This is a genomic window from Sphaerisporangium sp. NPDC049457, assembly GCF_055586705.1.
In genome coordinates this window covers 170,352-226,844 of sequence record NZ_JBVJHR010000010.1, presented here as the reverse complement: position 1 = coordinate 226,844, position 56,493 = coordinate 170,352, and the positions used below count along the sequence as shown (strand labels likewise).

Genomic DNA, 56,493 nt, shown 5'->3' with positions numbered 1-56,493 from the left:
CCTTGGCGCCTCGCCGCACCGCCGTGCCGTACCCCGCCACGCCCGTGACCTGCGTCAATGCCCTCGGGCGATCCACTGTTGAAGATCGGGCGCTTCGGCCCCGATGCTCGTGGAATCTCCGTGCCCGGTGTGCACCACCGTCTCGGGCGGCAGCACCAGCAACCGGTCGCGGATGCTGCCGATGATCGTGTCGAACGACGAGTACGAACGCCCGGTCGCCCCCGGCCCGCCGGAGAACAGGGTGTCCCCGGTGAACACCGCGCCCAGTTCGGGCGCGTACAGGCACACCGCGCCCGGGGCGTGGCCGGGAGTGTGCAGCACGTGCAGCGCGGCCCCCGCCACCTCGATGACGTCGCCGTCCTTGAGCGGCCGGTACTCGCGCTCGGTGCCGTAGACCATCTCCCACAGGACGGCGTCCGCCGGATGCAGCAGGATCGGCGCGCCGGTCGCGTCGGCCAGCGCCCCGGCCGCGTTGATGTGGTCGTTGTGCGCGTGGGTGCAGACGATGGCCTTCAGCAGCCGGTCGCCGACCGCCTGCCGGATGGCCTCGGCGTCGTGCGCGGCGTCGATCACGACGACCTCGTGGTCGTCGCCGACCAGCCACACGTTGTTGTCGACGTCCCAGCTGCCGCCGTCCAGCGTGAACTTCCCCGAAGTGACGATCTTGCCGATGGTCATCGCGAACCCTCCCCTCGTGTCGCGGCCCGCCGCGCGAGGCAGCGCGCCGGGGTCACAGGACCACGACCGAGCGGAGCACCTCGCCGCGGTGCATCTTGGCGAAGGCGTCCTCGACCTGGTCCAGTTCGATCGTCTCGGACACGAAGCCGTCGAGGTTCAGCCGCCCCTGCAGATAGAGGTCGATCAGCATGGGGAAGTCGCGGCTCGGCAGGCAGTCGCCGTACCAGGAGGACTTCAGCGAGCCGCCCCGGCCGAAGACGTCCAGCAGCGGCAGCTCCAGCATCATGTCGGGCGTCGGCACGCCGACCAGCACGACGGTGCCCGCCAGGTCGCGGGCGTAGAAGGCCTGCTTGTAGGTCTCGGGACGGCCGACGGCCTCGATCACCACGTCGGCCCCGTGCCCGCCGGTCAGCTCGCGGATCGCCTCGACGGCGTCGGTGGTCGAGGAGTTGACCACGTGCGTCGCGCCGAACTGGCCGGCCAGGTCGAGCTTGCGGTCGTCCACGTCCACCGCGATGATCCTCGCCGCGCCCGCGAGCGACGACCCGAGGATGGCCGCGTTGCCCACGCCGCCGCAGCCGATGACGGCCACCGAGTCGCCGCGCGAGACGCCGCCGGTGTTGATCGCCGCGCCCAGGCCGGCCATCACCCCGCAGCCGAGCAGACCGGCCACCGCGGGACGGGCGTCGGGGTCGACCTTCGTGCACTGCCCGGCCGCGACCAGCGTCTTGGCGGCGAACGCCCCGATGCCGAGGGCCGGGGTGAGCGGCGTGCCGTCGGCGAGGGTCATCTTCTGGGCGGCGTTGTGGGTGGCGAAGCAGTACCACGGACGGCCCCGCAGGCAGGCGCGGCAGTTGCCGCAGACGGCCCGCCAGTTGAGGATCACGTAGTCGCCGGGGACGACGCTCGTCACGCCGGGGCCGACGGCCTCCACCACACCGGCGGCCTCGTGACCGAGCAGGAAGGGGAAGTCGTCGTTGATGCCGCCCTCGCGGTAGTGCAGGTCGGTGTGGCACACTCCGCACGCCTGCACGTTGACGACCGCCTCGCCCGGCCCGGGGTCGGGGACGATGACCGTCCGCAGCGTCACTGCCTCGCCCTTGCCACCGGCGATCACGCCCTGGACTTCGTACGGCATGGTGCGTCTCTCCCTCTATCGGCCTGCACAACGTATATCGGCCCTCATCGGCGTTGACAACGTTGACGTCCCGCCCGGTTCAGGACCGGCGCAGCACGTAAGGCTGGATCATGCCGAGGCCGCGGGCGGGCCTGCGCCGGATGCGCTGGACCAGCAGGCCGGGGGCGCCCTCGACGCCCTCGGCGAGGCCCGGGTCCACCAGGACGGTGCAGGGCCGGGCGATGGCGGTGAGCCGCGCCGCGAGGTTCACCGTGGTGCCGAACACGTCGCCCATGGCCGGCAGGACGGGCCCGTACGTCAGCCCGACGCGCACCTCCCTGCCGTCCTCGCGGAGCACGTCCACCAGGTCGAGGGCGATGCGCGCCGCCGTCTCGGCCGTGGGGGCGGTGAACAGCACCTCGTCCCCGAGGGTCTTGACCAGCCGGGCGCCGTGCCCGGCGACCACGTCGGAGGTCCTGGCCTCGAAGTTCTCCACCAGCTCGGCCAGCCCCTGCTCGTCCAGTTCGCGCGACACCTGGGTGAACGACACCAGGTCGGCGAACCCGACGGCGAGGCTGGGCCGGCCCGGCGCGCTCTCGGCGTTGACGTCTGCCATCGCCAGCAGGCGGGTTCCCGCGGCGGCGAGCTGCGCGCGCCACACGTGCACCAGCAGGCGCTCGAAGTCGGGCAGCAGCCGCCGCGTCACCTCGACCGCGCCCGCCAGCTCCTCGTCCCCGGGCGGCTCCGCCGGGTCGAGCATCGCGCCGATCATGATCTCGGACTGCCACTGCGCGAGCCTGGCCGTGGTCTGCCCCAGCGCGCGGGCCATCCGCACGACGGTCTCCTCGCCGATCATCTCGCCGCCGAGCATGCCGGACACGCGGCGCAGCGCCTCCACGTCGGCGTCGGTGAAGGCCACGACGTCGTCGGCGGGGGTGGCGAAGCCGAGCGCCCGCCAGATGCGCTGGGCCAGCTCGGGCGGGACACCGGCCAGGCTCGCCACCTCGTCACGGGTATGGCGAGGCGTCGAGCCCACGAACAGCCGCTCGATCTCTTCCGCCGTGGGACGGCGCACGGTGTCGGTCTCACGCACCTTCAGGAGGTTACGCCACCTTCTGGGCATGTCTCACCGGCCGTCGATGTCCCCGTCGGCGGCGTCCTCCACCAGCCGGAACAGCTCCGACCGGACCGACTGGATCTTGGGAATGTCCCTGAGGTTGATCTCGCCCTTGTCCGAGGCCGACTCCACCACGAGCGTCCCGCAGCCGAGCATCCGCTCGACGAAGCTCTGGTCGGAGCTCACGCTGTTGACCTTGGCCAGCGGGATGTCGTCGTCGGACTTGCTCAGGATGCCGGTGCTGATGTTGAACCGGTGCGTGGTGAGCGTGTACGACGTCGTCTTCCACCGCAGGTACGGGATGAACGACCACAGCGTGAGCGCGACCACCGAGACGACGGCCACCGCGATCCACGCGTAGCCCGCGTACTCGTAGTCGGTGGGAATGAGCAGGAACGCCGCGCTGGAGGCGGCGACGACGAACAGAAGCGCGATGAACGGCAGCACCAGGCGCTTCCAGTGCGGGTGGAAGGAGTGGACGACCCGCTCCCCCGTCGTCAGATGATGTTCAGGGAGACCCATGGGGCAAATCGTGGCACGCCGACCGGCCCCACGTCTGTAAACGACGCGGTACGGCGCGGTCGGCGCGGCGAACCGCAACCACCAGGCGGCGCGGCGAACCGCGGTCCACCGGTCGGCACGGCGGACCTCAGCCCACCGGTCGGCGCGGCGAGCCGCGGACCGCGGGCGGGCTCAGCCCTTGGCGGCGCGCACGTGGACCACGTCGCCCACGCTGAGGGAGTGGTCGGCGCCGTCCGCGCGCACGATCAGGTGGCCCGAGGCGTCCACGCCCGTGGCGGTCCCCTCCAGCACGCGCTCGCCGGGCAGGTCCACCCGGACCTCCTTGCCCACGGTCGCGCTCGCCGCGAGGTACGCGGCGCGCAGCCCGCTGGCGTCGGCGTCGCCGCCGGCCGCCACCCAGTCGCGGTAGTGCGTCTCGACCTCCCGCAGCACGGCCCTGATCAGCGGATCACGGTCGGCGCACTCGGCGTCCTCCATGACCAGCGAGGTGGCGGTCGCCACGGGCAGTTCCTCGGGCCGCAGCGAGACGTTGAGGCCCATGCCGACGATGACGGCGTCCCCCACCCGCTCGGCCAGGATGCCCGCGAGCTTGCGCTCGCCGATGAGCAGGTCGTTCGGCCACTTCAGCCGGACGTCCACCTCGGCGAGACGGCGCACGGCCGAGGCGGCGGCCAGCGCCACCAGCAGCGTCACCCAGCCCTGCCTGGCCGGCGGGACGGCGGGCCGCAGCAGCATCGAGAAGGTCAGCCCGGAACGAGCCGGGGCCGTCCACACCCGGCCGAGCCGGCCCCGGCCGGCGTCCTGGAACTCGGCGATCAGCACGGCGCCCTCGCGCGCGCCGTCGCGCGCGTCCCGCGCCAGGTCGGCGTTCGTGGAGCCGGTGGCGTCGACGACGGCGAGCCGCGACCACAGGCTCCCCGGACGGACGACCGCCCTGGTCAGCGCCGCCTCGGACAGAGGCGGCCGTTCGAGATCTGTGTACGGCGAATCGGGCACCCCTCCATCTTCCTCCCTCCCGCCGCCGCACGTCCCACCGCCCGCGGGACTACGGCCCCGCGACGGGGTACGCCCTCATCACCGGGGCGCGCCGATCGGCCCCGGCCGCGCCTGCGAGGGCCGCTGGTTCGTCAGATCCGGGGGAAAAGGCGATGCTATGGAATAAGCCGCGCGAACGGCCGGCGGCAAGCACGAGAAACGGGTGAACGTCCGGTGAGCAAGCGTCTGGACCCTCGTAACTGGGCGAGCTGGAAGCCTTTCGGCCTCGGCGAGCGCAAGCCCAACAACTATCTGGAGCTGTGGAAGGCGTTCCGGTCGGTGAAGGGCAACCGGCGCTACGCCTGGCGCATCCTCACCCAGGGCACCTGCGACGGCTGTGCCCTGGGCACCCGCGGCATGCGCGACTGGACCATGGACGAGATCCACCTGTGCAACATCCGGCTGCGCCTGCTCAAGCTGAACACCATGCCGCCGCTGGACCCCGCGCGGCTCACCGACGTCTCGGGGCTCGCCGGGATGCGCAGCGCCGAGCTGCGCGACCTCGGCCGGCTGCCCTACCCGATGCTGCGCCGCGGCGGAGAGCCCGGCTTCACCCGCGTGAGCTGGGACGAGGCGCTCGACCTTGCCGCCTCCCACCTGCACGCCGGGTCGCGGCTCGGCGCCTACCTCACCAGCCGGGGCGTGCCGAACGAGAACTACTTCGCCGCGCAGAAGGCCGTGCGGGCGCTCGGCACCAACTCCATCGACAACGCCGCGCGCATCTGCCACTCGCCCTCGACGGTGGCGCTGAAGCAGAGCATCGGGGCGGCGGCCACCACCTGCTCCTACACCGACTGGATCGGCTCGGACCTCATCGTCTTCATCGGGTCGAACCCCTCCAACAACCAGCCGGTCGCCATGAAGTACCTGTACCACGCCAAGAAGGCCGGCACCCGCGTCGCGATGGTCAACTCCTACCGCGAGCCCGGCATGCAGAACTACTGGGTGCCCTCCAACGCCGAGTCCGCGCTGTTCGGCACGAAGATCACCGACTACTTCTTCGGGGTGAACGTCGGCGGCGACATCGGGTTCCTCAACGGCGTGCTCAAGCACCTCGTCGAGAACGACTGGCTGGACAAGGCGTTCATCGACGCGCACACCGCCGGTTTCGAGGAGGCCCGGCGGTCGGTGGCCGCCCAGTCATGGGAGTCGCTGGAGGCGCTCAGCGGCGCGACGCGGGAGCAGATGTACGAGCTGGCCAAGCTGCTCGGCGAGGCGAAGTCGGCGGTGCTGGTGTGGTCGATGGGCATCACCCAGCACACCTACGGGGAGGACAACGTCCGCTCCATCGTCAACCTCGCCCTGGCCAGGGGGTTCGTCGGGCGCGACAACTGCGGTCTGATGCCGATCCGCGGGCACAGCGGCGTCCAGGGCGGCGCCGAGATGGGCGCCTACGCCACCGGGCTGCCCGGCGGCCTGCCGGTCACCCCCGAGAATGCCGCCAGGTTCACCGAGCGGTGGGGCTTCGAGGTGCCGACGGCGCCGGGGCTCACCGCCACCGACATGATCGACGCGGCGCACGCCGGCGAGCTGGACGTCCTGATCTCCTCCGGCGGCAACTTCCTTGAAGTGCTGCCCGACCCGGGGTACTGCCGCGAGGCGCTCGCCCGCCTGCCGCTGCGGGTGCACATCGACATCGTGCTGTCCAGCCAGATGCTCGTCGAGGCGCAGGGCGACGTGTTGCTGCTGCCGGCGCAGACGCGGTACGAGATGGCCGGCGGGGTGACCGAGACCTCCACCGAGCGCCGCGTCATCTTCTCCCCCGAGGTCGAAGGACCCCGCGTCGGCGAGGCCTGGCCCGAGTGGAAGATCTTCACCGAGCTCGCGGCCCGCGCGCGGCCCGAGCTGGCGGACAGCGTCCGCTATCCGGGCGGCACGCCGCAGATCCGCCGGGAGATCGAGGACGCCGTGCCGTTCTACGCCGGCATCGCCGCGCTGGCGAACTTCGGGGACAACGTGCAGTACGGCGGGCGGCACCTATGCCCCGGCGGCCGGTTCCCCACCGCCGACGGCCTCGGGCGCTTCTCGCCCGTCGCGCTGCCCGAGCTGGAGCGCCCCGACGGCTCGTTCATGGTGGCCACGCGGCGCGGCAAGCAGTTCAACAGCATGGTCCACGAGCGCCGCGACGGCTTCAACGGCGCCACCCGCGAGGCCGTGCTGATCAGCCCGTACGACGCCGACCGGCTCGGCCTGCCCGACGGCGCCGAGGTCGAGCTGCTCGGCGCCGCCGGACGGTTCACCGGCCGGGTGCTGCGCGCGCCGCTGACCCCGGGCAACCTGCAGATCCACTGGCCGGAGGGCAACGTCCTGCTGGACGTCTCGCGCCGCTCCCCCGATGCCCGCATTCCCGACTACAACGCCGTCGTCACCCTGCGGAAGACCACCTCATGACCACCGGCGAACTGCCGCAGGGACGGCTGACCGACACCGTCGGGCGCGTGCGCCCCGGGCCCACGAGCAGGGTGCGGGTGCGCGAGGTGTCCGGCGCGGCCGTACGCGACCGGCGCGACGACCTGGCGACCGAGGAGCCGCTGGAGATCCGCGTCGCCGCGGGCGGCGACACCCGGACTCTGGCGATCACCATGCGCACGCCCGGCGCGGACTTCGAGCTGGCGGCCGGCTTCCTGTCGGGCGAGGGCATCGCGGGGCCGGACGACATCGCCTCGATCGCCTACTGCACCGACGAGGACCTGCCGCCGGAGGCCAGGTACAACACCGTCACCGTGCACCTGCGCGGCCAGGGGCTGCCCGAGCTGCCCACGATGCACCGGCATTTCATGACATCAAGCGCCTGCGGCGTCTGCGGCACCTCCAGCCTCGACGCCCTCCACGCCCGCCACGCCGCCCTGCCCAACGCCGACAAAGCCGGCCCCGGCACCCTGCGCGGGCCGGCGCTGCCGCCGGTCCCCGCCGAAGTCCTCTACGGGCTGCCCGAGCGGCTGCGCCAGGCCCAGGGGATCTTCGGCAAGACCGGCGGCCTGCACGCGGCCGGCCTGTTCACGGCCGACGGGTCGCTGCTCGCCGTGCGCGAGGACGTCGGCCGGCACAACGCCGTGGACAAGCTCGTCGGCTGGGCGCTGCTGTCCGGGCGCCTGCCCCTCTCGGCGAACCTCCTACTGGTCAGCGGCCGGACCAGCTACGAGATCATGCAGAAGGCCCTGGCCGCGGGCATTTCCATGGTCTGCGGCGTCTCAGCGCCCTCCTCCCTGGCCGTCGACCTGGCCAGAGACTTCGGCATGACCCTCGTCGGCTTCCTCCGCGGCGAACGCTTCAACATCTACTCCACCCCCGCCCGCGTGACCATCGACCTCATGTGACGCCCATTCGGCTCCTCACCACCGCCATGGCCGACAGAGGAGCGACACTTACAGTGAAAGAGTTTTTACGTTCAGCGCATGATCGCATTGCAGCGAAGCTACGTTTGCCATAGGGAGTTGCGTACACTGACATCATTACTCCCCGCCGTCCTCCGGGACTGGCGGGGCTTTTTATGGAGACAACGTGATCGAGCGCGTCGCCGTCTTCTTTGACTATCAGGCGGACAACGGTGTAGCACTGCAGGACACGGCGAGCTACATTGGTGACATGAAGACCATCACGCAGCGGGAGTTCCGCAACAACTCCGCAGCCGTCATGGATGCCGTGGAGGCGGGCGAGACCTACCACATCACTCGCAATGGCGTGGAGGTCGCCGAGCTGCGCCCCGTGGCACGCAGAAGGCGCCTGACCGCCGAAGAACTGGTCGCCCGCCATCGCCGGCTGCCGCACGTGGATCACGGACGCATGCGCCGGGAAGCCGACGAGTTCTTCGGCACGGAAGACCGTGTCGGCGACGATGACGACCCTTGGGCGAACAACCATGCTGGATCGTGAAAAGTCGGGAGTGCTGGACACCTGCACCTATATCGATCTTGATGTGATCGATCCGGCACAATTGCCCACACTCCCCGAGATCACCGCGATCACTCTCGCCGAGCTCCAGCAGGGGGTAGCGATGGCCAAGGACGCCGGGACCAGAGCCGCACGCATGGAGAAGCTCGGTGCCGCCGTCACCGACTTCGCGCCGTTGCCCTTCGACGGGGACGCCGCCGCCCGATACGGGACGCTCGTGGCCCTCACCATCGCCGCCGACCGCGATCCTCGCCCCCGGAAGATGGACCTCATGATCGCGGCCGTGGCATCCGCCCGAGGCATCCCCCTCTACACGCGCAACGGCGCCGACTTCAAGGGCCTGGAGAACGTGCTGACCGTCGTATCCGTGTGAGCTTCCGGCGAAGGCCGACCCGGGAGGCGGGGTCAGCCGGTGTTCTGGAGGCCGGCGGCTACGCCGTTGACGCTGAGGAGGAGGAGGGTCTCCAGGCGTTCGCGCTCGGCCTCTGAGAGGGCGTCCTCGGCGCGGAGGGCGGCGAGGGCGCGCAGTTGCAGGTGTGACAGCGCGTCCACGTAGGGGTCGCGCAACTGGACGGCGCGAGACAGCACCCGCCTGTTCTCCAGCAGCCGGGAGTGGCCGGTCACGGCGAGCACCAGCTTGCGGGTGAGGTCGTACTCGGCGAGCACCTGGTCGGCGAAGTCCGGCCGGCCGCCGAGCGCGAGGTAGCGGGCGGCGATCTGCCGGTCGGTCTTGGCCAGTGACATCTCGGCGTTGTCCATCAGCGAGGCGAACAGCGGCCACTCGCGGTAGGCCCGGCGCAGTTCCTCCAGCCCGGGGCCGGGTTCGCCCGCCTCGCCGGTCTCGCCCGGCGGCACGGCTGCGTCGCGGACGGGCTCTCGCGTGCCCGAGGCGTCGCCGGCCTGGGCGCCGGGGGCGGCTTCGGCGGCGGCGCCGGTGCGGGTGGCGGCGAGCAGGCCGCTGCCGAGGCCGTACCAGCCGGGCAGGTTGACGCGGGTCTGCGCCCAGGCGAACACCCACGGGATGGCGCGCAGGTCGTCCAGGGACCGGGGGGCGCCGAGGCCGCGCCGGGCGGGACGGGAGCCGAGGCGCAGCGAGCCGATCTCCTCCAGCGGGCTGACCAGGCCGAACCACTCGGGGAACCCGGGCGCCTCGGTCAGCGAACGGTACGCCCGTTCGGAGGCGGAGGCGACCCGTTCGGCCAGCAGCCGGTAGCGTGCGGCGGCCTCGGCCGTGCGGGACTCCACCGAGGGCGTCGAGGCGAGCAGCACGGCGTTGGTCACCTGCTCGATGTGCCGCAGGGCGATCGCCGGGTGGCCGTACCTGGCGAAGATCACCTCACCCTGCTCGGTGACCTTGAACCGGCCCGCGACCGAGCCGGGGGCCTGGGCCAGGACGGCCCGGTTGGCCGGGCCGCCGCCGCGGCCGAGGGCGCCGCCGCGGCCGTGGAACAGCGTCAGCCGCACGTCGTTGGCCACGGCCCACGCGGCCAGCTCGGCCTGCGCGTCGTACAGCTTGAGCGTCGCGGCGGCCGGCCCGAGCTCCTTGGCGGAGTCGGAGTAGCCGAGCATGACCTCCAGGCGCCGGCCGTTGGCCTCCAGACGCCGGTGCACGGCGGGCAGGCTCAGCATGCCGGTGAGCACGTCGGCCGAGTTCGCCAGGTCCTCCCCGGACTCGAACAGCGGCACGACGTCCAGCACGGGGGCGCGGCTGCCGAGCGCGTGCTCGGCCAGCCGGTAGACGGCGGCGATGTCGTCCGCCGACCGGGTGAACGACACGACGTAGCGGGAGCAGGCCCGGGTGCCGAAGCGCTCCTGGATCCAGGCGATCATGCGGATGGTGGCCAGGACCTCCTCGGTGCGCTCGGAGGTGGCGCCGGTCTCGACCTCCCGCAGGGCCGCGGCGTGCACCTGGGAGTGCTGGCGGACCTCCAGCTCGGCCAGGTGGAACCCGAAGGTCTCCACCTGCCAGATCAGATGCTGGACCTCCCCGTACGCCTGCCGCGTGGCGCCGGCCTCCACCAGGGAGGACCGGCAAAGGCGCAGGTCTTCGAGCAGGTCGTCGGGTGAGCGGTAGGCCAGGTCGATGTCACGGCGGCGCGTCGCGGCGATCTTGGCGGCCACGTACAGCAGCCACTGGCGGTGCGCCTCGTGCGGGGAGCGCTTGGCGAGCTCGGCGACCAGTTCGGGGTGGTCGTCCGCCGCCGCGGTCAGCGCCTCGCGCAGCTCCTTGCTGGGCGGGCTGTCGTCGTCCCACACGGTGAGGGTGCGGCCGATGCGGGTGGCGGCGTTCTCAAGGGCGGTGAGCACGTGCTCGGCCTGGATGAGCACGGCCTCCCTGGTGACCCGGGCGGTCACGTTCGGGTTGCCGTCGCGGTCGCCGCCGATCCAGCTGCCGTAACGGATGAAGGCCCTGGCCAGCGGCTCGCGTCTGCCGGTGCCGTCGGCGAGCGCGGCGTCCAGCGAGCGGTAGATGCGCGGCACGGTGCGGAACAGGGTCTCGTCGAACGCCGCCATCGCCGTGCGGACCTCGTCGAGCGGGTCGAGCTTGGTGTGCCGGAGCTGGGCCGTGCGCCACAGCAGGTCGATCTCCTCCAGCAGGCGGCGGTGCGCCTCCCGCCGCTCGTGCGCCCCGCGGTCGGGCGCGTTGTACTCGGCGAGCTGGGCGCTGATGCGCTGGATCGCGGTGGCGACCGCGCGGCGGCGCGCCTCGGTGGGGTGCGCGGTGAGCACCGGCCGGAACTCCAGCTCGGCGATGAGCCGCGCGAGCTCGTCATCGCCGAGGTCCTGCTTGAGCTCGCCGACGGCCTGGGCGAGCGACTCGGGCAGCGTCGCCTCGCCGGTGTCCCTGGAACGCAGGATGCGGATGCGGTAGTGCTCCTCGGCGAGGTTGACCAGGTGGAAGTAGCACGTGAACGCGCGGGCGATCTGCACGCTGCGGTCGACGGGCCACTCGGCGACCATCGCGGCCACCTCGTCGATGGACAGCTCGCGCCTGCGGGCGGCGATCACGGCCTTGCGCAGCCGCTCGACATCGGCCAGCAGGTCGGGCCCGCCGTCCTCGGCGATGACGCGGCCCAGCAGTTCACCCAGCATGCGCACATCGGCGCGCAGCTCGTCGGGCATCTCGGAGACGGCGCTGTGCCGTTCGACGGAGGAACGCTCTGCCTGCTGTGATGCGTTGGCGGCCATACCACGAAGGGTATCCAGTGACCCGGACGCGCTGGATACCAGTCTCATCCATTGGACTAGACCACTGGTCAGCCGCCGTTCGGCCGCCGAAACCCCCCCGGGGGGAACCGCGACGGCGGCGCTGAGATCAGGAAGCAGGAGACGGCCGCTCGGGAGCCCGGGAGACGGCCGCCCGGAGGTCAGGAGGCCCGGGAGACGGCGGCGAGGAGGTCGGGGAAGCGGGCGTACCCGATGGTCGCGGCCAGCCGCCGGCCGCCCAGGGCGATCGCCAGCCCGTACGGCACGGCCAGCACCGACACCCAGGTCAGCCCGAGCAGCACCGGCACCACCACGGGCGCCGCCAGCACGCTCGTGCCGAGCATGGCGCCGAACGACCCGGCGAAGGCGATGCCGCCCTGTCCGGGAGCGGCGTTGCTGAAGGCGTTGATCCGCTCGGGGTAGGCGTAGGGCAGGACCACGCTGGTCACGGCGCCCACGCCGAGCGCGATCTGCAGCAGGCCGAGCGAGGCGAGCAGCGCCGGGACCGCCGAGACCGGCCGCCCGGCGACCACCGCACCGGCGATCGACAGCAGGACGAGCAGCGGGGCCGCGGCCAGCGAGACGGCCAGGTGCCGTCCCGCGAAGTCGGTGCGCAGGTCGCGCTGTGAGGAGTACACGATCGCGTTCATCCACAGGGCGCGGCCGTCGATGCCGAAGGCGTTGGCGCTCTGCAGCCCGATCATGAGCGCTCCGATGCACGCGGGGAGGACGCTCAGTGACGGATTCGCCGCGCCGGTCGGGCCGCCGCTCAGCGTGAACGTCAGCACGCCGGCCACCCCGACGGCGGCCATCCATCCCATGCGCCCTCGCGGCTCGCGGCGCAGGTACTTCAGCTCCTTGGCGACGACGGCGCCGAGCGGGCCCGCCGGGAGCAGGCCGTCGAAGCGGCTGCGGCGCACCGACCCGGCCTCGGTGGAGGAGTCCGACGTGACCATCGTCCTGCGCAGCACCGCGATCCACACGTCGCCGAGCACGAGCACCACCACGCCGACGGCCGCGATCTCGGCCAGCCCGACGAGCCCGCCGTCGGCGATGGCGTGGGCGGCCATCGCGGGCGGCCCCCAGCGCACCACGCCGGCCGCGCCGGCCAGCAGCTCGCGCGGCGCGCCGCCGATGCCGCTGTTGAGCAGGAGGTTCGGCAGCTGGGTCAGCAGGATGACGAAGACGACGCCGACGGCGAGCAGGTCACGGCCCCGCCGGGTGCGCAGGACGCGCGACAGCCCCGTCGTGACGGCCCGGGAGGCGACCAGGCAGAACGCGAGCTGGACGACGACCGCCAATAGGCCGATGAGCACCCCGGAGACGCCCCGCGCGAGGCCGACGACGGCGCCGAGGAGCGTGCACAGGGTGGCCAGCGGCCACGGGCCGGTGGCCGAGGCGGCGAACATGCCGGCGGCCATCTGCCGGGCGGTCAGCGGGAACAGCGCCAGCCGCGCCGGGTCGAGCGTCTCGTCCACCCCGAAGGCGAGCAGCGGGCCGGTCACCCAGATCAGCGCGAGCAGGGTGAACACCACCATGCCCGCGTCCACGGCGACGTCGGGCGGCGCGAACCTCAGCAGGCTGGTCAGCGCCAGGCCGGCGCACGCCGCCACCGCCGCGCCGATGAGCGTGGCCACGAACCCGATCTGCCGCATGGTGTCGCCGCGCAGGTTGCCGGCGACCAGCCGCAGCTTCAGCCGGACGAAGAGCCACGCCATGTGGACCCCTCCTCGGAGCCGAGCCACGACAGGCCTTCCTCGCCGTTGCCCCTGGCGCCGACCAGGTGGAGCAGGGCCTCGTTCAGAGTCTGGCCGCCGCGGACCTCGTCCAGCGGGCCCTGGGCGACGATGCGGCCGAGGTTCATCACCGACACCCAGTCGCACAGCCGCTCGACCAGTTCCATCACGTGGCTGGAGAACACGACCGTGGACCCCGAGGAGGTGTAGCGCCGCAGGACCTCCACCAGCGTGTTCGCGCTGATCGGGTCGACCCCTTCGAACGGCTCGTCCAGGAAGAGCACCGCCGGGTTGTGCAGCAGCGCGGCCGCCAGGCCGATCTTCTTGCGCATGCCCGTGGAGTAGTCGACGACGAGCTTGTCGGCCGAGCCCGCCAGGTCCATGACGTTGAGCAGTTCTTCGGCGCGCCGGGCGACCTCGTCCTTCGGGATGCCCCTGAGCTGGCCGTTGTACATGAGCAGCTCGCGTCCCGAGAGCCGTTCGAACAGCCGCAGCCCTTCGGGGAGCACGCCGATGTGAGCCTTGATCGCGACCGGGTCGCGCCACACGTCCACCCCGCCGACCTCGGCGGAGCCCGCGTCGGGCACGAGCAGCCCGGTGATCATGCTGAGCGTCGTGGTCTTGCCCGCGCCGTTCGGGCCGACCAGGCCGGCGAAGCTGCCGCGCGGTACCACGAGATCGACCCCGGCCACGGCCACCTGGTGCCCGAACCGCTTGTACAGCCCTCGTGTGCGGACCGCCTCGACGCGTCCGGCGGGGTCAGCGGACGCGGGGGCGCCGTCCCCGGCGGGGAAGTGGGTCATGCCGTCACTCTAACCGCGCGAAACCCCGCTTGAGCGGTGTCGTTCGACCGGTGCCGCCTGACCGGTGCCGCGACGGGGAGGACTAACCTACGGGCATGAGCGCTGACCCGATTCCACACCTCGATGGAGTGGACCTGCACACCACCGCGGGAAAGATCGCCGACCTGGAGCGACGCCTCGACGAGGCCGCCCACGCTGGGTCGGCCCGCGCGGTGGAGAAGCAGCACGCCAAGGGCAAGATGACCGCGCGCGAGCGCCTGGTCGCCTTCCTCGACGAGGGCTCCTTCGTGGAATTCGACGAGCTCGCCCGCCACCGGGCGTCCGCTTTCGGCATGGAGGCCGAGCGTCCGTACGGCGACGGGGTGGTGACCGGGTACGGCACCGTGGCGGGCCGTCCCGTGGCGGTCTTCGCCCAGGACTTCACGGTGTTCGGCGGCTCGCTCGGCGAGGTCTTCGGCGAGAAGATCGTCAAGGTGATGGACCACGCGCTGAAGACCGGCTGCCCGGTCGTCGGCATCAACGACTCCGGCGGCGCCCGCATCCAGGAGGGCGTGGTCGCGCTCGGCCTGTACGCCGAGATCTTCAAGCGCAACGTGCACGCCTCCGGGGTGATCCCTCAGATCTCGCTCATCATGGGGCCGTGCGCCGGCGGCGCGGTGTACTCCCCCGCGCTGACCGACTTCGTGCTCATGGTGCGCGAGAAGTCGCACATGTTCATCACCGGGCCCGACGTCATCAAGACGGTGACCGGCGAGGAGGTCACCTTCGAGGAACTCGGCGGCGCGCACACCCACAACTCCAGGTCGGGGGTCGCCCACTACGAGGCGGCCGACGAGAACGACTGCCTGGAGTTCGCCCGGACGCTGCTGTCGTACCTGCCGTCCAACAACATGGACGACGCGCCGGTGTTCGACTCCCCCGCCGACCTCACCGTCACCGACGCCGACCGCGAGCTCGACGCGCTGATCCCCGACTCGGCGAACCAGCCGTACGACATGCACCAGGTGATCGAGCACGTGCTGGACGACGGCGAGTTTCTGGAGATTCACGCCGGTTTCGCGCCGAACATCCTTGTCGGGTTCGGACGGGTCGAAGGGCAGTCGGTCGGGGTGGTGGCCAACCAGCCGATGAGCTACGCGGGCACGCTGGACATCGCCGCCTCGGAAAAGGCGGCGCGATTCGTCCGCACCTGCGATGCCTTTAATATCCCCGTCCTGACTTTTGTCGACGTACCTGGGTTCCTGCCGGGTACCGACCAGGAATGGAACGGCATCATCCGGCGCGGCGCCAAGCTGCTCTACGCCTACGCCGAGGCCACCGTGCCGCTGGTGACGGTGATCACGCGCAAGGCGTACGGCGGCGCGTACGACGTCATGGGGTCCAAGCACCTCGGCGCCGACATCAACCTCGCGTGGCCGACGGCGCAGATCGCGGTCATGGGGGCGCAGGGCGCGGTGAACATCCTCTACCGGCGCGAGCTGGCCGGGGCCGACGACCCGGAGGCCGAGCGCGCGCGTCTGATCACGCAGTACGAGGACACCCTGGCCAATCCTTACCTGGCGGCCGAGCGCGGGTACGTCGACGCGGTGATCAGGCCGGCCGACACCCGGGTCCGCATCGTCAGGGCGCTGCGCGCGCTGCGCAACAAGCGCCAGACCCTGCCGCCGAAGAAGCACGGCAACATCCCCCTGTAGGAGGCGTCCATGGATCAGCCCTATCTGAGGATCATTCGCGGAGACGCCACTCCGGAGGAGGTGGCCGCGCTCGTCATCGCTGTCGCCACAAGAGCCGCAAAACCCTCCCAGCCCGTCCGAAGCCGCGAATCATGGCGTAACCCAGCGCATCAGATGAGAAGGGCGTTCCTCACGGGGCCAGGAGCGTGGCGGGCAAGCTCACGGCCTCATTAGATCTTTGGAAGTGGGTGTCAAGCGCGCTGAGAGTTGGGACTATCTAGAAATGGGGGAATATAGTCAGCCGATCATCGCCTAGGACCGAGGCCTGGAGGAGAGCATGGCAATCCCGGACCTCACACCGCATCCCGTGGCGGCGAAATACGCCGTCCTCGTGGACGTCGGCTATCTCTACGCTGCGGCGGGCGAGGTCATCCTGGGGGCCAAGGAGCGCAAGGAATACCGCGTAGCGGCCGACGAGCTCATCCAGGCCCTCAAGAAGCACGCCATGGAGCGCATCCCCGGCGAGCTGCTGCGGGTCTACTGGTACGACGCCGCCCGCGACCGGGTGCCGACGGTCGACCAGCGGGTGATCGCCCAGCTGCCCTGGGTCAAGGTGCGCCTGGGCAACCTCAACGCCCGCGGCCAGCAGAAGGGCGTGGACGCGCAGATCCGCAGCGACCTTGAGGCTCTCGCCCGCCACCATGCCGTCAGCGACACCGTGCTGATCGCCGGCGACGAGGACATGGTGCCCGCCGTGGAGGCCGCCCAGACGTTCGGTGTGCGCATCCACCTGTGGGGAGTGGAGCCGCCGTACGGCACCAACCAGGCCGAGCGCCTGGTCTGGGAGTCCGACACGGTGGAGGAACTGACCGCCGAGTTCCTGCGGCCGTACTTCAACCGCGCCGCCCAGGTCGTGCCCGCCGCCGCGCCGTCGCCGCCCTCGCCCGCCCAGGTGTTCGCCGGGCGCACCGCGATGACCAAGCCCGTCAAGCAACCCGGCCAGGTCACCAAGCTCGGGCCGAGCCGCCCGAGGGTCGAGGAGGTCGGCGAGCACGTCGCGCAGAAGTGGATCCTCACCCGGGGCCGCGACAACATCCGCGACCTGCTGCCAGGGCCGCTCCTGCCCACGGTCATCGACACCGAGCTGCTCATCGAGGCCGAGAAGGAACTTGGCCACTCACTGCGCCCCTACCCCGAGGCGCGGGTGTGGCTCCGCGACGGCTTCTGGGCCCGCGTCTACCGGGAGTTCGACCTCGGAGTGGGCATCTCCACCAAGTGACCACCCGGTGCCGAGGACACCTTCACGCGAACAACATCCTCGGCACCGGGTACACCCACGGCGGCGCCGGACGAGCCGCGCCTGCGCCGCCTCCCCGCCGGTCGCCCGGCGGACGGCGGACGGCGGACGGCGGACGGCGCCGTTCAGGACTGGGCCGTCGTGGTGTCGCCGAGCGACTCCAGCAGGTCGCGCAGCGCGTCCGCGAGCTCGTCGCGGCGATCTCGGGTCAGCGCCGACAACACCCGGTTCTCGGTCTCGATGTGGTCGGGCAGCACCCGGTCGATCAGGGCGCGGCCCTCGTCGGTGAGCGTCACGTGGACGCCGCGCCCGTCGGACTCACTCGGAGTGCGGGTCACCAGGCCGCGCGACTCCAGCCGGTCGAGCCGCTGGGTGATCGCCCCGGACGTGACCATGGAGGAGCGCATCAGCCCGGCGGGCGTCAGCCGATGCGGCGGGTCGTTGCGGCGCAGCGTGGCCAGCACGTCGAAGGACGCCGCGTCGAGCCCGTGCACGGCGAACGTACGGCCCAGCTCGGCGTTGATCAGCCGGTACAGCCGCGACAGCCTTCCGATCACCGCCATCGGCGAGACGTCCAGGTCGGGACGCTGCGCGGCCCACTGCTTCAGCACGAGGTCGACATGGTCCGCCACGCGTCCACCCTACCGATGTCTTAGCGGTGAGGTAAATGACTGGCGAAATAGCTTAGCGGTGAGGTACTTTGTCTTAGTGCTAAGCAATCGCCTGGGAATCCTGTCGCTGACCGCGCTGACTCCGGCCATCTGGGGGACCACCTACCTCGTCACCACAGAACTGCTGCCACCCGGCCGCCCGCTCCTGGCCGCGCTGATCCGCGCCCTGCCCGCCGGGCTGCTGCTCGTCGGCGTCACCCGCCGCCTGCCGCAGGGGATCTGGTGGTGGCGCGCCCTGGTGCTGGGAGCGCTGAACATCGGGGTGTTCTTCGCGCTGCTGTTCATCGCCGCGTACCGGCTGCCGGGCGGGGTCGCCGCCACCGTCGGCGCCATCCAGCCCCTGTTCGTCGCACTGCTGGCCACCGGGCTGCTGGGTGAACGCCTGACCCCGCGCGTCCTGCTGGCCGCCGTCGCGGGCGTGGCCGGGGTCTCCCTGCTCGTCCTGCGGGCCGACGCCAGGCTGGACGCGCTGGGCATCGCCGCCGCGCTCGGCGGGGCCGCCGTGATGGCGACCGGCGTCGTGCTCAGCAAGCGGTGGCGGTCGCCCGCGCCGCTGCTGGCCACCACCGGCTGGCAGCTCGTCGCGGGCGGCCTGGTGCTGCTCCCCGTCACCCTCCTCGTCGAGGGGCCGCCGCCGGCCACCCTGACCGGCCAGAACATCGCCGGCTACGCCTACCTCACCCTCATCGGCTCCGCCCTCGCCTACACCCTGTGGTTCAGGGGGCTGAGGTCGCTGCCGGCGACCAAGGTCACCTTCCTCGGGCTGCTCAGCCCCGTGGTCGCCACCGCGCTCGGCTGGCTCGCGCTCGGCCAGGAGCTCACCGCCGCCCAGCTGCTCGGCGCGGTCGTCGCGCTGGCCGCCCTCGTCGTGGCCCAGCGCCCGTCCAGCCCGTCCAGCCCGCACGCGCCCGCTCCCGCCGGCGCCCCGCGTCCTGGCCGGAAGGCCGTCCTGGCCATGCGCGTCAGCCGCCTGCGCGGCCGCCGGAGCGGGCCCCGTACGCAGTGCCACCGCCCGGCGACCGCCCCCGGCGCACGCGTGCGACCCGCGCCACAACCGGGTCCGAATACCGCCGGTCCCGCACCACAGCCGGGTCCGATTTCCGCCGGTCCCTCGTCACGAGCAGGGCATAGCCTCGATCTGTGACCCCACACCAGACCCTCGACTTCGACTCCTGTTACCGGGCGGCGAGCGCCAGGGACACCAGGTTCGACGGGCGGTTCTACACGGCCGTCACCTCCACCGGCATCTACTGCCGGCCCGTCTGCCCGGCTCGCACCCCCGCCCGGCGCAACGTCCGCTTCTACCGGCACGCCGCGGCGGCCGAGGCGGCCGGGTTCCGGCCGTGCCGGCGATGCCGTCCCGAGCTCAGCCCCGGCGACCCCGGCTGGGACGTCCCCGCCGACCTCGTGGCGCGGGCCCTCCGGCTGATCGACGACGGCGTGGCCGACGAGCACGGCGTGGCCGGGCTGGCCCGGCGGCTGCACGTGACAGAACGCCACCTGCTGCGCCTGTTCACCGCCCAGCTGGGCGCCGGTCCGCTGGCGGTGGCGCGGACCCGGCGCCTGCTGCTGGCCAAGCAGTTGCTGACCGAGACGTCACTGCCGATCACCGACGTCGCCTTCGCCGCGGGGTTCGGGAGCGTGCGCCAGTTCAACGCCACCATGAAGGAGGCGTACGGCTTCGCGCCCGGCGAGCTGCGCACCCCCTCGGGGCCCGTCGCCGCCCGCCGCGCGACCGCGGGATCACGGCCCGGCGCCCCCGGCACACCGGCCGCGGGACCACGGCCCGGCGCCGCCGGCACACCGGCCGCCCTCACACTGCGGCTGAGCCACCGCGCTCCCTACGACGCCGAGACGCTGCTCGGCTTCCTGGCCGCGCGGGCCATCCCGGGAGTCGAGGCGGCGAGCCAGGACGGTTACCGCCGCGCGGTGCCCGGCGGGGTGATCAGGCTCACCCCGGCCGACGGGCACGTCAGCCTGTCGGTGACCCTCGACGACACGCGCCACCTGGCGAAGATCGTCTCGCGCTGCCGCCGGCTGCTGGACCTGGACGCCGACCCGGCTGCGATCACCGACGCGCTGGGCGCGACCACGCTGCGGCCGCTGGTCTCCGCGAGGCCGGGGCTGCGGGTGCCTGGCGCGTTCGACGGCTTCGAGCTGGCGGTGCGCGCGGTGGTGGGCCAGCAGATCTCCGTGGCCGGGGCCCGCACCCTGCTCGGCCGCATCGCCGCCCGCGCGGGCGTCCCCGCGAGACCCGCCGAGCCGTCGCGGCCCGCCGATCCCGCCCGTTCCTCCGGGTCCGTCGATGGCGTCGCCTCGGACGGCGCCGATGAGCCTTACCTGCTGTTCCCGGACGCGGAGCGGCTGGCGGAGGCCGACCTGTCCGGGCTCGGGCTCACCGGCCGCAGGATCGCGACGCTCAAGGCGCTCGCCGAGCGGGCGGCGTCCGGCGAGCTGGACCTGGACGCCGGCGCCGACCCGGCCGAGGCCGCGGGCCGGCTGCTGGCGATCCCCGGCATCGGCCCGTGGACCACGGGCTACATCGTCATGCGGGCACTGCGCGACCCCGACGCCTGGCCCGCGGGCGATCTCGGCCTTCGGCGCGCCATGCGCGCGCTCGGCATCCCCGACGAGGACGCTGAGCGATGGCGGCCCTGGCGGGCGTACGCCGCCATGCATCTGTGGACTTCGGAGTGACTCCCCGCACGGACGCCCGTGACACACGCAGCTACACACAAGGAGATGTCATGACCTCGACCATCGACGCTCAGGTGATGCCGACGCCGACCGGGGCGCTGTCGCTGCTGGCGCACGACGGCGTGCTGGTGGCGGCCGGGTTCACCGCCGACCCCGGTGAGATGCGCGCGCGCCTGCCCGCCACGCTCAAGGAGCTCCCGCTCCGGACGGTGCGGGACCTGGGCAAGCCCGCCCAGGCCGCGCGCGACTACCTGGACGGCGACCTGTTCGCCCTGGACGGCGTGGAGGTGGACCAGCCCGGCTCCCCGACCCGGCAGCGCCTGCTGGCCGCGCTGCGCGCGGTGCCCGCGGGCACGACGGTGAGGTACGCCGAACTGGCCGAGCGCGCCGGGCTGCCGAGGACGGCGGCGCGGGCCGCCGGATCGGCCTGCGCGCAGAACCTCATCGCGCCCTTCGTCCCCTGCCATCGGGTGCTGCCCGCCGCCGGCGGCTTCGGCGGCTACTACTACGGCAGCCCCGTCAAGCGCTGGCTCCTCACCCACGAACAGGCCATCTGAGCCCCCCGTCCCTCGTCGTCCCGGCCGCCCGCGGGCATGGCGGGCACCCGCCAAGGCGGGGACGCCGTGGAGTGGCCGAGCCGGGCTATGGGGTCGCGCGGCGAAGGGCTTGGTCGCGAACCTCCTGAGGGAGGGCGTGGGCGGCGGCCAGCCGGGGCAGCAACCCGGGTTCGCGGGTCAGCGCGCGGAAGGTGAGGGCGACGGTGACGTCATGGCCCGGCCGGTACACGACCTCGATCGGGTCGGCGGCGCGGATCTCCCCCGGCTCGACCACCCGCAGGTACGTCCCGGGGACCGCCGCCTCGGTGAAGCGCTTGATCCACCCTTCGCGCGCCAGCCACCCCTGGAACGTCCCGCAGGGGATGCGCGGGACGGAGACCTCCAGCACCACGCGAGGCCCGACGCGCCAGCGCTCGCCGATCAGTGCGCCGTTCACGTCGAGGCCCGCGGTGGTGAGGTTCTCGCCGAAGACGCCGTTGGTCAGCTTCCTGGCCAGCTCGTCCTCCCAGCGGTCGAGATCCTCGCGGGCGTAGGCGTACACGGCCTGGTCGAACCCGCCGTGATGGTCGACGTCGTAGACGCGGTCCCCGGCGAGGCCGACGGCGCCGGTGCCCCTGGGCCCGGGATCGAGCACGGCGACCGGGCCCTCGACCGGCCTCTTGTCGATGCCCGTCGCGCCGATCCCCTTCCACGGGTTGGGCCGCGGCTCGCCGACATTGACCGACAGCAGTCTCATGCCGATGACGGTACGAGACCGCGGCCCGCCGGGACGATCGGTTTTCCGGTGAGAGATGACTACGCGGCGCTGGACGTCGCTACGGAGACTCAGGCGCCGGCCGTGTGGCGCCAGAAGTCGCGCATCACGGGCGGCGGGGTCGGCCCGGTCATCGCCACCTGGGTGAGCAGGATGGCGACCGTGCCGGTGGACGGAATGATGTGCGCCGCCGTGCCGGTGCCGCCGACCCAGCCGTAGCGGCCGGGGACGTTCCAGGGGTCGACGGCCGCGACGTCGACCGAGCCGCCGAACCCCCAGCCCTGCCCCTCCAAGAACAGCCTGCTCGCGTCCCGCTGCGCCGGGGTCAGCTGGTCGGTGGTCATCCGCCGCACCGACTCGCGGGACAGCAGCTCGCGTCCGCCGACCGAGCCCTCGGCGAGCAGCATCCGGGCGAAGGCGAGCCAGTCGTCGGCGGTCGAGACCAGCCCTCCCGCGCCGGACGGGAACGCGGGCGGGCTGCTCCACTGCTCGCCGAGGGGGTCGAGCCGCTCCAGGCCGCCCGCCGGGCCGGGCCGGTAGTAGGCGGCGAGCCGGTCGAGCTTGCCGGGCGGCACCTCGAACCCGGTGTCGGCCATGCCGAGCGGCTCGAACAGCCGCTCGGCGAGGAACTCGGGCAACGGCCGCCCGGAAACCCTGGCGACCAGCACGCCCTGGATGTCGGAGCAGGTGTTGTACAGCCAGACGTCCCCCGGCTGGTGCAGCAGCGGGATGCCGCCCAGCGTCGCCATCCACTCGTCCGGCGCCGCGACGAGCTGCGGCTGCGGCGGCCCCTGCTTGAGCAGCGCGAACAACGGCGCGACCGCCGGCAGCGAGAAGTCGGACGGGAAGCCGTAGCCGGCGCGGAAGGTGAGCAGATCTTCCACGGTGATCGGCCGGACGGCCGGGACCACGTCGTCGACCGGAGCGTCCGGCGTCCGCACGACGGCCGGTGAGGCCAGCTCGGGCAGCCACTTCGCGACCGGGTCGTCCAGCGCGACGCGGCCGTCGTCGACCAGCGTCATGACCGCCGCGGCGACGATGGGCTTGGTGATCGAGGCGATGCGGAAGATCGTGTCCCTGGTCATCGGCGAGGTGCCTTCGACGTCGGCGGAGCCGACGGCCTCCACCTCGACCCGGTCGCCCCGGGCCACCAGGCCCACCGCTCCCGGCACGGTTCCGTCGGCGGTGCGGGTCTGCAGAACGCCACGCAATGTCGTCATCGGTCCACCCTCTCAAGTACCGCGGTCGCGGGGTAAGACCATCGGCGAACCGTGAGATCGCCGCCCGCCGGGCGGCACGGCCGCGGTCAGGAGTCGCCGGAGCCGTCGCGGACGGTGGTCTGGACCTCGCCCACGGGGACGTCCCGGGTCGCCGTGGCCTGCACCGGCTGGAAGGCGAAGCCGACGTCGCCGCCGCCCGCGACCGGCCAGACGGTGGTCACGGACATGACGTACACCTTGCGCGGCTGGTCGACGGAGGCGCGCAGGTAGCGCACGCCGCAGCGGAAGGCTCCGCCCTTCTGATAGGGGTGGCCGGTCGCGCCGCAGTCCTGCTTCACCTCGGCCCGCCCGGCGGGGGCGCCCGACTTGATCTCGACGCGCGACAGGGTGGCGGTCACGGTGGCGGACATGACCCCCGGGATCTCGGCCGTCACCGAGCGTGTGGTCTCTCCCGTCCCTTCCAGCCACACCCAGGTGGGAAGGTTCACGTAGCTCTTGACGTCCGGGCTGAGCACGATGCGCGGCTCCGGGACGGTCAGCGCGGCCCGGGCGAGCTGGTAGAGCTCCGCGAGGGTGATGCCGCCCGGCGGGGTGCCTCCCTCGGGCACCCAGACGGCTCCTTCGAGCCCGGTCCAGCACGAGAGCCCGTCGGGGTCGGCGGCGTTGTACGCGGGCACCCACCAGCGGCCGTTCTCGCCGACCTTGTCCTTGTACTGCTTGAGGAACCTGTCGTAGTCCTGCTCGGTGCCGTCCGGGTGGGTGTGGAACCAGAACTGCCTGACGTCCTGGTCCTGCTGCCGGTCGAGCATGGAGTCGGCGTCGTCCCCCGGCTCGTACCAGCAGGGACGCTTGACGCGGTAGCCGTCGCTCTTGGCGCCGAGCCCGTTGCCGCTCAGCACGATCTTGGAGTTGCGCAGGACGACGCCGCTCGTCCGGTCGTTCTGGTACCCCTCGCCCATCGGCCCGCCGGGATCGGAGACCGGCGCCGTGACCACGGTGGCGGCCAGGACGTACGACAGCAGTGATCTCATCGGCGGCACTCCTTCGCACGCTGATGGGGGTAGGACGCGTGCATGTAGGTCCTGATCCGCCAGTCTCCGTCGTCGCCCTTGCGCACGGCGGCGACCTGCAGGTACAGGGCCGCGGGCGGCCGGGTCCACGCCGGTTGGCGGGCGAGGGGCCGGCCGCTGCCGGCGTCGGTCACCCGCACGCCCGACTCGTCGACGCAGGCGTCGACCTCGGCGCCGCGCCCGGTGACCGAGGCGACGCGGAGGGCGTACAGCTTGGCCGTCCCGGTGGCGGACTCCTCACGGTCCACGAAGCCGCGCACCCAGGTGTAGGCGTCGCGGCTCGCCTGGTCTTCGACGCCGGCGAGGTAGGTGTCGTCCTCGCCCTGGCTGGCGACGGCCTTCCACGAGCCGACGTAGCCGTCGGTGAACGCCTGGACCATGGCCTGCTGCTCGGCGTCGAGCCCGGCGGGCCACTCGATCGACACGGTCAGGCCCGGGGTGACCTGCACGGTCTGCGCCCACGGCGTCGACAGCGCGCCGGGAACGGGTGTCCGGTCGCCGGCGGAGGACGGCCCGGTGGCGGCGCCGGACGGCGCGCCGCCGCCCGGGGTGAACGGACGCTCGGCGCCGACGTCCGCGCAACCGGCTCCCAGCAGGTAGCTCCCGCCCAGGGTGACGGCGGCCAGGGCGGCGCGCATCCGCATGCCGCCGACGCTAACCACGCGCCGGACGGCCGGACCACCGTTATGCGCGTATCGGCATGAGTCACGCGAACCCCGCCCGCCTCCGGTCAAACGACCAACCACCGCGACCTCTGCTCTCTCATCTCGACTCACCTCAATCCGGTCCGGACCCGCGACCCGGTGACCGGTGACCGGTGACCGCACGACCGCGTCCTGCATCCTGCGGCCCGCGGCCGCGGCCTCAGGGCCTGTCCGTCAGGCCGACGGCATCGAGTGCAGCCGCCAGCTCGGCAGCAGCTCGTCGATCAGCGCCTCGGTCTCCGGGGCCATGCCGCCCCCGTAGGGATGGGAGGAGGCCCGGCGGTGCAGCCCGTCCACGACCGCGCGCAGTTTGAGCGGGTCGCCCGTGGCGTGCGCGGCCCGGAGCAGGTCGCGCCAGAGCCCCTCGTCGTCGGCGGCGAGCAGCAGCCCGGCCCGCACCGCGGCCACGGCGGCCTCGGGGTCGCCGTGGGCCAGCCGCACCTCGCACAGCCGGTGCGCCGCGTCGGCCACGCTCGCCGTCACCTCGTACTCCAGCTCGTCGGCCGCCAGCCAGGCGTACCGTCCGCGGGGCCTGCCGTTGAGCAGCGGGCCCCGGACCAGGCCCAGGGCCTTGTCCAGCAGCACGGCCCGCGCGCCGGGGTCGTTGTGGGAACGGCGGACGAGCTCGCGGAACAGCTGCCAGTCGGATCGCACCTCGGGGCCGAGCCGCAGCCGGCCGGTGTCGTCGGTGCGCAGGTTCGGCCGGCCCTCGCTGTCGGTGCCCAGCCAGTCGGCCACCCGGGCGATCGTCGCGTCCCGGACGACGGCCTGCACCCCGCGCGGCCACAGGATGCCGCCGAGCACGACGGGGTGCACGCCGGCGGGGTGGGTGGCCAGGTAGACGACCAGCTCGCACGCCAGCTCGGCCCTGCCCTCCTCCAGCGGCGGCACCGGCCCGATCTCGATCGGGCCGAGGATGCGCACGTTGACCGACGGCGTGGTGGTGAACTCGCGCGGCGCCTCCTCCTCGCGCACCGGCTCGCCCTCCTGGCGCTCGGCGGTGCGGAACAGCTCGATGACCGCGTCGTAGTGCCGGCGGGGCAGGAGCTGGGCGGCGACCGTGACGCCGAGCGCCGCGATCTTGGCCTTGCCGTCCTCTGTGACCTCCCAGTTCCAGGTGGCGTTCGGCATGTCCCCGGCGATGACGTACCCGGCGGCCATGCGGGCTCCGGCGCGGCCGAGCAGGGCCAGGCGGCGGGCCTCCTCGGGGTCCGGCGCGATCGCCGACAGCAGGTAGTGCGGTGGCCACGCGGGGTCGGCGGCCCGCCCGTGGATGCGGCCGGTGAGCACCTGGGCGCCGGCGGCCGTCTCCTCCGCCCTGGCCTCCAGTTCGGGCAGCACCTCGGCCAGGCTGCCCGCGACCCGGACCCGGTGCGGGGCGATCATGGCGAGGTCGGCGCCGAAGCCGACGAGCGTGATGCGCATCTGGTCGGACCAGCGGTTGGTGGCCAGCTCGACGGCGAGCGCGGCCAGGGCGTCGCGCACCCGGTGCCCGGTGACCGCGATCACCCCCTGCGCGGACTCCAGGTCGATCAGGACGCGGCCGGTCTCGGTGACCCCGAGCGAGACCAGGCCCGGGTAGGGCGCGGGCACGTCCGCGAGGGCGTGGTCGTCGATGGCCCGGCCCTCGTGGGCGAGCAGCCGCCAGGTGCGGCCGCCGTCGTGCGACTCCCACGGCGCGGGCGCGTCCGGCTCCGGCGGGTGGATCCACAGGTCCAGCCCCCGGGCGGACAGGTGGACGGCGTAGATGGTCGGCGGCACGCGGCCCTGCTCGGCGAGCAGCTTGCCGAGCAGGCGGAGCCCGTTGTCGAGCATGCGGCTGCCGGGGGCGTCGGAGCCGAGGCGCAGCGCGACCTCCGCGCCGGCGGCGTCGCCGCGCGGCCGGGGGATGCGGTAGCCGAAGGCGCGGTGCCAGAGCTGCTCTCGCCTGCGCCTGCCGAGCGCGGCGAGCAGCCCGGCCGCGGCCAGCGAGCCGCCGGCGAGGTACTCGAGGAGGTCAAGGCCGCCGCCGTGGTCGCGGGTCTCGGGCGTCTCGGCCGCCGGCGTGGCGGCCGTCCTCGGCGCCTTGGCCGAGACGGGGGGCACCTTGGTCGGCGGCGGAAGGTGGTAGGTGCGTTCGGGCAGGCCGGCCGGTGGCAGGCCCACTCCGGTGCGGCCCCGCTTCGCCGTCTCGCCGGCGCCGTCGCTGCCGGTCCCGTCGGCGCCCTCGCGCTTCCCGGCCTCCTCGGCGCCGGCCGCCCCCGACTCTCCACCGCCCTTGGTCCCGACACCGCCCTTGGTCCCGACACCGCCCTCGGCCCGGACGCCGCCTTCGGTCCCAACACCGCCATCGGCCCGGTCACCGCCATCGGCCCGCACACCGCCATCGGTCGCGACGCCGCCATCGGTGCCGACACCGGTGGGCTTCGCCGTCCGGTCGGCCCGGCCGATTCCGGAGTGCCGGCGCGCCTCCTCCGCCGTCCCCGTGCCGCGCCCGCCGAGCCCGGTCACGCCGGTGCCCCGGTCGGCCCCGGCGCGCTCGTGCGTGGCGGCCTTGCCGTCCGCGTCGCCGGCGGACGACAGGAACTGGGTGTGACCGTCCAGCCCGGCCGGCTCGCCCGGGTGCCTCTTGAGAGTGGTCTCCCGCGGTTCGTCCACCGGGACGACATGGACGTTCCTGGCGTCGTCCGGCATGTCGAGCACCCAGCCGGGGCGGATCAGGTCGGCCATCCGCAGGCGGGTGCCATCGGGCTGCGGCTTGTGCTGGTTGAGGCGGTAGATCTCCGGGTACCTGCGCCCGTCCCCCAGGCACTTGTCGGCGATCTCCCACAGGCTCTCGTGGTGGCGGCCGTGCGGCGGCTGGACCACGTAGACCTTCTTGACCTGGCGGACCTCCTCCAGCGCGGACCCCGCCGCGTGCCCGGCCTCCTCCTGCATGGGGATGGTCAGGGCCGCCGCCACCACCGAGGGACGGGCGGGCGGCGGGGCGGAGCCGATGCCGGCGATCGGGATCGCGGCGGCGGACACGGTGAACAGCATCAGGGCGGTGGAGACCAGCCGGTTCGCCAGCGCCTGCGGCCCGCCCGACAGCGGGACGCGCGCGGGCATGCCGATGCGGCGGATGCCGGAGTAGACCTCCACGACCACGCAGATGACCAGCTGGAACCAGGTGAGCCACACCAGCAGGACCAGGATGGCGACGGCCGTGGACGTGCTGATCTGCCGGGTCAGCAGGTCGCCGTTGAGCAGGTCGGCGGGCAGCGGCGGGCCGGCCAGGCGGAGCAGGGCGTAGGGGACGCCGCCCATGAGGGCGGCCAGCGCGACGAGCGCGGCGATGCCGGCGACCACGTCGCCGAACGTCCGCCGGGGCCTGATGCGCTGGACCGGCGCCGCGGCCTGCCGGTACGGCGGCCGGGCCGGGGGTGTGCGTGACGCGGTCATGCTATCCCTCCTGGTCGCCGGGGTCGGGGCCCGCGGTGGCGGTGCCGGACATGTCGGAACCGGCGAACCCGAACGCCGCGAGGAACATGGCGTCCCATCGGGCGCTCACCGCGACGGTCACCGCGGCCTGTCCGGCGGCGACCGCGCACCGCGTGAGCTTGATCTCGTCACCGTCGTGCGCGTCGACGATCTCGCGGGCGCGGCCGCAGACGGCGCGCTCGTCGCCGATCAGGCGGACCTGGCCGGTGCTGCGGAGGTTCTCGACGTCGATCTGGTCGGCGGCCGCCCGTGCCGCCTGCTCGGCGACGTCGGACGCCCGCAGCCGCGCGTTGATCGCCGCGCCGCCGTCCACCAGCAGCCCGGCCAGCAGGAAGACCACCACCGAGAAGATCACCACGAACACCGACATGGACCCGCGGTCTCCCGGTGCGCGGCGGGCCCGGGTCATTCCACCCTCCTGAACTGCTCCAGCGGCACCACCGAGTCGCCCTTCATCCGCCTGGCCGCGCCGAACCCGAGGAAGTCGAGCTTGAGCTCGCAGCTCACGCTCGCGCGCACGGTGCCGCCCTCGCGCCAGTCGGTGCCGGTGAGGCTGACCGCGGCGGCGCACTGCCCGTCCAGCGCCGACCGGGCGGCGTCGCGGGCCGCGCGCTCCGCCGCGGCCCGCGTGCGCTGGACGGACGCGGCGCGCGCGGCGTCCCTGGCCGCGCCGTTGACCTCGCCCTGCGCCTCGACGACGCGGCCCGCGCCGACCAGGAACATCAGGAACAGCAGGAAGACCGGGGCCAGCATCACCGTCTCGACCGCCATCGACCCCTGGTCGCGCCCGCGCCGGGACGGGCTCGCCGGTGCTTCGGTCACCACGTGCGGCCGCACCGGTTCGCGCCTCCCGCCGGCCCGCGTGACGGGACGCCGCGCGCGGTGACGGTCACGGTGGCGCCCTCGTCGATCGCTGGGCGCGCGGTCACGGCTTCGGTCACGGCTTTCCGCCGGTGCCGCCACCCCCGCCGCCGAAGTTGCTCTGGATCTCGGCCTGCTTCTGCGTGACCAGTGTCCTGATCAGCGTGGCCAGGCCGAGGGCCACGCCGGCGATGATGGCGGTGATGATCACCCATTCGACGGCGGAGGCGCCGCGGGAGGGAGCGGTCCTGGCGCGGTCGAGGCGCACGTGGAGTACGGCGATCAGATAGGTGAACCACGGTGGTGTGAACATCTACGACCCCAACATCTTCATCGCTGCCGGATAACTCAGGAAGATCACGAAGCCGGCGCAGAGCAGGAGCTGGGCGACCAGCATGGACTGTGAACGCTCCCCCGCCTGGCCCTCGACCTCGGCCAGCTCGCGCCGGCGCATGGTCGCGGCCCGCGCGGTGAGCGAGGCGCGGACCTTGGCGCCGTCGTCGGCGACCAGGCCGAGCGCCGCGGACAGGTCGCGCAGCTCGTCGACGTTGATCTCGTCGCCGAGGCGGCCGAGCGCCTGCCAGGGGGTGATGCCGATGATCCTGGCGTTGGCCAGCGCCTCACGGATGCGGGCCATCGCCCAGTTGCGCGAGTCGCCGCCCTCGCCGACCGACACCGCCATCAGCAGGGCCTCGGGCACGCCCCTGCCGCCGGCGAGGTTCATGGCGACCAGGTCGAGGAAGGCTCCGACGGCGTGCCGGAAGTCGCGGCGGCGCACGGCGGCGTCCCTGCGGATCTGCAGGTCGGGGAGGAAGAAGAAGACGACGGCCACGATCAGCGCCGCCCACAGCGGCACCTGGAGCGGGACGCCGAGCTCCATCAGGGCCAGCCAGCCGGCCAAGATCGGGAACGCGAGCAGACCGGACACCGCGAGCAGCATCTTGGTCGCCAGGTAGCCCTCGAAGGACCTGCCGAGCAGCGCGAGGTCGGCCCGGGTCGAGCGCACCTCCCAGCCCCGCGCCGCGTACAGCCGCGCGAGCCGCGCGCCGACCTCGCGGCGCAGGGCGCTGACCTCCTCGTCGGGGTTGACCAGGCGCAGCCGCGTCGCGTCGTCGAACTCGCGGGCCGAGTCGAGCGCGAGCAGGCGGGACACCAGCCCCGGCCTCGGCGGGAAGAGGGCCCTGATCAGCAGGAAGACTCCCAGGCCGAACAGGGCGCCCGCGAGCGTGTTCTCAACCATGGACGCTCACACCCCCTGCCACCGGTTCGCGCTCCAGCGGGGCGCCGGTCGCCGGCCCGAGGAGCCGGGCGGGCTTGTCGAACCTCGCGAGCCGCCGCATCCACGCGAAGCCCGCGCCGAACAGCCCGGCGACGATCACCAGGACGGCCTGGCCGAGCAGGGAGTCGTACTCGGCGACGTAGGACGGGTTGAAGATCACCAGGGCGGCCGCGAAGGCGACGGCCGTGCCGACGACGATCTGCACGCTGCGGCGCGTCGACCGGCGCTCGGCCTCGACGCGGCGGCGCATGTCCAGCTCTTCGCGCGCGGACACCGCGAGCGCGCCGAGCACCTCGCGCAGGCCGGGACCGCGCAGCTTGGCGTTGAGGATGAGCGCGGCGATCACCAGGTCGGCGGACGGGTCGTCCAGCTCGTCGGCGAACAGGCGCAGCGCGTCGGGCAGCGGCATCCGGGTGTGCAGGCGGTCGACCATCGCGCGCAGGTGGGGCCGCAGCGTGGGCGCCGCCGCCCTGATCGAGGAGGGGATCGCCTGCTCGAGGCCGGCCGCGCCCGCGATGGTGTCCCTGAGCGACTCGGTCCAGGCGGCGAGCCCTTCCAGGCGGCTCATGGCCGCCCGTTCCTCGGCGGCCCCGCCGGTCAGGCCGCGCCAGGCCAGCACGAGCAGGACGGCCCCGGCCGCCATGACGGGCCACCGCGTGACGACCAGCACCAGGCCGCCGGTGATGCCCGCGACGGCCGACCGCGTGGACAGCCGGCGCACCAGCTCGCGGCGCCTGGCCGACCGGTCGGGCGTCGCCGGCGCCGGGCGCAGCCCGTAGATGGCCAGGCCGAGCAGGAACAGGCCGCCGCCGACGGCCGCGCCCGCGAGGATCGTCAGTGGGTCGAACAGCCCGGCCGGCATCACGACCACGCTCCCATGGTGGGGTCGTAGCCGTGCTCGGCCAGGTCGTCGACGCAGGCGATCGGCGCGTGCGGGACGGCGTACCCGTCGGGCCCCGGGGCGAAGACCTCCGAGGACAGCACGCGCCCGTCGACGCCGGCGACCTCGCGGACGCTGGCGACGTACCGCCGCAGCCGGCCGCCCCGGTGGTAGTCGTTGCGCTTCTCGATGAAGATCACAAAGTCGATGGCGCCCGCGATCAGCATGTGCGTCGCCTCGATCGGCAGGCGCTCCTCGGCCTGGAGCGCGTAGGTGGAGATGCGGTTGAAGACCTCCATCGAGGAGTTGGCGTGGATGGTCGACAGCGACCCGTCGTTGCCCTGGGTCATGGCGTTCAGCATCGTGACGATCTCGTCGCCCAGGACCTCGCCGACGATCACCCGGCTCGGGTTCATGCGGAGCGAGCGCCGCACCAGCTCGGCCATCGTGATCTCGCCCTGCCCCTCGGAGTTCGGCAGGCGGTGCTCGAAGGCGACGACGTTGGGGTGCAGCTCGGGGAACTGGTCGAGCCCGAGCTCCAGCGCCCGCTCGACCGTGATCAGGCGCTCGTGCGGCGGGATCTCGTTGGCCAGCGCCCGCAGCAGCGTGGTCTTCCCCGCGTTCGTCGAACCGGCGATCATGATGTTCTTCCTGGCCGCGACGGCCGCCGACAGGAACCGCCCCAGTTCGGGGGTCAGCGTGCCGTTGCCGACCAGGTCGCTGAGGAAGACCTTGCCCAGGCGGGCGCGGCGGATCGACACCGCCGGCCGCACCGTGACGTCCATGACGGCCGACAGGCGGGAGCCGTCGGGAAGCCGCAGGTCGAGCTGGGGGTTGGCGGTGTCGAACGCGCGGCTGGACAGGCCGCTGTAGGCGGCGAGGATCTGGATCAGCTCGATGAGCTCCTCGTCGGAGTCGGCCACCGGGTCGTGCACGATCTCCTGGCCGTCGGCGTACCCGACGAACACCCGGTCGCAGCCGTTGACGTCGATGTTCTCGACCTCGGGGTCGTCCAGCAGCGGCTGGAGCCGGCCCACGCCGAACAGCGCGGCGTGGATGCCCGCCGCCAGGGCCTCCTCCTCATCGGCCGTCGGGGGCGTGCGCCCGGAGCCGATCTCGTTGCGGGCGTGCTCTTCGAGCACCTGGGAGATCAGCGCGCGCGCGAACTGGCGCTCGTCCTCGCCCGACATCGGGGTCAGGCCGCTCGCCTGGTCCAGCCGCCGCTGGTGCGCCAGCCGGTCGCCGACCTCCTGCCGGAACCGCTTGACCAGCGTGTGATCTATGCTCATCCGGCTCGGTCCCCCGATCTTGGACGGGGCAGGTCGGCGACGGGGTCGGCGGCGCGGACGGGGGCGACGCGGGCGGCGAGACGGCTTGCCAGCTCGCGGGCCGTGCGGATCAGCAGGGAGCGGTCCAGGCGCCCGCCCCACTGGCCCCTCAGCAGCTCGGCGCCCTTGGGGTCGTACGCCAGGCCGGCCACGAACGCGACGTCCCTGCTGGTGGCGGCGACGATGCGGCGTACCTCGTCGATGGAGGCGCGGTAGGAGCGGGGGTCTGCGATGACGACCACGCCGACCTGGCCGCCGATGAGCGCCAGCCGCTCGCGCAGGTGGGCCACGTGGTCGAGGCTCGGCCGGGTGAACAGCAGCGTGACCTCCGCCTCTGCGATGAGGTCGGCCATCTGCGGGTGGGCGCCGAGCCGGCCGCAGTCGGCCAGGACGTCGGCTCCGGGCAGCGCGGACAGGGCCCGGCCGAGCGGCCCCCACAGCCAGGTGAGCCCGGCGGCCTGCTCGCCGTGGGTGAGGCCGGTCAGCACGTCCAGCCCGCCGACGAGTTTCTGGGTGTGCTCGTGCACCTGCTCGGGGTGCAGGCCGCGGCGGGCGGTCGCGCCGAGGCTGAGCAGGCCGCGGGCGGGGTTGAGCACGCCGCCGTCCGCGCCGGGGAGGCGGTAGACCAGGTCGCCGCCGGAGGGGTCGCATTCGGCGAGCAGCACCGGCCGCGGCCAGACCGCGCCGAGCGCAGTCGCGGCGGTGGTGACCCCGGGCGCCCCCTTGTCGGCGGCGAGCGCGATGAGTGCCACCTCAGCCCGCTCCGGCGAGCTTGCCCAGGGCGATCTCGCCGCTCGACGAGTACATGGCGATCGTCGGGGACACCGTCGCGTCCACGATGATGGACACCAGGCCCGAGTTGCCGCCCTCGCCGTCGCCGACGCTCTCGACCAGCGCGCTCGGGGCGAGCACCTTGCCCTGCGCGGTGCCGCGGCCCGAGCCGGGGACGTACACCACCTGGACGTGGTCGCCGGCCCGCAGGCCGAGCGGCACCTGGCCCGCCTTGAGCGCGAGGCCCACGGTGACCTTGCCGGGGCCCACCTGCTCGCTGTCTCTGCTGGTCATCGGCTCGGTGAGCAGGGTGCCCGGCAGGAGGGTGACCCGGGCGAACGTCGTCGCGACCTCGTCGCGATGGACCCAGGAGACATATGGCACGCCGGTGTCGGCGATCTGGACCTCTTCCATCGCGTCGGCGGCGATCGGCTGGCCGGGACCGATCTGCCGGCTGATCTGGATGGCCGACACGCGGTCGCCGCTGCGCATGACCAGCAGCGTGGTGCCCAGTGCCCCGCCGAGGACCAGCAGCAGCGCCAGGGCGGCCAGGGCGGGTTTGCGCTCGCGGGGCGGCACGGGAAGCTTTCGGGAGGCCGGCCCGGACAGCGTGCCCGGCGACCCCGGACGCTCCGCGCTCAGGGACGCGCGGCCGTCGCGGTCGGATTTCTCGCTGATCCTCATGGGTGGGGGGCTCCCGAATCAGGGACCGGGCCGGCACCCTCACCATGCGCTGACACCGACCAGCGCGGGGCCGATCGAGATGAACCGCATGACCACGGTGCGGGACGGCATGGTCACGGATATGGAGGACGGGGGGTTGCTGGGTTATGTGCCGGAAATGTCATGCCATTGTGTGCAGCTTGCACCAAGTGCAGGGACAGAAACCGGACCCATGCTTATCCACTATGGATCGGCTGTCAACGGGAGCGTCAAGAATCGCAATGCCCCCGCGACCCCGATGGCGTCGATATTTCGGTTGATAATCACCTTTGTATCGCCGGTATCGAGAGTCACACTTACCACTCTGGTTTCCCCAACGGACCGGTATCTTAACCGCCCGTTGCCCGCCTTTCACCTTCCGGGCCCGGCGGGGTCTCCTCCTCAGCCGGCCGGGTCTCCTCGTCGATCCAGCGCAGGTAGGCCCCGAGACCGCCTTCGACGGGCAGGCAGATGATCTCCGGGGTCTCGTACGGATGCGCCCGCCGGATGTGCTCGGTCAGCTCACCGGAGCGCTCGCGGGTGGTCTTGACGAGCAGCAGGTACTCCTCGGCCGTCTCCACCCGGCCTTTCCACCGGTAGACGCTGATGACAGGCCCGACTATCTGCGCGCAGGCGGCGAGCCGGGCGCCGACCGCCGACGCGGCCAGCTCGCCGGCCTTGACACGGTCGTCGATCGCCACCTGTACCTGGACGTACTGCGACATGAAGGCTCCCTCACGCTTACCCGGACCATCTACCACAAGAGGATGTACACAGCGTTATCCACAGCGCCAGGCGGTTATCCCCCGGCCCGCCGCCGCCCGGATCATAACCAGATATCCGTTTTAAGACTGGAAATCACGCCACAAGGCCATCTAGTTATCCACAGGTTGAGTCGTTGTCCACAGGTTCACCCACAAGACCTGTGGGCAACTCGTGATGCAGAATCTCCTCGGCGCCGCGACTCGCGAGCATGGCGGGAAGCGGGTCACCCACGACGAGCACCGGCTTCACTACTACAGCGGCGGCGACAACCCGGCGAGCACCACGGCCGGGCGAGAAAGAGTCGGGCGGCGAGTGGTACGCCGCCGGCCTGACGGCGAGAAAGTGCGGAAGCAGCAAGACGGGCACCCGCGGGTCTGGTTGACGTAAACCTCCGGACCGGCGGAACTCCCGTCGCTACGTTGAGGCGCGGAAGCCGGACCCGGAGGAGACGTCGCATGCGGATCATGCTTACCGTGGTCTCAGAGCACGGCCACCGTGACGTCGTCGTCGACGGCGACGACGAGACCACGGTCGCCGGGCTCGCCACCGCGCTGGACGGTTCGCCCGCCGAGCGCCACGGCAACGTCGTGCGGCTGCCGCGGGCCCGCGCGCCGTACGGGCTGGGCGGCCAGGCCCGCCCGAGGGCGGTGCCCGAGGCGCCGTCGCTGTGGGTGGATGGCAGACGGCTGGCCCCGGACGCGCCGGTCACGGCCGCGCTGCGGGACGGCGACCTGGTCACGCTCGACCAGCGCGCCGCGGGGTCCACCCTCCTGGCCGAACCGGGCGGCGTGGTCGAGGTCAGGGTGGTGGGCGGTCCCGCCGCCGGGTCGGTGCACCGGCTGGGCCTCGGCGTCCACGTCATCGGATCCGACCCTTCCTGCGCCGTGCGCGTCGAGGACCACCACCTGGCGGCGGAGGCCGCGGAGGTGCGGGTCACCCCCGAGGAGGTCCTGGTCAGGCCGGTGTACACCTCCGGCGGCAAGGCCGCGTCCACGCGGTCGAGACGGGCGCGGCGCGCCGCCGGGAAGCGCGCGCGCGGCCGGGCGTCCCAGGGCAGGGGCGGCCCCGGCGCGGGTCCGGCGCGCGGCGCCGAGATCATCGGCGACCTGACGCGCGGCGCCGCGCACACCGTCCCGAGGCTCGCGGGCGAGCCGGTGGACGCGCCGCGGCCGTGGCCCGAGGGGGCGCCGCTCGCCTGCGGCAACTCCGTCCTGGTGCTGCGGGCCACCGAGCCGGCCGACGCGCACCTGGACGCCCTGCCGGACGGCGGCCTGGCCTACAACCGGCCCCCCCGCCTGCGCCCCGCCGAGCGGCGCCGCCGCTTCGAGGCGCCCGCAGAGCCCGGCCGCGGCGAAGGAGCGCGCCTGCAACTGCTGGCGGCCTGCCTGCCGGCCGTCCTCGGGCTCACGCTGGCGCTGGTCCTGCAGGTCTGGTTCTACCTACTGATCGCCCTCATGACCCCGATGATCATGATCGGCCAGTGGATCAGCGACCGCCGGCACGGCCGCAAGAAGCACCGGCAGGCCGTGAGGGCGTACAAGGAGCGCCTGGCCGCCTTCGAGACCGCCGTCGAGAAGGCCAGGGCCGTCAACGAGGTCGAGCGCCGCGCCGCCTCCCCCGACCCGGCCGAGCTGCTGCTCACCGCGACCGGCCCCCGCAGGAGGCTGTGGGAGCGCAGGAGCCACGACGCCGACGCGCTGCGCCTGCGCATCGGGCTGGCCGACCTGCCCGCCGAGATCGATTTCGTGCCCGAGCGCGGAGCGCCGCCCGACTTGCCGATGCCCGAGCCGCCGCTGTCGGGGGCCGTGCCGGTCTCCCTGGCCATGCGCCGCCTCGGCGTGGCCGGCGTCACCGGGGCGCGCGAGGTCGCGCTCGGGCTCACCCGGTCGCTGGCCGGCGCGGCCGTCACCCTGCACAGCCCCCGCGACCTCGCCGTGGTCGTGCTGTCCGCCAACGCCGACGGGGCCGCCCAGTGGGGCTGGACGCGCTGGCTGCCGCACTGCGCGCCCCGGGACGCCGACTGCGTCGCGCTGATCGGCGCCGACCCCGAGGCGGCGGCGCAGCGGGTCGCCGAGCTGGCCGCGCTGATCGCCGAACGCCTCGGCGACGACGACTCCCACGGCCCCGGTTCGCACGGCCTGGGCGCGCTGACCTCGGCCAAGGGGTGGGGACGGTCCTCCCTGACGGAGGAGGAACCGCTGTACGCGTCCTACGACGACCGTCCGTACGACGTGCTGGTGATCCTGGACGGCGCCCAGGTGCTGCGCACCCTGCCCGGCATGCCGCAGGTCCTGCGCCAGGGCCCGCGCGCCGGGGTGTACACGATCGCGATCGACGAGGACCAGCGGCTGCTGCCCGAGGAGTGCGCGACCGTCGTCGAGTGCGGCGCCGACGGCTTCGTCCGGCTGCGCGGCGGCGGGCTGGAGGCCATCGGCGAGATCCTCGCCGACCAGGTCTCCCCCTCCTGGTGCGACCGCCTCGCCCGCTCGCTGTCCCCGCTGCGCGACGTCAGCAGGGACGACTCGGCGGCCGTGCTGCCCGGCTCCGTCCGCCTGCTCGAACTGCTGGAACTGACTCCGTCCGGCCGGGCGATCGCGGCCCGGTGGCGGGCGGGCGGCCGCACGACCGAGGTGCCGATCGGCGTCGGGGCCGACGGGCCGTTCAGCGTCGACCTGCGCACCGACGGCCCGCACGCGCTCGTCGCGGGCACCACAGGAGCGGGCAAGTCGGAGCTGCTCCAGACGCTGATCTGCTCGCTGGCCGTGGCCAACCGCCCGGACGAGATGACCTTCGTGCTGATCGACTACAAGGGCGGCGCGGCGTTCAAGGAGTGCGTGCGCCTGCCGCACACGGTGGGCATGGTCAGCGACCTGGACGAGCATCTGACCCAGCGGGCGCTGGCCTCGCTGGCCGCCGAGATCCGCCGGCGCGAACGCCTGCTGCTCGCCGCGGGCGCCAAGGACATCGACGACTACCACGAACTCAGAGACCACCCCACCCACCCCCCGGCTCCGACGACACCAGGCGGGCCGGCGTCGGGCGGCCTCGCTCGGGAGACGGGCGGCGGCGGCGCGCCTGGCGTGTCCTCCACCGGCCTGCGGCCGCTTCCGCGCCTGCTGCTCATCATCGACGAGTTCGCGGCCATGGTGTCGGAGCTGCCGGACTTCATGGACGGCCTGGTCGACATCGCCCGGCGCGGCCGATCGCTGGGCATCCACCTCATCCTCGCCACGCAGCGGCCAGGTGGCGTGGTCACCGCCGACATCCAGGCCAACACCTCGCTGCGCATCGCGCTGCGCGTCACCGAGCCCTCCGAGTCGGCCGACGTCATCGCGGGCCCCGAGGCCGCGCACATCTCCAAGTCCACGCCCGGCCGGTGCTACGTGCGTTCCGGCGTCGGCGCGGCGCAGGCCGTGCAGACGGCCCGGGTCGGCGGCAGGGTGCCGCGGGCCGCGCGGCGCGGCGGCGCGCCCAAGGTCGTGGAGGTCGGCTGGCGCGATCTCGGGCATCCGCTCCGCTCCGCCCCGGAGGCCGGCCCGTCCGGCCGGCCGTCCGCCGCCGAGTCCGGGGCCGCGAGCGACCTCGCCGACCTGGTGGACGCCGTCGTCGACGCCACCCGGATGCTCGGCATCAAGGAGCAGCCCAGCCCGTGGCTGCCGCCGCTCCCCGACAAGGTCCTGCTCGAACCGCCCGCCCGCCGCGGCGGCGAGACCGGCGGCAACGGTGAGGAGGGTGAGGTGCCGCCGCTGCCGTTCGGCGTCACCGACCTGCCCTGGGTGCAGGACCGCAGGACGCTCGTGCTCGACCCCGCCCACGGCGGCCACCTGCTGATCGCCGGCACGGCCCGCACCGGGCGTTCCACGGCCCTGCGCACCCTCGCCGGCGCCATCGCGACGCACGCCTCCCCGCTCGACCTGCACCTGCACGCCATCGACTGCGGGTCGGGCTCGCTGCTGCCCCTGGTCGCGCTGCCGCACTGCGGCGCGGTGGTCACCCGCGACCAGCTCGACCGGGTCGAGCGCCTGCTCACGCGGCTGCGCGAGGAGGTCGGCCGCAGGCAGCAACTCCTCGCCGAGGCCGGGTACGCCTCCCTGGCCGAGGCCAGGGCCGCCGTCCGGCGCTCCGCGCACGCCGACCCCGCGCTGCGGATGCCGTGGCTGGTGCTGATGCTCGACCGGTGGGAGGGCTTCACCGCCGCCTTCGAGGGCTACGACTACGGGCGGCTGCTCGACTCGCTGATGCAGCTGCTCCGCGAGGGACCGGCCGTCGGACTGCGCGCCGTGGTCACCGCCGACCGGTCGGGCCTGCTCGGCCAGATCTCGACCCTGTTCGAGGACCGCCTGATCATGCGGCTGGCCGACCCGGCGGACTACGGCCTGGCCGGTCTGCCCCCGCGCGGCATCCCGTCCTTCCTGCCGCCCGGACGCGCGCTGTCGATCGGCGAGCAGGGCGTCGTCGAGAGCCAGATCGCCCTGTTGTGCGATGACGCGTCCACCCCGGCCCAGGTCGCGGCGCTGCAAGCCCTCGCGCGCACGTCCGCCGAGGGCTCGCCCGAGCCCGCCGCGCCGCTGCGGGTGGACGCGCTGCCCATGCGCGTCACCGCGGCGCAGGCGCTCGACCTCGCCCCCGGTTTCAAGCCGCCCTCGCCTCTGTGGGCGCTGCTCGGCGCGGGCGGCGACGCGCTGGCCCCGCTCGGCGTCGACCTGCTGGCGCAGGGGCCGGCCGCGGTGATCGCCGGACCCGCGCGGTCGGGGCGGTCGTCCGCGCTGCTCACGGCCGCGCGCTTCCTGCTCGCGCAGGACACGCCGGTCGCCGTGGTGGCCCCGCGGCGCAGCCCGCTGCGCGAACTGTCAGGGGAGGCCGGCGTGCTCGGCGTCATCACCAGCGACGCGCAGGACCTCGCCGCCATGATCGGCGAACGGGAGCGGTACGTGGTCGTCGTGGACGACGCCGAGCTGATCTCGCCCGACTCGCCGCTCGGGCAGGCGCTGGAGGAGACGCTGCGCAGCGGAAGGGACGGCGAGCACGCCCTGCTGATCGCCGGCACCACCGGGGACCTGGCGACCGCCTACCGGGGGTTCGTCGCCGAGGCGCGCAAGGCGCGGACGGGGCTGCTGCTGTCGGTGCAGAGCCCGGCGGACGGCGACCTGTTCAACGTCCGCCTGCCGCGCGGCGCCGTGGGCGGCCCTCCCGGCCGCGGCCTGCTGGTGACCTCCGGCACCCCCACCCCCATCCAGGCCGCACTGACCACACCCTGACCCCTGGAGCCCGTACCGAAGGCGCTCCCCCACGCCCTGTCCCTGGAGCTCGTACAGTGGCGCCGGCCGCACCCTGACGTAGTCCCGTCGCCGGGGCCCTTACCTGAGGGCGCCGGCCGCGGGTGACCCTTATGGGGCCCGTAGCGGGATCACTGGCAGCCGGTGTCGCCGTCGTCGGGGCGGAAGCACTCGATGGGCCCGCCGAACGTCGATGTGACCCTGAAGGTCATGCCGGGGAGCAGGGGGACCGCGGCGACGGCGTCGCCCTCGACGACCACGCCGCGCTGGTCGCCCTTCTGCCAGGCGCGTACCCGCACCCCTTGGAGCATCTTGGGCCCGACGGTGCGCACGATGGCGCGCGCGCGGGACTCGGCGGCCGCCTGCCAGCCGCTGGAGGAGGCGCCCGCGCCGCGGGCGACCCGCGCCCCCTCACGGGCCGCGGCGTCGGCCACCTGCCGGCCGTGGAAGACCAGCGCGAACTGCACGATGAGAAGGATCACCACGAGCACGACGGGCATGATGAGCGCCAGCTCGATGACGGAGGCGCCGCGGTCGTCCGCCCGCCTCCGCCCGACGTCGCGCTTCTGCGGCGCTTCTGCCGTCATGAGATGACCCGCGAGACGCTCGCGGGAGAACGCGCTAACGGGTCGCGGACTCGATGTTGCCCCGGTAGGTCGTGATGATGCGGGACGCCTCGGCCAGCTCCTCCGACATGCGCTGGAAGGCCTGGCGGTAGTTCTGCCAGGCGCCGCCGAACCGCACGGCCCCCGGGCCCATCCACGCGGTGCCCACCTTGGCCGCCTCGCGGTCGAGCGCCGCCATCGTCTGGCGCACCTGTTCGGCTTGCTGTGTGAACTGGGCTGCCATGTTCTGCATTTCCGCGGGGTCGCCGCCGAGCAAGCTCTGGCTCATGCCGGTCTCCTTCGGGATCGGTCGCACACAGTGGGTAGCCAAACGCCCCTACTTTAGACGTCCCACCCCTCAGGCGCACCGGTTATACCGAGCGATTATCGGCATCCGGCCGTGCGGACGATCTGGGGGTGCATACAAGTAAGCGGGGGGGTAGGGGCTTACGGCAGATCAAAGGCCGCTTACACTCCGTTGAAGGCGCGCAAGGCCTCTGGAGGAAAGGGACGACCTCGGTGCGGAAGGTCCTGATCGCCAATCGTGGCGAGATAGCTGTGCGGATTGCCCGGGCGTGCAAGGACGCGGGCCTCACCGGCGTCGCTGTTTACGCCGACCAAGACCTCGACGCGCTGCATGTGCGCATGACCGACGAGGCGTACTCGCTCGGCGGGCAGTCGCCCGCCGAGACCTACCTCGACATCGGCAAGCTGCTGCGCATCGCGGCCGAGTCCGGCGCCGACGCGGTCCACCCCGGCTACGGGTTCCTGGCCGAGAACGCCGAGTTCGCCCAGGCCGTGATCGACGCCGGTCTCACCTGGATCGGGCCGCCGCCCTCGGCGATCACCTCGCTCGGCGACAAGGTCGCGGCCCGGCACATCGCCCAGGCCGTCGGCGCCCCCCTCGTGGCCGGCACCTCCGACCCGGTGTCCGGAGTGGACGAGGTCATCGCCTTCGCCTCCGAGCACGGCCTGCCCATCGCGATCAAGGCGGCCTTCGGCGGCGGCGGACGCGGCCTGAAGGTCGCGCGCACGATGGAGGAGATCCCCGACCTGTACGAGTCGGCCGTGCGCGAGGCCGTCACGGCGTTCGGGCGCGGCGAGTGCTTCGTCGAGCGCTACCTCGACCGGCCCCGGCACGTCGAGACGCAGTGCCTGGCCGACCGGCACGGCAACGTCGTGGTGGTCTCCACCCGCGACTGCTCGCTGCAGCGGCGCCACCAGAAGCTCGTCGAGGAGGCCCCTGCCCCGTTCCTGTCCGTCGAGCAGCGCGAACTGCTGTACGCCTCCTCCAAGGCGATCTTGAAGGAGGCCGGCTACGTCGGCGCGGGCACCTGCGAGTTCCTGGTCGGCCAGGACGGCACGATCTCCTTCCTCGAGGTCAACACCCGGCTCCAGGTCGAGCACCCGGTCAGCGAGGAGGTCACCGGCCTCGACCTCGTGCGCGAGATGTTCCGCATCGCCGACGGCGAGCCGATCGGGTACGACGACCCCGAGGTTCGCGGCCACTCGATCGAGTTCCGCGTCAACGCCGAGGACGCCGGCCGCAACTTCCTGCCCGCCCCCGGCACGCTGACGGCGATGCGCGCCCCGGCGGGGCCGGGCGTGCGCCTGGACGCCGGGTACGAGACCGGCATGACGGTGCCGCAGTCGTTCGACTCGCTCATCGCCAAGCTGATCGTCACCGGCCGCACCCGCGAGGAGGCCCTGGCCCGCTCGCGGCGCGCCCTGGAGGAGTTCGTCGTCGACGGGATGCCCACCGTCCTGCCGTTCCATCGGGCCGTCGTGTCCGACCCGGCCTTCACCGGCGAGCCGTTCACCGTGCACACCCGGTGGATCGAGACCGAGTTCACCGGCGTCATCGAGCCCTACTCCGGTGAGACGGCGGCCGACGAGCCCGTCGAGCGCGAGCGCGTCGTCGTGGAGGTCGGCGGCAAGCGCCTGGAGGTCGTGCTGCCCGCCGCCGCGGCGATGGCGCGCCAGGCCACGCCCAAGAAGCCGTCCCGGCGGGCCGGCGGCAAGGGCGGCGGCGCGGCGACGACCGGAGACTCGCTGGTCAGCCCGATGCAGGGGACGATCGTGAAGGTGGCGGCCTCCGACGGCGACGTCGTGCAGGCCGGCGACACGATCGTGGTGCTGGAGGCCATGAAGATGGAGCAGCCGCTCACCGCCCACAAGGCCGGCACGATCACCGGTCTGGTGGCGACCGTCGGCCAGACGGTCACGGCGGGCGCGGCCATCTGCGAAATCAAGGACGCCTGAGCTGCGGCTCCCGGGACTTCACGAACGCGTGGATATACGGTTGCCTACCGAGGAACTCAGACGACCCGCCATTCGTCCTGTAGGACGAAGGAGGCATACAGCCGTGACCACTCATGTGATGCGCCGCGCCACTGCCACGTTCGTGGCCGTGCTGGCCGGACTGCTGACGCTGTTCGCGTTGCCGCCCGCGGCCCAGGCCGCGGCCCCGCCGGATCCCGGCACGATCATCGCCGCCTGGAAGACGAGCGACCCCCTCTATGTCGGGCCCGGCGTGTCGCTGAGCTCAGGCGAGCTCTCCGACATCCGCAAGGCCCTTGAGGGCGCCGACAGCAAGATCTACGTCGCCGCGCTCGCCGACGGCACCGTCCCCGACAGCTCCTCCGCGGGCCGGTTGATCACCACTCTCGGCCAGTCCCTCTCCGCCGAGGGCCGTCCGCGGGCCACCGTCGCCGTCCTGGACGGCACCACGCTGTTCGCGGCGTCGAGCGCGATACGCAAGCCGGGTCTGGCAGGCCAGCTCGCCAACGCGGCCACCAGCAACAACAAGGACGTCGTCTCCGGCATGGAGGACTTCGTCAACCGGGTCGACAAGGCCGCGAGCGGCGACACCAAGGGTGCGCTCAAGGCGGGCAGCGCGGCGGGCGGCGGGGGCGGCGGCGTCCTCATCGGCATCCTCGTCCTGGCCCTGGCCGGCGGCCTCGGCATCTTCTTCATCTCCCGCCGCCAGAAGCGCAAGCGCGAGGCCCGCGAGGCCGCCGAGCTCGCCGCGGTCAAGCAGACCGTCGAAGAGGACGTCACCAAGTTCGGTGAGGAGATCACCGCGCTCGACCTCGACGTCAAGGTGTCCGACAACCAGGCCAAGACCAGCGGCGACTGGCAGCAGGCGCTGGACGCCTACGAGAAGGCCAAGAACGAGCTGGCCGCGGTCAAGCGGGCGGACGACCTGCGCGGGGTCACCACCGCCCTTGAGGAGGGCCGTTACGCCCTCGCCTGCGTCAAGGCGCGGGTGGCGAACGAGCCGCTCCCCGAGCGTCGCGCCCCCTGCTTCTTCAACCCGCAGCACGGCCCGTCCGTGCGCGACGTCCTGTGGGCCCCGCCGGGCGGCGCCCCGCGTGACGTGCCCGCCTGCGCGGCCGACGCCCAGCGCGTCGACCAGGGCTTCGACCCGCACATGCGCGAGGTCATGGTCGACGGCCAGCGCCGTCCTTACTGGGACGCCGGCCCCGCGTACGCGCCGTACGCGTCGGGCTACTATGGCGGCTTCGGCGGCGACCTGATGACCGGCATGCTCATCGGCACCATGCTCGGCGGCTCCTTCGGCGGCTGGGGCGGCGGCGGTTACGGCGCCGGGTACGACGCCGGCTTCGCCCAGGGCGCCGAGTCCGGTGGCGGCGACTTCGGCGGCGGCGGCGACTGGGGAGGTGGCGGCGACTGGGGTGGCGGTGGCGACTTCGGCGGCGGCGACTTCGGCGGCGGCGGCGACTGGTAGCCCTCCTTCACTCGAAACCCGGAGCCCCGGCGTGACCACGCCGGGGCTCCCGCCTTCCCCCCAGCACACGCCCCCGTTCCCGACTGTCCCCAGCACCTTCCGGCAGGCGTCCTCCCCACTGGGCCGGCACACGCCCCCGCTCCCGAGGTCCCCAGCACCACCGGGGATGGCCCCTTGGCCGGTGTGGTGCTGGGTGGGGTCGGCGCCGGGGCGGCGGGGTGTGGTGCGGCGATGCCGGCGCCGGCGTACGGCGCCTGACCAGGCGGACGTTCGTGGACAGCAAGACCGGCCGTGGTCCCCTGCCGGCGTGTCACCGGTGGCCCCACAGCGAAAGTGATCTGCAAGGCGGGTGCAACCCCGCGTATATGATCAGCTGCCACACTCGGCGAAGTAGTCGAGGAGGCTTGCGTTGCGTTCCATCCCCCTGGCCCTGATGTCCGGGCTGTTCGTTCTCTCCGTCCCCGCCGTACCGGTGTCGGCGGCGTCCTCATCCACGGCCCGCACGTCCGTCGCGGCCGCGCACACCACGCACGCGCACACCGCGCACACCGCGCAGGCGGCGCCGTGCAAGCCGGGCTCGGGGCTGAAACTACGCGGCAAGGACTTCACCGGCGGCACCGCCCTCCCGGAGAGCCTGCGCTGCGCCGACCTGACCAACGCCAAGCTCGACGAGGTCGACTTCACCCAGAAGGACCTCACCGGGGCGATCCTGCGCAAGGCCTCGATGAAGGAGGCCGACTTCACCCAGGCGCACCTGGAGTACGCCGACCTCACCGGCGCCGACCTGTCCAACGCCGACCTCGGGCAGCTCCACGCCAAGCACGCCACCCTGCGCGACGCCGTCCTGACCGACGCCGACGCCGGCCAGGCCCAGTTCCCGCACGCCGACCTCACCGGGGCGATCATGGCGCGGGCGGAGATGACCCAGGTCAACCTGACCGACGCCACACTCATCGGGGCCGACCTCAACGAGGCCACCATGGGCCAGGTGCAGGCCAGGAACGCCGACTTCACCAAGGCCAAGATGCGCGAGGTGAAGCTCGGGCAGGCCAGGCTCCAGTTCGCGGTGTTCAAGGGGGCCGACCTCACGGAGGCCGAGTTCACCCAGGCCGAGCTGGACGGCGCCGACCTGCACGGGGCGACGGTCGAGAAGGCGTCGTTCACCCAGGCCGACGACGTCAACCTCACCGGAGCGCTCGGCGAGCCCGAGAACGTCCCCGACGACGCGGTCGGCACGACCGAGGACCTGCCGGCCGACGCCGGTGACACTGACACGGGCGACCCGGCACAGCCGGCGGCGTCCCGGGGGAAGGGCGGGCTCGGCCTGGTCCTGGTGGTCCTCAGCGGCGTGGGCCTGAGCCTGACGCTGATCTTCTGGGGGCTGTCGCACCGGCGCAGGGTCGAGCGCGCGGCCCGGTTCGCGAACGCGCGGCGCGCCGCGGAGGAGAACGTGATCAGGCTGGGCGAGGAGATCGACGCGCTCGACTTCGACTACAAGATCAACCACATGAGCACGGGCGGCGTGGACCAGGACTGGCGGCGCGCGCTGGACGCCTACGAGGCGGCGAAGCACTCGCTGAACAGCGCGCGCTCCGAGCCCGAGCTGGCCGGCGTCGCGGCGGCCCTCCACCACGGCCACGACGCCCTCACCCGCGTCCGCTCCCGCCTCACCTGACCCGCACAGCCGTGCGGGCGGCCTCCCCTAACACCCGCCCGCGGGCTCGCGGCGCCCAGAGGGTGCGCGACGGCTGTCGTCCGGGCTCAGATGATGGTCGAGGTGCCTGGGAGCATGAGGCGGCGGGCGGCCTCGGTGATGGAGCCGGACAACGAGGGGTAGACCGCGAAGGTGTGGGCGATCTGGTCCACGGTCAGCCGGTGCTGGACGGCGAGCGACACGGCCAGGATCAGCTCGGAGGCGCGGGGCGCGACGACCACCCCGCCGAGCACGATGCCGGTGTTCGGCCGGCAGAAGAGCTTCACGAAACCGTCGTTGAAGCCCTGCATCTTCGCCCGGGCGTTGGTGGCCAGGGGCAGCTTGACGATGTTCGCCTCGACCTCGCCCGCCTCGATCTGCCGCTCCGCGATGCCGACGGCGGCGATCTCGGGGTCGGTGAAGATCGTCGAGGCGACGGTGGCCAGCCGGATCGGCTGCACCGCCTCGCCCAGCGCGTGCCAGACGGCGATGCGGCCCTGCATGGCGGCCACCGAGGCGAGCATCAGCACGCCGGTGCAGTCGCCGGCGGCGTAGACCCCGGACGCGGAGGTGCGCGACACCTTGTCGACCTGGATGAAGCCGTTCCTGTCGAGCGTGACGCCAGCCCCCTCAAGGCCGATGCCGGTGGTGTTGGGGATCATGCCGACGGTCATCAGGCAGTGGCTGCCCTCCGCGGTCCGGCCGTCCTCAAGGGTGACGACCACGCCGTCCTCAGTGCGCTTGACCGACGACGCGCGGGACTTGCCCATGACGTTCATGCCGCGGCGCCGGTAGACCTTTTCCAGGACCTCGGCCGCGTCGGCGTCCTCGTTCGGCATCATGCGGTCGCGGGAGGACACCAGCGTGACCTCCGAGCCGAGCGAGCGGTACGCGCCGGCGAACTCGGCTCCGGTGACGCCGGACCCGACGACGATGAGGTGCTCGGGCAGTTCGGGCAGGTCGTAGAGCTGCCGCCAGTTGAGCACCCGCTCACCGTCCGGCTCGGCGCCGGGCAGGACGCGCGGGGTCGCGCCGGTGGCGACGATGACGACGTCCGCGTCGATGGTCTCGTCGCCGACCCGCACGACCCGCGGGTCGACCAGCCGGCCCTCGCCCTGTACGACCCGCACGCCCTCGGCGGCGAGCCGGGCGGCGATATCGGACGACTGGTGGGTGGCCAGCTCCTTGACGCGCTTGTTCACCAGCGGCATGTCCACCCGTACGCCGCCCACGTCGCCGTCGCGGCCGCCGGTGAAGTTCACGCCGAGGGAGGGGGCGTCCAGCAGGGCCTGCTTGCGGGCGGATGTGGCGATCATGGTCTTGGACGGCACGCAGTCGGTGAGCACACAGGCTCCGCCGGGACCGTCGCGTTCGACCACGGTGACCTCGGCGCCCAGCTGAGCGCCGACCAGCGCCGCCTCGTAACCGCCGGGCCCGCCACCAATGATCACAATGCTCGTCACGTACCCCATTGTCCCGCATGGCTGGGGGTGCCAGGGGTGCAATACCGGGTCAGAACACGTGAAGACCCGTAAAAACCGCTGATTCACCCCGAAAAACCCCTACGAATCCACGGCGCCGGCGTGGAGCACCGGAAGAAGACGATCGCCCGACCATGGACTCGGGCGTGTTGGAACCGCTGGGCCGGTCCCGCACGCCGATCTTGGATTAGTCTTGTGTGCCGTGCCGGTTTACGCCGCCTATGGCAGCAACATGGACCCGAAGCAGATGGCTCAGCGGGCTCCGCACTCGCCCATGCGTGGAACGGGCTGGCTGCAAGGCTGGCGCCTGACCTTCGGCGGTGAGGACGTCGGCTGGGAGGGCGCCCTCGCCACCATCGCCGAAGACCCCGCCGAACACGTCTTCGTCGTCCTCTACGACGTGCCCGAGTGGGACGAGGAGTCGCTCGACCAGTGGGAGGGCGCCGTGCTCGGCCTCTACCACAAGGTCCGGCTCCGCGTCGCGACCCTCGACGGCGAGGTCGTCGCCTGGTTCTACGTCCTCGACGACTACGAGGGCGGCCTGCCCTCGGCCCGCTACCTGGGCATCCTCGCCGACGCCGCCGAGAAGGCCGGCGCCCCCGACGACTACGTCGCCGACCTGCGCACCCGCCCCTGCACCTCCATCGGCGGCTGACACTCGCTACGACGCACGCTGCTGTTGGTACTCCGTGACCGCCGCCATGATCACGCTGATCGGCACGACGGCCTCCTGTCCCGCCAGCGCGGCTTCCACCCATTCGCGGATCAACGCCGTGGGTTTGACGCCTCGCGCCCGCGCTCGCTCCCGCACCTGATCCATCACCGGCTTGGGAAGCCGCAAGGACGTCACGATCATCACTTCGTCGGCAGGCGCAGCCTCGCGGGGCACCGCGCCCTCAAGCTCCGCCGTCGTGTCGTGCTCGTCGTAGTAGGCGGCCACTTCATCGATCTTGTCCTGCGTCATGGTCATCACCTCGCTTTCTACACGAACAGCCGTCTCTCACTCTGTGTCATGTCCCGGGCTGTCGCCACATACCAGGCATCCGGCTCCGCGACGCTCTCGACCAGAACGACCAGTAGATACCGGCCCGAATCGGTTGTCCCATAGACAAGAGTGCTCTCATCACGGCCTGGAGCCTCCCACTAAGGCCGGGCGAACACCGCCTCTTCCACTTCATCGGGAGTGACTCCATGACGGGCGATGTGCTCTTCTGACCGCTCCGTCCAGTGGATGGGTCTGTATCCCAGGAGACCATCGTAATACGTTCGCACTACGCATGGCGCGAATGCGCCCTCAGCCGGGCGTCGCGATAAGGCCGGCGACGGATTCGGCGGCTCTGAGGGCGTCCTGGTAGCGGACGTAGAGGGGGGCGAAGCCGAAGCGGAGGATGTCGGGGGTGCGGAAGTCTCCGATGACCTCGCGGGAGGTCAGCTCGGCGACCAGGGTCTCGGCGTCCGGGTGGCGCAGCGACACCTGGTGGCCGCGCCGGTCGTCGCGCGGGGTCACCACCTCGACGGCGTTCCCCACCAGCTCGTCCACGCACTCCATGAAGAACTCCGTCAGCGCGAGGCCTTTGGCCCGCACGTCCGCGAGGTCCACGTCCCGCCAGATGTCCAGCGCGGCGTCCAGGGCGAGCAGCGACAGGATGTCGGGGGTGCCGGCCCGAGCCCTGGCGATGCCGGGCGCCGGCTCGTACCGCGCGTCCATCGCGAACGGATCGCGGTGCCCGCCCCAGCCGGACAGCGGCTGCCTGAACTCTCCCTGCAGCCCGCTCGGCACGTAGATGAACGCGGGCGACCCCGGGCCGCCGTTGAGGAACTTGTAGGTGCATCCGACGGCGAGGTCCACCCCGAGCGCGTCCAGCTCGATCGGGAGCACCCCGACGCTGTGGCACAGGTCCCACACGATCCTGGCCCCGGCCGCGTGCGCCTTGGCCGTGGCCGCCGCCATGTCGTACAGCCGCCCGGTCCTGTAGTCCACGTGGTTGAGCAGCACGACCGCCGTCCGGTCGCTGAGCACGTCATCGAGTTCGTCGGGCAGGACGGGGAGCAGGACGGTGCCGGTCAGCTCGGCCACCGACTCGGCGATGTAGCCGTCGGTCGGGAAGGTGCCGGCGTCCACGACGATCTCGCTCCGTCCCGGCGTCATCCGCACGGCGGCCACCAGGGCCTTGAAGATGTTGACGCTGGTCGAGTCGGCCACGACCACCTGGCCGGGCGCGGCGCCCACCAGTGGGGCGATCTTCTCCCCCACCCGCTCCGGCGCCGTCCACCAGCCCTCCGGCCACGAGCGGATCAGCCTGCGTCCCCACTGCTCCCGGACGACGTGCTGGACCCGGTCGGCCACCCGGCGCGGCGGCGCCCCCAGCGAGTTCCCGTCGAGGTAGACGACGCCGGGATCGAGATCGAACTCATCCCGCACCCGCCGCAGGGGGTCCTCGGCGTCCAGCTTCGCCGCCCGCTCGACCAGGTCACCCATGCCCGCACCCTCCGCCTGCCGATCTCACCACCAAAATCCCATTTCCTGACGAACGTTACGCAATACACCTTTTCCCCGGTACCACCGCCCCATCGGAAGCCGGTCCCCGGGGACGCGATCAGCTCCAGGCGATGGACAGGAACCAGAACAGAACCAGGCCGGTGACCAGCAACCCGACGACGAGAACGGCGTTACTCGCACGAGTGCGCGAGCCACCAGATCCGTGCGCCACCACGTTCAGGTCGACCACGACGCTGCCTCCCACGACGTCATGCAGACACCTCTTACTCGGGCCCAAGATCCACAAGCAGTTCGCCGTCGAGAGGAGCATTCCGACGTAGGGCAGCAGCGTGCTCGCCGAATAGATGAGAGAGCGCACCCCGGCTTGGGACATCGTCAGGGGCCTGCCGTCACTGCTGACGACCTTCAGCCGGCATAGCCGCTTTCCGATGGTCTGCCCCCAGTAGGCATGGCCGATCCAGAAGTACAGGAACCAGAGGATGGCCACGGCGACATCGAGGTACCAGTACGGGTTTCCGGCATAGGGATCATTGAGCCAGAGGTCCAGCGAACCCAACCTGGCGACCCGGTCGTCGTCGTACCACTCGGCGACGGGCCCTCCCAAGTACCAAATGGCAAAGGTGGGGATGGCAAGAATCAGCGAATCGACGAGGCTCGCGCCTAACCGGTATCGCCGTGCGGCGATCACCGCTCTCGGTGGCGCAACGGGGGGTGAAGTCACGGGGAAAGTTTGGCATTACCAGGGCGCGGCGGCGACGATGCCGACATGGTTGATATGTGGCTACAAGCCGCAGTGCGGAACAACGCCGAGTGGTGTGATTCGGTGTGCCGCACCCATGGCATGCCGGGGCGATGCGACGGTACCACCGCCCCATCGGAAGCCGGTCCCAGGGACGCGGATCAGCTCCAGGCGATGGACAGGAACCAGAACAGGACCAGGCCGGTCACCAGCAACCCGACGACGAGAACGGTGTGATTCGCACGAGTGCGCGAGCGACCGGACAGGCGCGCCTCGGCGTTCAGGTCGACCACGACGGTGCCCGTTACGACGTCATGCAGGCACTTCTTACTCGGACCGAAGATCCACAAGGTGTTCACCAGCGAGAGGAGCAGCCCGACGTAGGGCAGCGCCGATACGGCCGCGTAGATGAGAGAGCGCACCGCGGCTTGGGAGGTCGTCAGAGGTGTGCCGTCACGGCTGACGACCTTCAACCGGTTCAAGCGCTTTCCGATGGTCTGCCCCCAGCGGGCATGACATATCCAGAAGTACAGGAACCAGAGGACGGTCAGCGCGATCTCGATGTACCAGTGCGGATTTCCGGCGTAGGGGTTGCCGAACCAGTCGTCCAAGAAGCTGGATGCGGGCGCCTGGTCCTGCAGGACGGGCGCCTCGGCCTGGTCGTCGCCGTCCAGCCCAAAGCCGAATTCCGCCAAGGCCACGACCGCGATACTCGACACACCAACGATGAGCCCATCGACAAGGCTCGCGCCGAACCGGTACCGCCGCGCAGCGATCGCCTCTCTCGGTGGCGCGAAGGGGGGTGAAGTCACCGGGCAAGTTTGCCAGCAGACGGGAGCCTGGCGACGATGCTCAATATGGGCGACATATGGCTACAAGCCGCGGTGCGGAACAACGCCGAGTGGTGTGATTCGGTGTGCCGCGCGCACGGCATGCCGGGGACGTTCCAGGAGTCCCTGTGGTCGAACCCGCGCAGGTCGCCACCGCTGTACCCGGACGCGGTCACCCTCACCCCGGCCGCGACGGCCGACGCCGTGCTCGACGCGATCGACCTCGACTCCCCCGAACCTTCGGTCAAGGACGGTTTCGCCCGGCTGGACCTGCACGACGCCGGCTTCCGCATCCTGTTCGAGGCCCAGTGGCTCCTCCGGTCACCCACCCCTAACGGCTCACCGTCCGAACCAGGCGCTCCGCCACCCGCCCCCGGGAGCCCGGCGTCCGGACCAGCCGAGGGCCGCGCGGCTCTCGAAGACCGCCTGGCGAACCTGCGGGCGGCGACCGGAGATCCCATCGCCTGGAGCATGGTCACCACCACGGCCGGCCTGCGCGACTGGGAGGCCGGCCTCCTCACCGGTTACGAGGGCCTCCTGTTCCCCGTCGCGCTGCTCGCCGACCCCGCCGTCACCCTGCTCGCCGGTCGCATCGGCGGCGACGTCGTCTGCGGCTCCGCCCTCAACGTCAGCGGCCAGGTGGTGGGAGTGTCCAACGTCTTCGCCTCCGGCTGCGACATCGAGGCGGCCTGGGAGGGCACCGTCACGCTGGCCTCCGCCCTCTTCCCCACCCGCCCCATGGTCGGCTACGAGCATTCAGACGACCTCGAAACCCCTCTCCAGCAGGGCTTCACCCCCATCGGCCCACTACGGATCTGGCTGAGGTAGCGGCGTGCGGCGTCACCCCGGGGCCGGACGAACCCCGGTGACGCGCTCGCCGGTGTTCAGGGGCGTCTGGACTTCCGGTAGGCGTCCAGAATGTCCTGCCGGAGCAGGTGCCCGAAGCCGGCTCGTTCCAGGCGCAGCCCCAGGGCGGCCTGGTCGGTGCCGAGCGACGCGGCGGCGTTCCCCAGGTGCCAGTCGTGCCGGGCCAGCACACTGAGCAGGTGACCGCGCCGACTCTGGGCATCCGACAGCCGGAAGGTCTTCAGGTACGCCAACCGCCCCGACTCGTCGGTGATCAGCTCGCCGATGTGGTTCTCCCGATGCCGCTCGAAGGAGGGCAGGAAGCGCCGGAGCGTGAAACGGCCGAGCCGGTAGACGACCTCCTCGCGGTCCGGCGCGGCGATCAGGCCCGCCGCCATGACCGAGTCGTGGAAGTCCGCCCACTCCCCCTCATGGCGTACGGCCTGTGCCCGCAGGTCCGCCAGCGAGGAGACCCTGGTCTCGTCGATCGCGACGGGCATGTCCCTGGCCGGGTGGAACAGGGCGTACTGGTGGATCAGCTCGCCGTACAGGTCACGGACCAGCGTGGGGTGCAGGGCCCGGTAGTCCTCCGGATGCGGCACGACGAAGGCGGCCGCCAGCGTGTCGCCGACGTAGAGCAGCACGCCGCACTGCCCCGGGTAGATCTCGAAGACGCGCAGCGCGTCGTCGAGCCCGTGGACGTCCGCGCCGCTGTAGGCCTCCTCGACGCGGGGCGAGAGTCCATGGGCGACCGCCTGCCGGGTCCATTCCTCCCACGCCACCGTCGGGCCGCCGAAGTGCAGCGCGAGGAAACCCTCTATCGCCAGGTGCAGAGGCAGGAAGCGCAGCCGGTTCTTCTCCACGCGCCGCGCCATGCGGCGCCGGATCCTGATGTCCATGTACCGGAGCGGCCGGCCGAGCTGCGTGCCGTACGCGGCGGCCGGCGTGCCGTCCCCGGTCCACGACGCGACGAAGGCGTGCGGGATGTAGGAGGTGTAAACGGTCTTGTCCGGCAGGGACACCATGGACAGCTCGTCACCGTAGACCACGGCGTGCAGCCGCAGGTCTCTGATCGGCTCCGGCCGCACGAGCGGCACCAGCCGTACCGAGCCCCAGGTCTGCGCGGGCCGCGTCATCAGTCCGCTGAGATCGATCATCGCCGTGCCGCCCTGTCCTCCAGGTAGGCGCGCAGTTCGTCCAGGCCCGTCCGGCCCTGGGCGAACGCGGCGAGCTCCACCAGCGCGGGCAGATCCTCGGCGTCGCGGATGCCCACCGTGGGCACCATGGGCGACAGCCGGTGCACGTCGAACCGCTCGGCGTCGTAGACCGGGTTCAGATGCACGATGCCGACCTCTCCGGTGGGGTCGAGCCTGCGCCGCCAGACCCGCAGCACCTCGGCGGCCAGGCCCGGCGGCGCGTTGTCCCACCCGTCGGAGACGATGACCAGCCGGTCAGGGCGCTGCTCCAGGGCGTCGATGATCCGCCGCCCCAGCGGCGTCGGCCCGAGCGGCCGGGCCAGCACGGGGTCGGCGCGCCCGGAGAGCCACAGGCCCTGATACGAGCCGGCCAGGGCTTCCAGCAGGTAGTGGCAGGCCAGCGCGACCGCCAGGGGACGGCGGCGCTTGGCCGGCGACCCGTAGGAGGAGAAGCTGTCGTCGAGCACCGCGGTCACCCTCCCCCACGTCCCTGCACGCTTACCGGCCACCCGGGCGGCCGCCGCCCGCAGCGCGGCGGCGAGTTCGTCGCGGCGCTCCCCGGCCGGCCGGGACAGCGTGTAGGAGGCCAGACGGACGAGCGGCATGGCCGCCAGGTTCGCCCGGGTGTCCACGTCCTCCTTCCCGGCCGACGTGGTGAGCCGCAGCCGCTCCAGCGAGGTCAGCCGGGGGGCGATGCGCGTCATGAAAACGCCGCGGTCGATGCCGTGACGGGCGGCGAAGCCTTCCGCCACCGTGTACGGCAGCTCGTACAGCGCCGCCCTCTCGTAATGGGCCCGGCGCCACGCCTCCAGGATCGGGGTGGCGAACCGGGTGCGGCTGCGCGGCGCGAACAGGAAGTCGCCGAGCTCGCCCGGAAGGCGCAGATGAGCGTGCCGTACCGCCGCCTTCACCGCGGAGCGGTACTTGACCGCGTCGAAGGCGAGGTCGGGACGCGCCGCCAGCCAGTCGCGGACGATCGCCCGGGTGCGCCGGTTGTTGACTCCGTCGCGCCTCAGTTCCCGGAACAGCCGGTAGACGCGCGGCGGGCTCATGCGCGCCAGCCGCCAGGCGATCAGCCGCCCGTCGCCCGTCCCCGGCTCCCTCAGCAGGTTGCGGATGATCAGCGCGGCGTTGTGGTCGTTGATGTCCAGGGCGAGCGCCGCCGCGTACAGGTCGGGATAGTTGCCCTGGATGTAGCGGTGCAGGAAGTCCAGCGAGAGCCGCTGCTCGTGCGCCGAGCCGTGGAACTCCCGCTGCCCGGTCGACGTGATGGCCGCGTTGGCGAAGAGCAGCACGTCCTCGCACTCGATCAGGTCGGCGTAGGTGTCCATCGCCCCTCACAAGGCAGACCGGCCGTCACATGACAGACCGGCCGGGGAATGAGAGCACGAACTGCGAAGCATCGCTTCAAAGGCGGGTTCCGGAAGTCGCACCGAAGTCCCGCGGCCGGCCCGAGCCCCGACCCTAGCAAGACCCCTCACACCCAATCGAGGGATTATCACCGCATCTACCCAGCGAACAACGCCCCGCCGGCGACCTACCCGCACGCACCACTCCGGCCCACACGCACCACTGACCGCCACCGTACGACCGTCCTGAACCGTACCCACGCGCCCCCGGCTCGTGCCCGCCTCCGCCAGTGGGGTGACCACACACCTTCACCGGGTGCCGCTGTCCACTACCGGGTGCCGATGTCCACCCGGTGTCCTCCCGGTGTGTGTTCGACGTGACCGGCGCCGGGTCGGCGAGTCGAGGTACGGCGAAGCCGGCGCCGCCGTACGGCGCCCCACCCGGCGGACGTCCGTGGAGCGCACACCCACTCCAACATCCCTCGATGTCTACGCGGTGGCCAGGACTTCCCGGAACTCCATGACCGCCGGACGGCCTTGCTGTGCCATCGGCACGGCGCGTAGCACCATGCGTCCCGTCTCCAGGATGTGAGTGCTGCGGTACGCCGGAGACATCCCGCCGATCGTCGCCGCCGCCTGCCGGACCCCGTCGTCCGTACCACCCCGAACGACCGTACATAGAGCACCATGCAGAGCGATGTTCGCTTTGTACTGGTAGTCCCCAGTCTGTCGGAGTACCTCATCGCGAGCCTTGGCCGCCGCCGCCTCCTCCCCGGCACCGGCGAAGACCCAGCTTTCCGCGAAATGGATCTGATCCGGCTTCCAGAAGCCCCATGGGTCAGAGCGGTTGCTGGTCTCAGCGAGCCGGAGAAGATTGTGCAGAGTCTGCCGTGCCTCGTCGTGCCTGCCGAGCATCGTCAGCGCCTTCGCCCGGGTCGTCAACAGGTCGACGCTGGGCTCTCCGGCGATCTGCTCGGCCGACTCGACCAGGCGAAGGACGGTCTCGGGGGTGCGCTGGCCGTACAGCCCGTGACCGGCCTCCTCACCGCGTACCAGCAGACGCAGCCCGAAATCACCGGAAAGGTCGGCGGACTGGCGGGCGGTGCGCCACCAGCGGATCGCGGCGCCGTGATCGCCCAGGCGGGTCAGCGCGTTCGCGTGGACGGCGGACAGCGTGGCCGTGACGCGGTGCAACCCGGCCAGTTCCGCAGGAGAGCAGGCATCCACCTGGCCGCGTACCGTCATCAGGTCGATCGCCAGGTCCGCGGCCACCTGCGCGGGAGGCCGGGTGCGCAGCGCGTGCAGATGATCGGCGCAACTCACCTCCCACTCTGCCACGCTGCGGAAATCGTGGTTCAGAGACAGGCTGAGGAGCTGGCGAACGGGTTCGCCCGGCATGCCGAACGCTCCGAGGGCAGCGCTCGTGGCGGCGA

At 72.4% G+C, this 56,493-nt stretch carries 49 protein-coding genes (1 of these 49 cut by a window edge); 16 read left to right on the top strand and 33 right to left on the bottom strand.

Annotated features, from left to right (window positions below; genetic code table 11):
- Positions 1–54 precede the first annotated feature (54 nt).
- The 5 genes from ACZ6QO_RS17940 to ACZ6QO_RS17920 form a co-directional block, all read right to left on the bottom strand.
- On the bottom strand, positions 55–678 hold the full coding sequence (locus ACZ6QO_RS17940) for an MBL fold metallo-hydrolase (protein ID WP_465851906.1): 624 nt from the start codon (positions 676–678) through the stop codon (positions 55–57).
- 52 nt (positions 679–730) lie between these two features.
- The gene (locus ACZ6QO_RS17935) at positions 731–1,816 is read right to left on the bottom strand and encodes an S-(hydroxymethyl)mycothiol dehydrogenase (RefSeq protein WP_465851904.1); all 1,086 of its coding nucleotides are present in this window, start codon (positions 1,814–1,816) and stop codon (positions 731–733) included.
- A gap of 79 nt (positions 1,817–1,895) precedes the next feature.
- Complete coding sequence (locus tag ACZ6QO_RS17930; protein ID WP_465851903.1) at positions 1,896–2,888, bottom strand: adenylate/guanylate cyclase domain-containing protein; 993 nt, start codon at positions 2,886–2,888, stop codon at positions 1,896–1,898.
- A gap of 33 nt (positions 2,889–2,921) precedes the next feature.
- On the bottom strand, positions 2,922–3,434 hold the full coding sequence (locus ACZ6QO_RS17925) for a PH domain-containing protein (protein WP_465851901.1): 513 nt from the start codon (positions 3,432–3,434) through the stop codon (positions 2,922–2,924).
- Between the two features lie 171 nt (positions 3,435–3,605).
- Positions 3,606–4,430 carry a biotin--[acetyl-CoA-carboxylase] ligase gene (locus ACZ6QO_RS17920; RefSeq protein WP_465851899.1) on the bottom strand — a complete coding sequence of 275 codons (825 nt, stop codon included), beginning with the start codon at positions 4,428–4,430 and terminating at the stop codon, positions 3,606–3,608.
- 213 nt (positions 4,431–4,643) lie between these two features.
- On the opposite strand from ACZ6QO_RS17920, the gene ACZ6QO_RS17915 reads away from it, so the two are divergent.
- The 4 genes from ACZ6QO_RS17915 (at position 4,644) to ACZ6QO_RS17900 (ending at position 8,733) form a co-directional block, all read left to right on the top strand.
- On the top strand, positions 4,644–6,860 hold the full coding sequence (locus ACZ6QO_RS17915; protein ID WP_465851897.1) for an FdhF/YdeP family oxidoreductase: 2,217 nt from the start codon (positions 4,644–4,646) through the stop codon (positions 6,858–6,860).
- Positions 6,857–7,786 carry a formate dehydrogenase accessory sulfurtransferase FdhD gene (gene fdhD, locus ACZ6QO_RS17910; protein WP_465851895.1) on the top strand — a complete coding sequence of 310 codons (930 nt, stop codon included), beginning with the start codon at positions 6,857–6,859 and terminating at the stop codon, positions 7,784–7,786. Before ACZ6QO_RS17915 ends, fdhD begins: the two co-directional genes overlap by 4 nt.
- A gap of 184 nt (positions 7,787–7,970) precedes the next feature.
- Positions 7,971–8,342 carry a type II toxin-antitoxin system Phd/YefM family antitoxin gene (locus ACZ6QO_RS17905; protein ID WP_465851893.1) on the top strand — a complete coding sequence of 124 codons (372 nt, stop codon included), beginning with the start codon at positions 7,971–7,973 and terminating at the stop codon, positions 8,340–8,342.
- Positions 8,293–8,733 (top strand): type II toxin-antitoxin system VapC family toxin, encoded by a 441-nt coding sequence (locus tag ACZ6QO_RS17900; protein ID WP_465851891.1) that lies wholly within the window; start codon positions 8,293–8,295, stop codon positions 8,731–8,733. Before ACZ6QO_RS17905 ends, ACZ6QO_RS17900 begins: the two co-directional genes overlap by 50 nt.
- A 32-nt stretch (positions 8,734–8,765) precedes the next feature.
- Here ACZ6QO_RS17900 and ACZ6QO_RS17895 read toward each other — a convergent pair whose 3' ends face one another.
- From ACZ6QO_RS17895 to ACZ6QO_RS17885, 3 genes are all read right to left on the bottom strand, one after another.
- Positions 8,766–11,549, bottom strand: coding sequence for a phosphoenolpyruvate carboxylase (locus ACZ6QO_RS17895; RefSeq protein ID WP_465851889.1), 2,784 nt, complete (start codon positions 11,547–11,549; stop codon positions 8,766–8,768).
- A 179-nt stretch (positions 11,550–11,728) separates the two neighbouring features.
- A complete protein-coding gene (locus ACZ6QO_RS17890; protein WP_465851887.1) occupies positions 11,729–13,285 on the bottom strand; it encodes a hypothetical protein in 1,557 nt (518 codons plus the stop codon).
- Positions 13,261–14,106: an ABC transporter ATP-binding protein gene (locus ACZ6QO_RS17885; protein WP_465851886.1), complete on the bottom strand. Its 846-nt coding sequence runs from the start codon at positions 14,104–14,106 to the stop codon at positions 13,261–13,263. Before ACZ6QO_RS17885 ends, ACZ6QO_RS17890 begins: the two co-directional genes overlap by 25 nt.
- A gap of 95 nt (positions 14,107–14,201) precedes the next feature.
- On the opposite strand from ACZ6QO_RS17885, the gene ACZ6QO_RS17880 reads away from it, so the two are divergent.
- The 3 genes from ACZ6QO_RS17880 (at position 14,202) to ACZ6QO_RS17870 (ending at position 17,058) form a co-directional block, all read left to right on the top strand.
- Complete coding sequence (locus tag ACZ6QO_RS17880; RefSeq protein ID WP_465851884.1) at positions 14,202–15,800, top strand: acyl-CoA carboxylase subunit beta; 1,599 nt, start codon at positions 14,202–14,204, stop codon at positions 15,798–15,800.
- A 9-nt stretch (positions 15,801–15,809) separates the two neighbouring features.
- On the top strand, positions 15,810–16,013 hold the full coding sequence (locus ACZ6QO_RS17875; protein WP_465851882.1) for an acyl-CoA carboxylase subunit epsilon: 204 nt from the start codon (positions 15,810–15,812) through the stop codon (positions 16,011–16,013).
- 103 nt (positions 16,014–16,116) lie between these two features.
- Positions 16,117–17,058: an NYN domain-containing protein gene (locus ACZ6QO_RS17870; protein ID WP_465851881.1), complete on the top strand. Its 942-nt coding sequence runs from the start codon at positions 16,117–16,119 to the stop codon at positions 17,056–17,058.
- Positions 17,059–17,201: 143 nt separating this feature from the next.
- Here ACZ6QO_RS17870 and ACZ6QO_RS17865 read toward each other — a convergent pair whose 3' ends face one another.
- Positions 17,202–17,708, bottom strand: coding sequence for a MarR family winged helix-turn-helix transcriptional regulator (locus tag ACZ6QO_RS17865; protein ID WP_465851879.1), 507 nt, complete (start codon positions 17,706–17,708; stop codon positions 17,202–17,204).
- Between the two features lie 76 nt (positions 17,709–17,784).
- On the opposite strand from ACZ6QO_RS17865, the gene ACZ6QO_RS17860 reads away from it, so the two are divergent.
- From ACZ6QO_RS17860 to ACZ6QO_RS17850, 3 genes are read left to right on the top strand one after another with little or no spacing between them, the layout of a single operon-like run.
- Complete coding sequence (locus tag ACZ6QO_RS17860; RefSeq protein WP_465851877.1) at positions 17,785–18,891, top strand: EamA family transporter; 1,107 nt, start codon at positions 17,785–17,787, stop codon at positions 18,889–18,891.
- The gene (locus ACZ6QO_RS17855) at positions 18,888–20,444 is read left to right on the top strand and encodes a DNA-3-methyladenine glycosylase 2 family protein (protein WP_465851876.1); all 1,557 of its coding nucleotides are present in this window, start codon (positions 18,888–18,890) and stop codon (positions 20,442–20,444) included. Before ACZ6QO_RS17860 ends, ACZ6QO_RS17855 begins: the two co-directional genes overlap by 4 nt.
- A 50-nt stretch (positions 20,445–20,494) precedes the next feature.
- Positions 20,495–21,001, top strand: coding sequence for a methylated-DNA--[protein]-cysteine S-methyltransferase (locus ACZ6QO_RS17850; RefSeq protein ID WP_465851875.1), 507 nt, complete (start codon positions 20,495–20,497; stop codon positions 20,999–21,001).
- An 85-nt stretch (positions 21,002–21,086) separates the two neighbouring features.
- On the opposite strand, the gene ACZ6QO_RS17845 is transcribed toward ACZ6QO_RS17850, so the two are convergent.
- The 14 genes from ACZ6QO_RS17845 to cutA all read right to left on the bottom strand — a co-directional run bounded on the left by ACZ6QO_RS17845 (position 21,087) and on the right by cutA (position 34,754).
- Positions 21,087–21,737, bottom strand: a complete 651-nt coding sequence (locus tag ACZ6QO_RS17845; RefSeq protein ID WP_465851873.1) for an MOSC domain-containing protein — start codon at positions 21,735–21,737, stop codon at positions 21,087–21,089.
- An 89-nt stretch (positions 21,738–21,826) separates the two neighbouring features.
- The gene (locus tag ACZ6QO_RS17840) at positions 21,827–22,975 is read right to left on the bottom strand and encodes a serine hydrolase domain-containing protein (protein WP_465851872.1); all 1,149 of its coding nucleotides are present in this window, start codon (positions 22,973–22,975) and stop codon (positions 21,827–21,829) included.
- A gap of 86 nt (positions 22,976–23,061) precedes the next feature.
- Positions 23,062–24,006: a hypothetical protein gene (locus ACZ6QO_RS17835; RefSeq protein WP_465851871.1), complete on the bottom strand. Its 945-nt coding sequence runs from the start codon at positions 24,004–24,006 to the stop codon at positions 23,062–23,064.
- A complete protein-coding gene (locus ACZ6QO_RS17830; protein ID WP_465851870.1) occupies positions 24,003–24,689 on the bottom strand; it encodes a hypothetical protein in 687 nt (228 codons plus the stop codon). The genes ACZ6QO_RS17835 and ACZ6QO_RS17830 overlap by 4 nt, the downstream gene beginning before the upstream one ends.
- 234 nt (positions 24,690–24,923) lie before the next feature.
- Positions 24,924–28,169 carry a BTAD domain-containing putative transcriptional regulator gene (locus ACZ6QO_RS17825; RefSeq protein ID WP_465851868.1) on the bottom strand — a complete coding sequence of 1,082 codons (3,246 nt, stop codon included), beginning with the start codon at positions 28,167–28,169 and terminating at the stop codon, positions 24,924–24,926.
- A gap of 1 nt (position 28,170) precedes the next feature.
- A complete protein-coding gene (locus ACZ6QO_RS17820; RefSeq protein WP_465851866.1) occupies positions 28,171–28,617 on the bottom strand; it encodes a pilus assembly protein TadG-related protein in 447 nt (148 codons plus the stop codon).
- Positions 28,614–29,045 (bottom strand): TadE family protein, encoded by a 432-nt coding sequence (locus ACZ6QO_RS17815; protein WP_465851864.1) that lies wholly within the window; start codon positions 29,043–29,045, stop codon positions 28,614–28,616. Before ACZ6QO_RS17815 ends, ACZ6QO_RS17820 begins: the two co-directional genes overlap by 4 nt.
- Positions 29,046–29,145: 100 nt before the next feature.
- A complete protein-coding gene (locus tag ACZ6QO_RS17810) occupies positions 29,146–29,382 on the bottom strand; it encodes a hypothetical protein (RefSeq protein WP_465851862.1) in 237 nt (78 codons plus the stop codon).
- A complete protein-coding gene (locus tag ACZ6QO_RS17805; protein WP_465851860.1) occupies positions 29,383–30,309 on the bottom strand; it encodes a type II secretion system F family protein in 927 nt (308 codons plus the stop codon).
- On the bottom strand, positions 30,302–31,210 hold the full coding sequence (locus ACZ6QO_RS17800; protein WP_465852023.1) for a type II secretion system F family protein: 909 nt from the start codon (positions 31,208–31,210) through the stop codon (positions 30,302–30,304). Before ACZ6QO_RS17800 ends, ACZ6QO_RS17805 begins: the two co-directional genes overlap by 8 nt.
- Positions 31,210–32,517 (bottom strand): CpaF family protein, encoded by a 1,308-nt coding sequence (locus ACZ6QO_RS17795; protein WP_465851859.1) that lies wholly within the window; start codon positions 32,515–32,517, stop codon positions 31,210–31,212. The genes ACZ6QO_RS17800 and ACZ6QO_RS17795 overlap by 1 nt, the downstream gene beginning before the upstream one ends.
- A complete protein-coding gene (locus tag ACZ6QO_RS17790) occupies positions 32,514–33,308 on the bottom strand; it encodes a hypothetical protein (RefSeq protein ID WP_465851858.1) in 795 nt (264 codons plus the stop codon). Before ACZ6QO_RS17790 ends, ACZ6QO_RS17795 begins: the two co-directional genes overlap by 4 nt.
- 1 nt (position 33,309) lies before the next feature.
- On the bottom strand, positions 33,310–34,011 hold the full coding sequence (locus ACZ6QO_RS17785) for a hypothetical protein (protein WP_465851856.1): 702 nt from the start codon (positions 34,009–34,011) through the stop codon (positions 33,310–33,312).
- 368 nt (positions 34,012–34,379) lie between these two features.
- Positions 34,380–34,754, bottom strand: coding sequence for a divalent-cation tolerance protein CutA (gene cutA / locus ACZ6QO_RS17780; protein ID WP_465851854.1), 375 nt, complete (start codon positions 34,752–34,754; stop codon positions 34,380–34,382).
- Between the two features lie 495 nt (positions 34,755–35,249).
- On the opposite strand from cutA, the gene ACZ6QO_RS17775 reads away from it, so the two are divergent.
- The gene (locus tag ACZ6QO_RS17775; RefSeq protein ID WP_465851853.1) at positions 35,250–40,052 is read left to right on the top strand and encodes an FtsK/SpoIIIE domain-containing protein; all 4,803 of its coding nucleotides are present in this window, start codon (positions 35,250–35,252) and stop codon (positions 40,050–40,052) included.
- A 149-nt stretch (positions 40,053–40,201) separates the two neighbouring features.
- Here the strand turns inward: ACZ6QO_RS17775 and ACZ6QO_RS17770 are convergent, their stop codons facing one another.
- Positions 40,202–40,657 carry a TadE/TadG family type IV pilus assembly protein gene (locus ACZ6QO_RS17770; protein ID WP_465851852.1) on the bottom strand — a complete coding sequence of 152 codons (456 nt, stop codon included), beginning with the start codon at positions 40,655–40,657 and terminating at the stop codon, positions 40,202–40,204.
- A 34-nt stretch (positions 40,658–40,691) separates the two neighbouring features.
- Positions 40,692–40,964 carry a WXG100 family type VII secretion target gene (locus tag ACZ6QO_RS17765; protein ID WP_465851851.1) on the bottom strand — a complete coding sequence of 91 codons (273 nt, stop codon included), beginning with the start codon at positions 40,962–40,964 and terminating at the stop codon, positions 40,692–40,694.
- Positions 40,965–41,194: 230 nt separating this feature from the next.
- Here ACZ6QO_RS17765 and ACZ6QO_RS17760 point away from each other — a divergent pair, with 230 nt between their 5' ends.
- The 3 genes from ACZ6QO_RS17760 to ACZ6QO_RS17750 all read left to right on the top strand — a co-directional run bounded on the left by ACZ6QO_RS17760 (position 41,195) and on the right by ACZ6QO_RS17750 (position 46,101).
- Positions 41,195–42,937, top strand: a complete 1,743-nt coding sequence (locus ACZ6QO_RS17760) for an acetyl/propionyl/methylcrotonyl-CoA carboxylase subunit alpha (protein ID WP_465851849.1) — start codon at positions 41,195–41,197, stop codon at positions 42,935–42,937.
- Positions 42,938–43,040: 103 nt separating this feature from the next.
- Positions 43,041–44,426, top strand: a complete 1,386-nt coding sequence (locus tag ACZ6QO_RS17755; RefSeq protein WP_465851848.1) for a hypothetical protein — start codon at positions 43,041–43,043, stop codon at positions 44,424–44,426.
- A 409-nt stretch (positions 44,427–44,835) separates the two neighbouring features.
- Positions 44,836–46,101: a pentapeptide repeat-containing protein gene (locus ACZ6QO_RS17750; protein ID WP_465851846.1), complete on the top strand. Its 1,266-nt coding sequence runs from the start codon at positions 44,836–44,838 to the stop codon at positions 46,099–46,101.
- Positions 46,102–46,187: 86 nt separating this feature from the next.
- On the opposite strand, the gene ACZ6QO_RS17745 is transcribed toward ACZ6QO_RS17750, so the two are convergent.
- Positions 46,188–47,582, bottom strand: a complete 1,395-nt coding sequence (locus ACZ6QO_RS17745) for an NAD(P)H-quinone dehydrogenase (protein WP_465851844.1) — start codon at positions 47,580–47,582, stop codon at positions 46,188–46,190.
- A gap of 220 nt (positions 47,583–47,802) precedes the next feature.
- Between ACZ6QO_RS17745 and ACZ6QO_RS17740 the strand changes: the two genes are divergently transcribed.
- Positions 47,803–48,255, top strand: coding sequence for a gamma-glutamylcyclotransferase family protein (locus ACZ6QO_RS17740; RefSeq protein ID WP_248966349.1), 453 nt, complete (start codon positions 47,803–47,805; stop codon positions 48,253–48,255).
- 6 nt (positions 48,256–48,261) lie between these two features.
- Here ACZ6QO_RS17740 and ACZ6QO_RS17735 read toward each other — a convergent pair whose 3' ends face one another.
- The 4 genes from ACZ6QO_RS17735 to ACZ6QO_RS17720 all read right to left on the bottom strand — a co-directional run bounded on the left by ACZ6QO_RS17735 (position 48,262) and on the right by ACZ6QO_RS17720 (position 51,651).
- Entirely contained in the window at positions 48,262–48,564 is a 303-nt protein-coding gene (locus tag ACZ6QO_RS17735; RefSeq protein WP_465851843.1) for a CopG family antitoxin, read from the bottom strand.
- Positions 48,565–48,894: 330 nt separating this feature from the next.
- Positions 48,895–50,079 (bottom strand): kynureninase, encoded by a 1,185-nt coding sequence (gene kynU / locus ACZ6QO_RS17730; protein ID WP_465851841.1) that lies wholly within the window; start codon positions 50,077–50,079, stop codon positions 48,895–48,897.
- A gap of 118 nt (positions 50,080–50,197) precedes the next feature.
- The gene (locus tag ACZ6QO_RS17725) at positions 50,198–50,788 is read right to left on the bottom strand and encodes an RDD family protein (RefSeq protein WP_465851840.1); all 591 of its coding nucleotides are present in this window, start codon (positions 50,786–50,788) and stop codon (positions 50,198–50,200) included.
- A 212-nt stretch (positions 50,789–51,000) separates the two neighbouring features.
- On the bottom strand, positions 51,001–51,651 hold the full coding sequence (locus ACZ6QO_RS17720; RefSeq protein ID WP_465851839.1) for an RDD family protein: 651 nt from the start codon (positions 51,649–51,651) through the stop codon (positions 51,001–51,003).
- Between the two features lie 45 nt (positions 51,652–51,696).
- Between ACZ6QO_RS17720 and ACZ6QO_RS17715 the strand changes: the two genes are divergently transcribed.
- Positions 51,697–52,497 (top strand): hypothetical protein, encoded by an 801-nt coding sequence (locus ACZ6QO_RS17715; RefSeq protein WP_465851837.1) that lies wholly within the window; start codon positions 51,697–51,699, stop codon positions 52,495–52,497.
- A gap of 56 nt (positions 52,498–52,553) precedes the next feature.
- On the opposite strand, the gene ACZ6QO_RS17710 is transcribed toward ACZ6QO_RS17715, so the two are convergent.
- The 3 genes from ACZ6QO_RS17710 to ACZ6QO_RS17700 form a co-directional block, all read right to left on the bottom strand.
- Entirely contained in the window at positions 52,554–53,672 is a 1,119-nt protein-coding gene (locus tag ACZ6QO_RS17710) for an ARPP-2 domain-containing protein (protein ID WP_465851835.1), read from the bottom strand.
- On the bottom strand, positions 53,669–55,042 hold the full coding sequence (locus tag ACZ6QO_RS17705) for a hypothetical protein (RefSeq protein ID WP_465851834.1): 1,374 nt from the start codon (positions 55,040–55,042) through the stop codon (positions 53,669–53,671). Before ACZ6QO_RS17705 ends, ACZ6QO_RS17710 begins: the two co-directional genes overlap by 4 nt.
- 507 nt (positions 55,043–55,549) lie before the next feature.
- Positions 55,550–56,493 carry the 3' portion of a helix-turn-helix domain-containing protein gene (locus ACZ6QO_RS17700; protein ID WP_465851832.1) on the bottom strand. Its footprint extends 334 nt past the window's final position, so the window shows 944 of its 1,278 coding nt (coding positions 335–1,278); its start codon lies beyond the right edge, outside the window — the gene reads right to left on this strand; its stop codon occupies positions 55,550–55,552.

Excerpts from the sequence above, each read along its gene's own strand:
- cutA (WP_465851854.1), bottom strand. The coding sequence starts at position 34,754 with ATGTCGCAGTACGTCCAGGTACAGGTGGCGATCGACGACCGTGTCAAG.
- ACZ6QO_RS17795 (WP_465851859.1), bottom strand. The coding sequence starts at position 32,517 with ATGAGCATAGATCACACGCTGGTCAAGCGGTTCCGGCAGGAGGTCGGC.
- ACZ6QO_RS17890 (WP_465851887.1), bottom strand. The coding sequence starts at position 13,285 with ATGGCGTGGCTCTTCGTCCGGCTGAAGCTGCGGCTGGTCGCCGGCAAC.
- ACZ6QO_RS17925 (WP_465851901.1), bottom strand. The coding sequence starts at position 3,434 with ATGGGTCTCCCTGAACATCATCTGACGACGGGGGAGCGGGTCGTCCAC.
- ACZ6QO_RS17840 (WP_465851872.1), bottom strand. The coding sequence starts at position 22,975 with ATGACGACATTGCGTGGCGTTCTGCAGACCCGCACCGCCGACGGAACC.
- ACZ6QO_RS17825 (WP_465851868.1), bottom strand. The coding sequence starts at position 28,169 with ATGACCGCGTCACGCACACCCCCGGCCCGGCCGCCGTACCGGCAGGCC.
- ACZ6QO_RS17735 (WP_465851843.1), bottom strand. The coding sequence starts at position 48,564 with ATGACGCAGGACAAGATCGATGAAGTGGCCGCCTACTACGACGAGCAC.
- ACZ6QO_RS17885 (WP_465851886.1), bottom strand. The coding sequence starts at position 14,106 with ATGACCCACTTCCCCGCCGGGGACGGCGCCCCCGCGTCCGCTGACCCC.
- ACZ6QO_RS17845 (WP_465851873.1), bottom strand. The coding sequence starts at position 21,737 with ATGAGACTGCTGTCGGTCAATGTCGGCGAGCCGCGGCCCAACCCGTGG.
- kynU (WP_465851841.1), bottom strand. The coding sequence starts at position 50,079 with ATGGGTGACCTGGTCGAGCGGGCGGCGAAGCTGGACGCCGAGGACCCC.
- ACZ6QO_RS17820 (WP_465851866.1), bottom strand. The coding sequence starts at position 28,617 with ATGACCCGGGCCCGCCGCGCACCGGGAGACCGCGGGTCCATGTCGGTG.
- fdhD (WP_465851895.1), top strand. The coding sequence starts at position 6,857 with ATGACCACCGGCGAACTGCCGCAGGGACGGCTGACCGACACCGTCGGG.
- ACZ6QO_RS17785 (WP_465851856.1), bottom strand. The coding sequence starts at position 34,011 with ATGAGGATCAGCGAGAAATCCGACCGCGACGGCCGCGCGTCCCTGAGC.
- ACZ6QO_RS17835 (WP_465851871.1), bottom strand. The coding sequence starts at position 24,006 with ATGAGATCACTGCTGTCGTACGTCCTGGCCGCCACCGTGGTCACGGCG.
- ACZ6QO_RS17875 (WP_465851882.1), top strand. The coding sequence starts at position 15,810 with ATGGATCAGCCCTATCTGAGGATCATTCGCGGAGACGCCACTCCGGAG.
- ACZ6QO_RS17935 (WP_465851904.1), bottom strand. The coding sequence starts at position 1,816 with ATGCCGTACGAAGTCCAGGGCGTGATCGCCGGTGGCAAGGGCGAGGCA.
- ACZ6QO_RS17765 (WP_465851851.1), bottom strand. The coding sequence starts at position 40,964 with ATGAGCCAGAGCTTGCTCGGCGGCGACCCCGCGGAAATGCAGAACATG.
- ACZ6QO_RS17805 (WP_465851860.1), bottom strand. The coding sequence starts at position 30,309 with ATGGTTGAGAACACGCTCGCGGGCGCCCTGTTCGGCCTGGGAGTCTTC.
- ACZ6QO_RS17940 (WP_465851906.1), bottom strand. The coding sequence starts at position 678 with ATGACCATCGGCAAGATCGTCACTTCGGGGAAGTTCACGCTGGACGGC.
- ACZ6QO_RS17715 (WP_465851837.1), top strand. The coding sequence starts at position 51,697 with ATGGGCGACATATGGCTACAAGCCGCGGTGCGGAACAACGCCGAGTGG.
- ACZ6QO_RS17710 (WP_465851835.1), bottom strand. The coding sequence starts at position 53,672 with ATGATCGATCTCAGCGGACTGATGACGCGGCCCGCGCAGACCTGGGGC.
- ACZ6QO_RS17870 (WP_465851881.1), top strand. The coding sequence starts at position 16,117 with ATGGCAATCCCGGACCTCACACCGCATCCCGTGGCGGCGAAATACGCC.
- ACZ6QO_RS17830 (WP_465851870.1), bottom strand. The coding sequence starts at position 24,689 with ATGCGGATGCGCGCCGCCCTGGCCGCCGTCACCCTGGGCGGGAGCTAC.
- ACZ6QO_RS17850 (WP_465851875.1), top strand. The coding sequence starts at position 20,495 with ATGACCTCGACCATCGACGCTCAGGTGATGCCGACGCCGACCGGGGCG.
- ACZ6QO_RS17880 (WP_465851884.1), top strand. The coding sequence starts at position 14,202 with ATGAGCGCTGACCCGATTCCACACCTCGATGGAGTGGACCTGCACACC.
- ACZ6QO_RS17705 (WP_465851834.1), bottom strand. The coding sequence starts at position 55,042 with ATGGACACCTACGCCGACCTGATCGAGTGCGAGGACGTGCTGCTCTTC.
- ACZ6QO_RS17800 (WP_465852023.1), bottom strand. The coding sequence starts at position 31,210 with ATGCCGGCCGGGCTGTTCGACCCACTGACGATCCTCGCGGGCGCGGCC.
- ACZ6QO_RS17810 (WP_465851862.1), bottom strand. The coding sequence starts at position 29,382 with ATGTTCACACCACCGTGGTTCACCTATCTGATCGCCGTACTCCACGTG.
- ACZ6QO_RS17770 (WP_465851852.1), bottom strand. The coding sequence starts at position 40,657 with ATGACGGCAGAAGCGCCGCAGAAGCGCGACGTCGGGCGGAGGCGGGCG.
- ACZ6QO_RS17775 (WP_465851853.1), top strand. The coding sequence starts at position 35,250 with ATGCGGATCATGCTTACCGTGGTCTCAGAGCACGGCCACCGTGACGTC.
- ACZ6QO_RS17895 (WP_465851889.1), bottom strand. The coding sequence starts at position 11,549 with ATGGCCGCCAACGCATCACAGCAGGCAGAGCGTTCCTCCGTCGAACGG.